This window comes from Providencia rettgeri (genome assembly GCF_001874625.1).
Taxonomy (GTDB): Bacteria; Pseudomonadota; Gammaproteobacteria; order Enterobacterales; family Enterobacteriaceae; genus Providencia; species Providencia huashanensis.
In genome coordinates this window covers 4,093,295-4,150,965 of sequence record NZ_CP017671.1, presented here as the reverse complement: position 1 = coordinate 4,150,965, position 57,671 = coordinate 4,093,295, and the positions used below count along the sequence as shown (strand labels likewise).

Here is a 57,671-nt window from a genome sequence, read left to right as displayed (position 1 = left end):
AAAGATAGAATTCACTGACAAACCAATAAGTTGATGATATAGAAAGCAAAAACCCCCGCCGAAGCGAGGGTTATAAATGCGTGGTGCCCGGACTCGGAATCGAACCAAGGACACGGGGATTTTCAATCCCCTGCTCTACCGACTGAGCTATCCGGGCAACGGGGCGCATTAAACCGTATTAAGCCGTTTACGTCAATGAGTTTTTATAAAAAAAACATATTTTTCGACTGAGTGTTTTCTTTTTCAGCAAAAGATGTGTGTTTAATAAACGGTTGTTGGTTTTTTAACTTAAGGCGCCTTTTTTACGACATAAAGCAATGGCTAAAATGTCTTCGGATAAGTGCTGAGCAATTTCAACATCTTGAATATCTCGCTGAACTAACAAGCGGTTCAAGCAACCCTCTAGTACTAATTCCATTTGGTTGGCAACCAGCTCAGAGTCCTCTATATCAAGCTCATCTAACAAATCTTTGGTAAATTTAAAGGAATTCTCTTTTTGCAGACGGCTAAGTTGGTGAATAGGGTGCTCTGATTCAGGGTAATAATTACAAGCAGAGATGAACAAGCAGCCAGGGAAACGCCCTTCACGGACTTTCTCGGATAACTGCTGGTAACGGGCCATAAGCTTCTGCTGAGGATTTAATGATTCATCTAGGAGTGTTTGGCGCTGCCACACTTCAATTTGCTGACCATGATAGCGTAGGCAATCATAAACAAGCGCTTCATCGTCGGGCCAAAATTGGCGTATAGTAGAGAAATCAGATTCAATTTCATGCAGTAAATTTTCTGTGGATGCAGATAAACCCTGGATTTCAAGTTGGTTTAAAGCATGACTTAGAATAGTGTCACGTTGGATAGGCATTGTTAACTCCATCACAGTAAAGTCTGATTTTCTCCCATCATAACAATGTTCAATTCTGAATTATAGCTGTTTGTTTTACCCCCAACCAATTGAGAAAAATAGATAATACAGCCTTAAGAATGTGAGTCGCCCACATGTTATGGCTAGGGCTTATGAGGGGGAATGATTTAGTCGATTAGAAGAGAGCAAATAAACTGAAAAAGTGGGCAACAGGAGGGGGAGAACCCCCCTGATATTGACTGATTGTTTTTAATTTATATTAAAACATTAGTTAATCAACTTAGCTTCTAGTGCAGCATCGATATAATAGAACTGAAAAATATTTTTCATAAAATCATCTATATCGTGTTTTCTTAGTTCAAGAGCTTGTAAAATATCCAAAAGACCTTGAATAGTAATGGAATTTTTGCCTCTTTCATAACGAGAAACTTGCTGTTGACTAATATTTAAGCGGGAAGCTAACTGCGCCCCCGTTAAGCCAACCGCTTTTCTGCGGTGCTTTAAATATGTTCCAATATAAATAGTCACATTAGTATTTTCATTTCGTTGAGCGTTTAACATTCCTCCTCCAAATAAATAGATACAAATAGTACACTATTTAATTATCAAAAATATTCTTTGTTATCGTCTATTACGATGATGGTTAATAAAAGGTAATCGTAATAAATTCCGCGGTCTATTTAACTAGGATTAATTAGTTATTACCAATATTTATGGCGAATTGGTTTTAATGATTCAATAGGTTATTTCTATATTCAATACGCGATATATGAGTGCGGGATATGGATTTGTTGGTGTTTAGTTTTGTGATTTTTAATTTGTTTGGGGTTAATTTTCAATTTGTTGTTATTTTCTCTTTATTTTTAGCATTTAATTTTATGGCTAAATTAGCGTAAAAATGTCTTTTTTATTTATCATTTTATGTAATCAGTCATTGTTTGTTACACTTATATTGAGAGTATTAATATAAATGTAACGCCAGTAAAATTATTATAATTAGTTTTTATTTTAACGACTAAAATAAGAGGGTAATGCACTTTAAATATGTATATTGGTATTATTTTTATACATATTAAATAAAAATAATAGATAACCTATAAGAGACCTATTATTTTTATAGTCACGTATGTAACTTTATTTTGATAAGAGAGAATAACATACTGTTGTGTATAGATATAAAAAACCCGCGCAAATCGCAACGGGTTTTAAGTGTATTTAATTATGATTAGTAAAACTACAGGATCATACCACCAAACAGGAAGCCGAATGAAACGGCTAATGCAACACCAATAGTGCCTGGGATGAAGAATGGGTGGTTAAAGACGAAACGGCCAATGCGTGTTGTCCCTGTGTCATCCATTTGTACCGCAGCAACCAGAGTTGGGTAAGTTGGTAGAATGAATAAACCAGATACCGCAGAGAATGACGCAATAGCGGTTAATGGGCTTACATTCAAGGCTAATGCCATTGGCATCAGTGCTTTTGCTGTTGCAGCTTGTGAATAAAGTAGTGCAGAGCAGAAGAAGAAAATTACCGCTAACATCCATGAATGTTCGTGGATTAAGTCACCTGCAGTTGCTTTGATCCAGTCAATGTTGTGCTGTACGAAAGTATCACCTAACCACGCCACACCTAAGATACAAATACATGCACTCATACCCGCTTTAAAGGTACTTGAATTCAAGATTGCATCGGTGTTTACACGGCATAGTACAGTAATTAATGTTGCCACTGTTAGCATGATAATTAAAATTGCGTTAGTGGTGTTCATTAATGGTGTTTCAACAATACCAAGGCTAGGGCTATTGATGATGGCATAACAAACAACGCCGATAACACCAAACAAAAATAACAAGACGGAAGATTTAGCACCCGCTTTGATTTCTTTTACTTGGCTTCCACGTAATTCGACTAATCCTTCTGCTAAACGTTTTTGATAAATAGGGTCATCAGACAACTTGGAATTAAATGTCCAAGAAATGATGAATGACATTAAAATGATAGCGAGGAAGGTGGCCGGTAATAAAATACTCAGCAGCGTGATGTAACTTACAGTATTTCCTGCGCCAACCATTGCTGGGTTTTCCATGACTGATGCCATGTAAACCACTGCGGCTGAAATTGGTGATGCAGTGATACCAATCTGTGCCGCAACAACCGCGGTTGAAAGTGGACGACAGGGTTTAACACCTTGCTCTTTTGCGACTTCTGCAATAACAGGTAATGTCGCTAAAGAAATATTACCAGTTCCTGCAAAAAGGGTCAGAAAATAGGTGACGATTGGGGCAAGTATGGTGATGTATTTTGGGTTGCGGCGCAGTAATTTTTCTGTTTGGGCAACTAAGTAATCTAAACCCCCTGCAATTTGCATTGCTGAGATAGCGGCGATAACAGCCATGATGATTGAGATAACGTCAAATGGAATCGTACCCGGTTTCACGCCAATTGCAGCGAGTACCAGTACCCCAAGGCCACCGGCAAAGCCGATACCTATCCCACCTAAACGGGCCCCCAAAAAGATGGCCAGCAGAACAATAATAAATTCTACGGCTAACATAGTGTTTACTCCTCGACAAAATGAAAATTAAAATTATGAAACTGTTATGTTAATTTTTTGTGTGTGTATGAATCAAAAAAGGCACGCTTTCTGGTGAGAGGCGTGCCTTTATTTTTAAGTATTATTTATGATAAACATAAATTTTTAGTCATCAAAACGTTTTGCTTTATAAGCAGGGTGTTTTAAGTTCTCAACAGAGAAAATATCATCCAGCTCAGCTTCTGTTAGTAAACCACGTTCAAGAACAACTTCACGTACGCTCTTACCTGTTTCTGCGCAAATCTTACCGACGATATCACCATTATGGTGACCAATGAATGGGTTCAGGTAAGTGACGATACCGATGGAGTTAAATACAAACGCTTCACAGATCTCTTTGTTCACTGTAATGCCGCTAATGCATTTTTCTTGCAGATTACGACAGGCGTTGTTCATCAGGGAAATCGATTCGAACATAGCTTGACCGATTGCAGGTTCCATTACGTTTAATTGTAATTGACCTGCTTCTGCAGCCATAGTCACGCAAATATCATTACCGATGACTTTGAAACAAGCTTGGTTAACAACTTCAGGGATAACAGGGTTAACTTTTGCTGGCATGATAGAAGAACCAGCTTGTAACTCAGGTAAGTTGATTTCTTTAAGACCTGCACGAGGCCCAGAAGACAGTAGACGTAAGTCGTTACAAATCTTAGACAGTTTCATCGCCAGACGTTTTAGGCCTGCATGTACAGTGATATAAGCACCACAGTCTGAAGTTGCTTCGATTAAGTCTTCTGCTGGTACACAAGCTAAGCCTGTGACCTCTGCTAATTTTTTAACGGCTATTTCTGAATAGCCCGGTGCGGTATTCAGACCAGTACCGATAGCAGTTGCACCTAAGTTAACTTCGAGCAGTAATTCGATGCTACGTTTTAGATTTTTCTCTTCTTCTTTTAAAAGAGTCGCGAAAGCATGGAACTCTTGACCGACGGTCATTGGAACAGCATCCTGCAATTGGGTACGGCCCATTTTCAGAATGTCTTTATATTCTTCAGCTTTAGCTTCAAAGCCTTTTTTCAGGTATTCAACAGAATCAATTAATTTCAGTACAGAGTTATATACTGCGATACGGAACCCTGTAGGGTAAGCATCGTTAGTTGACTGGCTTTTATTAAGGTGATCATTCGGGTTTAAATAATCATATTCCCCTTTTTTATGGCCCATCAGCTCTAAACCGATATTTGCCAGAACTTCGTTGGTATTCATATTGAGTGATGTGCCCGCACCACCTTGGAATACGTCAACAGGGAACTGATCCATACATTTGCCTTCATTTAATACAACATCACAGGCTTTAATGATAGTATCCGCGATATTACGTGGGATAGTTTTCAGTTCTTTATTGGCTAAAGCTGCCGCTTTTTTGACCATAACCATGCCTCGAATAAATTCTGGGACATCGTTAATAGTGCGGTCGCTGATATAAAAGTTTTCAATCGCACGCAGAGTATGAACACCATAATAGGCATCAGCTGGAACTTCTTTTTTACCTAACAGGTCTTCTTCGATACGAGTATTGTTTGACATGAGAACCTTCTTAATTAGATTACAGTTTACTGTCCGTTTATGCGCTTGCAAAAAAAGTAATATATCGTAAAGCAAAATTCACAGGTGATTAATATTGTGAAATAAAACTTCACAAGCGATTAACACCAACTACTACGTTGTCAGCATTATGATCTACTGATTTATGGGTAGATGATAAGCTTTTAATCATGTACTGCCTTGAACCTAGATCACTATATAGTTTGATTTATGCAACAGATTTTACGTTGTGTGACATTCATCACAGATAAGTATCATTAATGAGAAAAATCTGTGAGTTGAAAAGCGTTATATCTGCCCCAATTATTATGGCTATACTAAAGAAAAAAGCGAATATTGATAGTTGTCTCTTAGATACAGTTCACAAAGGTTTTCCAAGGGGCGTAAAATAGTTGATAGCTTATTGAAATAAAGGAGAACTTGTGCGCTGGTTACCACTCATTCTGATAGGTATTCTCGTTTACATTGAATCTGTCATTTTTGTGCGAGTTGCGTCCGAAGTTGGCGTATTAATGACTTTAATTTTAGTTGTTCTAACTTCTTGTCTAGGTGTTTCACTCGTCAAGAACCAAGGCATGAAAAATGTACTGCAAATCCAACAAAAATTAGTGTCAGGTGAAAGTCCCGCAGCAGAAATGATCAAAAGTGTTGCGTTGGTTTTAGCTGGCTTTTTACTTATCGTTCCAGGCTTTTTTACTGACTTCATTGGTTTATTGTTGTTACTTCCGCCAATTCAAAAACTCATTGTAATGCGTTTAATTCCTCACATCCGTTTTTATCAACCGGGGAATGGTTTTGGCCAAACGGGGGGCGGGAAATACCAAAATGGAGACACTTTTGAGGGGGAATTCCAACGTAAACAAGATGACCCTTCTTTTACAATTGATAACTCAGATAAAACGGACTCATCTGATAAAGACGACCGCCCCAAGTCGTAAATCCATTCTTTTTGTAGGGAGATAAAAATGAAAAATTTTTTATCTCCCCCCTTGAAGTCCCTCTGTTTCGCCCCAATCTGCTCAAACATGGTACTAGTTTATTTGAGACATACTGGTATCGTCCTTTTACCTAGTGTGGACTTTATTTATAGGAGAACTATTAATGAAAATTCGTCCATTGCATGACCGTGTTATCGTTAAACGTAAAGAAGTTGAATCAAAATCTGCTGGCGGGATCGTTCTGACTGGTACTGCTGCAGCTAAATCAACTCGTGGTGAAGTACTTGCTGTAGGCAACGGTCGCATCCTAGAAAATGGTGAAATCAAAGCACTGGATGTGAAAGTTGGTGATATCGTGATTTTTAACGACGGTTATGGTGTGAAAGCTGAAAAAATCGACAATGAAGAAGTCCTGATCATGTCTGAAAGTGACATTCTGGCAATTGTTGAAGCGTAATTTTCACTTAAAACTTCTCAACTAACGAAAAGAATTTGAAGGAAAGAGATAATGGCAGCTAAAGACGTTAAATTTGGTAGTGATGCACGTACGAAAATGCTTCGTGGTGTGAATGTTCTGGCAGATGCAGTAAAAGTAACTTTAGGTCCTAAAGGCCGTAATGTAGTTTTAGATAAATCTTTCGGCTCACCAGTTATCACCAAAGATGGTGTTTCTGTAGCACGTGAAATCGAATTAGAAGATAAATTCGAAAACATGGGTGCACAGATGGTGAAAGAAGTTGCCTCTAAAGCTAACGATGCTGCGGGTGACGGTACAACTACAGCAACAGTTTTGGCTCAAGCTATCATCACTGAAGGTTTAAAAGCCGTTGCAGCGGGTATGAACCCAATGGATCTTAAACGTGGTATCGATAAAGCCGTTATTGCTGCAGTTGAAGAGCTGAAAACACTTTCTGTTCCATGTTCAGACTCTAAATCAATCGCACAGGTTGGTACTATTTCTGCAAACTCCGACGAAACCGTGGGTAAACTGATCGCAGAAGCAATGGATAAAGTCGGTAAAGAAGGCGTTATCACTGTTGAAGAAGGTACAGGCCTAGAAGATGAATTGGATGTGGTTGAAGGTATGCAGTTTGACCGCGGTTACCTGTCCCCTTATTTCATCAACAAACCAGAAACAGGTGCTGTTGAGTTAGAAAACCCATTTATTTTATTAGTTGATAAAAAAGTTTCTAACATCCGTGAATTACTGCCTGTATTAGAAGGCGTAGCTAAAGCTAGCAAACCACTGTTAATTATTGCAGAAGATGTTGAAGGCGAAGCGCTGGCAACACTAGTTGTCAACACGATGCGTGGTATTGTTAAAGTTGCGGCTGTTAAAGCTCCTGGCTTTGGTGATCGTCGTAAAGCAATGCTACAGGATATCGCTGTTCTGACTAACGGTACTGTTATCTCTGAAGAGATCGGTATGGAGCTAGAAAAAGCAACGTTAGAAGACTTAGGTCAAGCAAAACGCATTGTTATCAACAAAGATACTACAACCATTATTGATGGTGTTGGTGATGAAGCGACGATTTCAGGCCGTGTTGCTCAAATTCGTCAGCAAATCGAAGAGTCTTCTTCTGATTATGACCGTGAAAAATTACAAGAGCGTGTTGCTAAATTAGCAGGCGGTGTTGCTGTTATTAAAGTTGGTGCAGCAACTGAAGTTGAAATGAAAGAAAAACGTGCTCGCGTTGACGATGCTCTGCATGCAACTCGCGCAGCTGTTGAAGAAGGTGTTGTAGCTGGTGGTGGTACTGCACTGGTTCGTGTTGCTGCTAAACTGGAAGGTTTAAAAGGCGACAACGAAGATCAAACCGTGGGTATCCGTGTTGCTCTGCGCGCAATGGAATCACCTATGCGCCAAATCGTGACTAACGCAGGCGAAGAAGCCTCTGTTGTTGTGAATAAAGTTAAATCAGGCCAAGGCAACGAAGGTTATAACGCAGCGACTGATGCATACGGCGATATGATCGATATGGGTATCTTAGACCCAACTAAAGTAACGCGTTCTGCTCTGCAATTTGCAGCATCTATCGCAGGTTTAATGATCACGACAGAAGCGATGATCACTGAACTGCCAAAATCAGATGCACCTGACTTAGGTGCTGCTGGTATGGGCGGCATGGGTGGAATGGGCGGCATGATGTAAAAGACATCAAGCTTAGGTAACAGCTAACTTAGTTGGTTGTTACTAGCCGATATAAGACCGGCACCGTTAGTTTAACTAGCGGTGCCGGTTTTTTATTGCTTCTTAAATGACGCTACAGTTATTAACTCAAAATGGGAGCAGCCATTAGGTGGATATAAATTAATGTTAAATGCCATTTATTTTTGCGTAAAGGTCCATCAAAAGGTTATATTTAGCGTAAGGCAAAATGGTTTGAAGAAATAAACAACAGGGCGGTTGTCTTGATTGTTTTGTGATAGACTCTATTTGGCTGGTGAACTGTGGTATTTACACGGTAATTTTGACGCAGTATGTTAATCACCTCCTAGATATTTCATGATATATTGCTATCAATATGGTATTGGGACTAAAACGATTTTCAAACCAGTTGCAAAAAAAACACAATGAAAAATGAGGGAAAACATGCGAATTAAAGTCTTGATTGGTGCTGCTGCATTACTGCTTTTAGCGGGTTGTTCTACAACAACTAATTTGACTGCGGCAGGCTCACAAGTTCGTTTTGTTGAGAATCAACCAGGAAGTGATTGCCAGCTTCTGGGGCAGGTTGCAGGGACACAAAGCAACTGGTTGAGCGGTGTGAATAATGAATCCAGCTCAATGCGCAGTGCAGCGAATGACTTGCGAAATAAAGCTGCTGCAATGGGTGGTAATGTTATTTTTGGCGCAACAAGCCCAAGCGAAACAGTATTATCTAGCTTTATTCCGCTAGATAGCAAAATGGTTGGCCAAGTATATAAATGTCCCTAATATGATTTCATAGCGCCCAAATTACAGTAATTTGGGCGTTTTGCTTTTTAAATCTGCCTTAAATTTAGGTCAAGCAATGTTTTGCTTGGCTCTCCGCCAATTTCCCGTGCCAATTTTGGTACGAGGTATCCGGATACCTGACTTAATAACTGCTGTATTAATTGTCGAGCTTCTAAATCACTGACTAAAAAGTGTGCTGCTCCTTGGACTTTATCCAATACATGTAAGTAATAAGGTAAAATCCCTGCGTCAAATAAGGCATTACTTAAATTAGCTAATGCGCTTACATTGTCATTAACTTGGCGTAATAATACGCTTTGATTCAGTAAGGTAACACCTGATGACTTCAGTTTAAACATGGCGGCAGTTAATGGTTTATCAATTTCATTTGCATGGTTAATATGTGTAACCATAATCACTTGAAGCCGCGAAAGCGCAAGTCTGTTGCATAGTGTGTCGGTAACACGTTCTGGAATAACAACGGGTAAACGAGTATGAATTCTAAGGCGTTTTATATGTGGGATTGCCTCTAGTTGGCTAATTAACCAGTCGAGTTCATGGTCTTTTGCCATTAGTGGGTCACCACCTGAGAAGATGATTTCATTGAGTTCGGTGTGGTTTTTTATATAATCCACAGCCATCAACCAGTTATTTTTATTTCCTTTGTTATCTTCATAAGGAAAATGCCGGCGAAAACAGTAGCGACAGTTGACTGCGCAACCACCTTTTACCAGCAGTAATGCGCGGTTGTGGTATTTATGCAGCAAACTGGGAATTGCGTTATCTTGCTCTTCTAGCGGGTCTGTAGAAAAACCTGGATGTATATCAAACTCTGCTTTTGCCGTTAATACTTGCAATAACAGAGGGTCTAGTGGATCGCCTTTTTTCATCCGCGAGATAAACGGCATTGGCACACGCAAAGGAAATAATTTACGCGCTTCATTGCCTTCTTTCGAAAAAAGGTGGTTTTCTAAGTTAAGCATTTGCAGCAATTCATCTGGATTAGTGATTGCTTCAGCAAGTTGTTGTATCCAGACTTCTCTGGATGAGGTATTTTGAGTTACAATATCGACCATTTTTTGGCTATGCCATTTTTAGTTTATAAATTAGAGGATCACCATGGCTACTTATAGTACCAATGAATTCCGCTCAGGTCTTAAAATCATGTTAGATGGCGAGCCTTGTGTCGTTTTAGAAAGTGAATTCGTAAAACCAGGTAAAGGTCAAGCATTTGCACGTGTGCGTATCCGTAAACTGATTTCTAACAAGCTGTTGGAAAAAACATTTAAGTCTACTGACTCCGTTGAAGGTGCTGATGTCATGGATATGAACTTAACTTACCTATATACCGATGGTGAGTTCTGGCATTTCATGAACAACGAAACTTTCGAACAATTAGCAGCAGACGAAAAAACCGTTGGCGATAACGCCAAATGGTTAGTTGACCAAGCAGAGTGTATTTTAACTTTGTGGGACGGTCGTCCTATCGCGGTAACTCCACCTAACTTTGTTGAGTTAGAAATTACCGATACTGACCCAGGCTTGAAAGGTGATACTGCTGGTACAGGTGGTAAACCAGCGACACTGAGCACTGGCGCAGTTGTTAAGGTTCCGCTGTTTGTTCAGATCGGTGAAGTTATCCGTGTCGATACTCGCTCAGGCGAATACGTTTCACGCGTAAAATAATAGCGTATCCTATACGGAATCGCTAAAAATAAAAAGCCGTGGTCGATGTGAACTGACCCCGGCTTTTTTGTCTATTTTAAGTCGCTAACAGCACTTAAACCCACCTTTACCACCATAGCGTGCGTCTTGACGTTCTTTGAAAAACTCTTCATAGGTCATTGGCGTTTGATCAGGATGCGTTTTTTGCATGTGAGCAACATAGTTGTCATAGTCAGGGACGCCAACCATCATTTTTGCCGCTTGGCCGAGGTAGCGGGCTGCTTTTCCCAGTTCTCCAAACATAAATCCTCGTCATATTTTGTGTTGTAGCTTCAATTATTTTGGAGAAAGAGAGTGAATCTTGATAAATACTTAAAAACTAAATATTTAAAACAAAACTGCTCAACTTTCAATCTCCGGTGTATTAATGATGTCGTGTATTTGCCACGATTTCTTCATAGTTGGCTGGCATTGGCTCGTAGGGTACTTCATTCGCAGTTGGTTGGTCAGATTTTAAGGCCTTCAACGCAGTGCGGATGGAGAAAAGAGCTAGTAATACCACAACAATCATAAAGAAAATAGTTAAGCCAGCGTCTAAACGGTTATTGAAAATCAACTGCGTGAGTTGAGATTCGGTGTACTGAACTGGAATATTTCCACTATCAATCATTGCTTGGAATTTATTTGCAACAGCTAAGAAGCCAACACGGGCATCTTCACTAAAGGTTTTTTCCCAACCAGCTGTCATAGTACAAATCAATAACCAAGCTGTTGGTATCAATGCAACCCATGCGTATCGTTGACGCTTCATTTTGAACAGTACCACAGCACAGAGCATTAATGCCATACCTGCTAGCATTTGGTTTGCGATACCGAATAGTGGCCATAGTGTGTTAATCCCGCCCAGAGGGTCGACAACACCTTGATGCAGGAAATATCCCCATGCCAGTACGCATAGTGCGGTTGCTATTAAGTTTGCAGGCAGTGAGTCTGTTCGTTTTAGTGACGGTGACACCACCCCAAGCAAGTCTTGCAGCATAAAACGTGCGGCACGTGTTCCTGCATCAACTGCAGTTAAAATAAATAACGCCTCAAATAAAATAGCAAAGTGGTACCAGAAGGCGACATTCATCAACCCACCAAGTGCACCGTGTAAAATATAGGCCATTCCGACAGCAAGCGTCGGTGCTCCTCCTGCCCGTGAGATAATACTGCTCTCACCGACTTCATGAGCTATTGTATTTAACTGCTCAGGCGTAATTTGGAAACCCCAACTACTTACAACTTGAGCCGCAGAGGCAACAACATCTTGTGTACCGGCGGGGGCTAACATTGCCATTGGACTATTCATGGCAAAATACACACCAGGGTCAATCACACAAGCTGCGACTAGCGCCATGATGGCAACAAATGATTCCATTAACATACCGCCGTAACCGATAAAGCAGGCTTGGTTTTCATTTGCTAACATTTTCGGCGTTGTGCCTGAAGAAATCAGTGCATGGAAGCCAGAAACAGCACCACAGGCAATAGTGATAAATAAGAATGGGAACAAATCCCCTGCCCAAACGGGGCCTGTACCATCAATATATTTCGTTAGTGATGGCATTTGTAGATTAGGATTTAAAATCAAAATACCAATAGCAAGGCCAATAATAGTACCGATTTTTAAGAAGGTAGAAAGGTAGTCTCGTGGAGCAAGGAGTAACCAAACAGGAAGTACCGCAGCAACAAAGCCATACCCCACTAACATCCACGTTAATTGGACACCAGTATAATCAAAATAAGGTGCCCACGTTTCACTTTCAGCAACCCATCCTCCAGAAATGATGGCAAAGACAAGGAAAATTAACCCAATAATCGATACTTCGCCAATACGACCAGGACGGATATAACGAGTATAAATCCCCATGAAAATGGCTAATGGGATAGTGAAAGCAACAGTGTAAGTTCCCCATGGGCTATGGGTTAGCGCTTTAACGACAATCATGGCCAGTACCGCTAAGATAATCACCATGATCATAAAGCATGCAATTAATGCCAGCACACCTGCTGTATTACCCATTTCTTCCTTAACTAACTCTCCAAGAGAGCGCCCATCTCGTCGCGTCGAAACAAATAACACCATAAAGTCTTGTACAGCCCCTGCCAGTACTACTCCTGCTAACAACCAGAGCATACCCGGTAAGTACCCCATTTGGGCAGCAAGAACCGGACCAACAAGAGGGCCTGCTCCAGCAATAGCGGCAAAATGGTGACCAAATAATACTTTTTTATCTGTTGGTACGTAATCGAGCCCATCATTATGACGAATTGCAGGCGTCATACGTGTTGAATCGACTTGTAATACTTTTTTCGCAATAAATAGCCCGTAGTAGCGGTATGCAATGAGATAAATACATACTGCAGCAACAACAATCCACAGAGCATTGATCTGTTCACCGCGATTTAAGGCAATATAACCTAGTGAAAATGCACCAAGTAAAGCGAGTACAATCCAAATTAATTGTTTACCCATAGCCATCCCCATTTATTCAGTTAACAGCGCTTTGTTATCTATTTAAATGTTACTTAATCACTATTTATTTAAGTAGAACAAGGAAGATATAGCTAATTTAAGTTAAAGGAAAAGTAGCTAAAACGAGACACCTATTGGAAATTGTGAGAACAATTCTATAATTGCAGTGAGCTTCACTAATTTATCATTAGCGACTGGATTTTATCGGATTTTAAGCTAAAGACTTGCTATTTTTTTTAATTAAACCATAAGTTTTATTTAGTGTGGATTTTTGAACTAAATAATAGTCAGAAATAAAATGCTTTATGAGGGGGGATTTAATTACCGAAAGATAAAACTCTCGGTAATTAAATCGGCTACTTTAAGCATGCCTTAGGCTGAGAATAATTTTTTTACCAAAAAGCGTTATAATTAAGCCAAACATAATTAAAATAAGCCCGGCGATTTGTATGCCATTAATATGTTCATCAAGGAATAAAGCACTACTGCTTAAACCAAATACAGGAACGAGCAAAGAGAATGGCGCAACTCGCCACGCTTCATAGCGGCCAAGTAAGATCCCCCATAGCCCATAGCCAACAAAAGTAGATAAATAAGCAAGATATAAAATAACGCCAAATATGGACCAATTAAAACCAGTAAGTCCGTCTACGATGGCATCTTCCCCTTCTAAAACCCAAGAACTTATTAAGAATGGAATAATAGGGATTAGCGCGCTCCAACTTACTAAGGACAAGGCACTGCATTTTTCAGCCCCTTTATGTTGCATAATGATCCTATTAGTAATGTTACCGCAAGCCCAAGAAAGCCCCGCGATCAGTGTAAAGGCTAGCCCAAGTAGCGGTATATCATCTAATCCACCAGCGGTTGCCCCATTGGCTAATATGGTTAACCCTATTATGGCAATAAACATGCCGATGAAGTGAGTCGGTTGCAATGATTCTTTTAAAATTATTGCGCCAAGTAATAGGGTAAAGAAAGCTTGGGATTGCAATATGACAGAGGTTATACCCGCAGGCATACCCACTCTAATCGCGCAAAATAAGAAGGCAAATTGACCGAAGCTGATGGTAAGTCCATAGAGAAGTAATAATTTGAGCGGAATTTTGGGGCGCTTAAAAATAAAAATAGCAGGGAAGGCCACAAACATGAAGCGTAATGCACCTAATAATAACGGCGGAAGTGCGGTAACGCCGAGTTTAATGATAACGAAGTTAACACCCCAAATAACCACCACACAAAGGGCGAGTAAGATGTCTCTGAGACTCATGCTATTTTCTCGATTAACTTGCCAGATTAAACATCTACTTTACATGTGTATAATTTTGAGTGCGATGGTTATGATGCTTAATAATAAAAAACGGTATAAAAATGTTGAATTTTATGGTTGATTTGCGCTTATTTGTTATTTTTCGTGGCTTGAGTCAGCGCTAACGAAGGTTTATAATGTATTCACACATCACACGTATTCAGGACGACCTGAATAAACGTCATTCAAATATGGGGACGGCCCCGAGTAATTAACGGGAGCAAGCAATCATGGCTTGGATCGTTCTTTTATTTGCAGGCTTATTAGAAGTAGTATGGGCTGTAGGGTTAAAATACACTCATGGTTTCACGCGTTTAACACCCAGTATTATTACCATTATTGCGATTATCGCCAGTATGGGGTTATTAGCTTACGCCATGCGTGACCTACCAGTAGGAACTGCCTATGCAATTTGGACGGGTATAGGTGCTGTTGGTACTGCAATTGTTGGGATTATTTTCCTGGGTGAATCAGCGAATATGTTCCGTTTATTAAGCCTAGCTTTGATTATTACGGGTTTAATTGGCTTAAAAGTGTCGAGTTAACTATTTAAAACAAGCGGGTGGTTTTCATATTACCTGCTTTATTATTGTTATATATTGCTAGTTCCCCTATGGGGGCTAGCAATATTAATTTACAGACTAGAGTATCCAAGCTGTTCTAGCTCCTACCGTCGTACTTTTATGGTGTTCAGTGTGGCTAAGGCACAGGGAATCAATACCTGCACTAGTTCGTGAATACCATGCACCTCCACGCATTAGGGCACGCTTACCGTAGTTGCGTAGATAAATTTGGTCATCTGTTAGTTTCGCTTTATAAGGAGCAAGGCCTAGTACTTTCAGTAAAGTAGGGATTTGCTCTTGGCTTGCTCTATCAAGTAAACGAAAAGGGCTATCGAGTAGACCCGCGGGATAACTGGAATCACTTGGCTCGCCGTTAAAATTCAAAATATTCTGTGAAATGATCGGGGTTCCTGCATTACCATCAGTTTTAGAGTTAGGTGAATCATATTTGGCACTTGTTGAATGGTTTATCGGGATATACTCACCTGTAGTCATGTTGATAGCACGCCAATTTGTTGATGAGCACTCTAAGTTGATGGCGGCATCATTATTTGGGATCACTTGGATTTCCCCTGCATGTAACCGAACGCCAGTTTGCCATTCCCAAAGGTTACCGACTAAATCGCTGATCCCTGTTAGTTGGTTATTGTGGTGCCAGTTTTCCCACTGTGCATTGGTTCGGGTTGTTGGCGTTCCATGTAAATCACCCGTGGCAAGGCCATCTATTCGCGGAGTGAATTCATTATGGGAATAATAATTACGACCATAATCGGTATTGCCTTGAACAATGCCATTATGTTGATTGGTTAATGCTGAAATGGCGCACCATTCTGCATTGCTACTGACATGACAGCCTTTGCCACTTTGTTTAGCTAATAATTGAAATTGTAGTAAATCAAAATTACATGCAGGTATTTGATTCGGCTGACTCACTAATTCGCCATCATGTAAGCTGGCGGCGTAGCAAGAATAGAAAAAGGCATCAATAAGATGGTTATTGATAATAAATGCAGGGTGGGGGCCATTGCCCAGACGTTTATCGATATCTTCTAAGTTAAAACGAGGAACGATAAAAACATAATTAGGTTGCCCCTTGGGGCTATAAATAATGGTGCGTTGGCCATTACTTTGTTTTTCAACTTGTTGACGTAATGGATCAGGAGAATAAATCATGGTCATATTAGCCTTTTTCATTAAAGTGAAACCCAATAGCCTTCTTCCCATTTGATGGGTAAGAATTGTTCAGTGAAGGATTTAAAAACCTTATCGGCATCAAGGTCAGCGAATAACGTTGGGTGGAGCCAACTGGCGAACTTTAACACTGCGATAAAGCCAAAAGGACTGTCATAAAAGGTATGCCAAATGGCATGAACCTGTTGCCGTTTCACGGCACTTAGTGTCTTAAATGCATTACGTACCATTAGTTGTTTTAGCTTTTGCTTCGCAATGGCTAAATCAGCCCCCGGGCCTAATCCAACCCAGCCACCTTTTGGGTTATAGCCACTCCAATCCGTTCCTGTCACAATCACCATTTGCGCTTCGGTATGGATAATGGTTTCTTGATTAAGAATGCCATAAGTCCCATGAATATATTGTTCAGAAATATTTACGCCGCCTGCGAACGTGAGAAATTGGGCAAAATTCCCATTTCCATAAGCGAAACAACACTCGTCAGTAAAACCCGCTGCTCGCTCCAGAAGGACGCTAGGCATGTTAGGTTTTGCGTCTCGTAAACGGTTTTCGACCATTTCCAACTGCGTTTTAATAAATTGATTAATACGTTTGGCGCTATCTTGCTGTTGAAAAACCTCTGCCATAATGGCAACACTTTTGGGTGTATTACCGATAGGATCAATACTCATATCGAGGGCAATCACGGGTATATTTGCACGTTGTAATATCGCCAGTAATCCATTCGCTTGTAACCCTGCAAATGTCCCTGTCGTTGTGAAAATCATCTCTGGTTTTAGCGTTAAAATTATTTCTAAATTGGCTTGAGCTCCGCCAATTGGGGGAAGGTGAGGGAGAGTTTGCAGAGCTGGGAAAGCCTTACAATACTGCTGATAACTACGCAAATCAGCGGAACGGAAGTTGCTTGGGATGGCGACTAATTTTTCGACAAAATTTTTCTTATTTAGCACAGCGTAAAGAAAAATTAGTGAAGGATCAGCCAAATAGATGCGTTCAGGTTTTTTGGAAAAATCGACGGAGCGCCCAAGGATATCTGTGATGCTGCGTTTTTTTTCTGCCAAGGAAGGGGATGACACTAAGGTAAGTGCCATGGTCGCCAACCCTGCTTTGATGAAGTCCCTTTTGGAAACGGTCATAACTGTTTAACTAACCTATTAAAAATAGTAATTGAGCGTGGCAAATAACGTTCTATTGGTACCTATGCTGCAATAGGTAGAACTGGTGCAGCTAGCAACATAGGGGTTATTGGTAATGTTACTTACGGTGACCCCGAGTTCCATTCCTGTTAATTCAGGGATAAGCGCATCCATTTGGTACCTAGCGCTAACATCTCCTAGCCAGACTGCAGGGACTTTAAAGGTGTTGGTATTGTCACCCCATGTTGCACCTAAATAACGTACTCCTACTCCGACTAACGCACCTTCTAAATAAGGGGAATGAAAGCGGTAATCTACCCATGCAGAACCGCTGTGTTTAGGGACTTGAACAGGGTGCTTATTTAGCACCGAAAGGTCTTGGCTTTGTGTAATTTTGTTATCCGTATAGGCATAATTGAGCATCATATTTAGCGAAGTAGTAATAGCAAACCGGCTTTCAAAATCGATGCCTCGAGAACGAATTTTACCCGTTTGATTATAGTAATCAGGGTTTAGTGGGTTATGAGTGGTGACATTTTTTTGCTCAAGCTCATAGGCGGCAAGGCTTACCATCAAATCACCAGATTGGTTTTGGTATTTTATCCCTAATTCTGTTTGTTTTGATTCAGTTGGAATAAAGGGTTTCCCCTCTGCGTCGGTACCTAAAACAGGGTCAAAGCTGTCAGATACACTAACCCACGGTGAAAACCCACTTTCAAAGGAATATGTTAGCCCAACGCGTTGGCTCCATGCGGAGGTATCATTTTTTTGCGTGGTGTTTGTCAGGTTATTATCGGTATTGAGATACGACCAATCATAGCGACCGCTAAGTAGCAGATCCCATTGTTGCCAACTGAGTTGATCTTGTAGATAAACACCATAGCGATCAAAGCGTTGAGTTGTTGATGTGCGAGATACCGGATAAGGCCTAAACTCAGGGTGATGAGGTTTTACCCATGGGTCAAAGCTCACAGTTTGTGATCCCCACCAGTCTTTATCGAGCTTTCCAGTTTGGTAATCAAAACCAAAGAGCAGTTGATGACGAATAGGGCCAGTATCAAGTTGATAAATGAGTTGGTTATCAGCAACCCAAGTTTTTGAATGGCTTGGCGAGTCTTGATAAACCGCTGTGAGTCGCTGATCGCCGGCTAAAAAACCACGAGTGAAGTCACGTTTAATATGCGTATCAACATCGGAATAGCGTATATTTTGTTTAAAAGTAATAAATGGCGTGATTTGATAGTCGATCAAAGAAGTGATAGACCATTGAGTTCGCTCAGATTGCTCATGTCTAGGGTCGCTGTAGTTTTGTGTAAAATCCAGTTTTCCGTTTCGATTCGGTAATAAACCAATCGCTTGAGCGGGTAGTGTATTATAGTGGCCAATATGGGGGTCGCGTTGGTATTGGCTTAAGACAGTCAAACTGAGTTTTTCATTGGGTTGCCACGTGAGGGATGGCGCGAGCAAATAGCGAGATTGCTTGGAAGAATTGATTTGCGAATCAGTGGATAGCGCTAACCCATCCATTCTATAAAGCAAAGTTTCGCTATCATTTAATGCGCCTGTTGTATCAAATTTTATTGAATCGTTATCAAAATTACCTTTTTGGAACTGAATTTGATGTGATTCGTTGGCACTTGGTCGGCGAGATTGCATATTGATGACTCCACCTGCTCCCCCTTGACCATACAGTGCAGATGAAGGCCCATGAACGGCTTCAATACTATTTAAGGTCCATGAATCGATTTGTGGCCCCCAAATTCCGCTGTTACCTATGACACGTAGCCCATCTAAATAATAGTCAGCATCGAACCCTCGAATTTTTGAAAAATCGATACCGTTACCAAACGCACCAAACTTCTCACTAGTCACTCCGGCGCTATAGCGTAGGGCTTGGCTGATCGATTCTGAAGGTAATGTATCCATTTGTTCACGTTTGATAACTGAAACAAATTGTGGAGTTTCCAATAAGGATGCAGAACCTTTAGTTGCCGTGAATTGTGTTTTGTTGGCATATCCTCTGGGAGAATCATTATTATTTTCACTGGAAGTGACGACCAATACATCGGTTTTAGCGGCCATACACGCAGTGTTTGAGTAAAGTAGCGTACAAACGAGCATGCTAACCGTTGATAGGGTACTGTTTTTGGAGACAAAGTTGTTCATACAATCCAAGCCAATGGGTTAATGTGAAAGTTTAATTTCGTTAGCATAGATCGTAAACCGACCGTCGGTCAATATAATTAATAATCATTTGCATTTAAATGATGAGGTGTAATGAGCCTATAAAAAGGGAGTTAAGTAATAGTTTGATATCTAAATAAAAATAGATAATGTAAGAGAAAGGGAAATATGAGAAATGCAGCGAGGTATCGCTGCATGGATGGCTAAATTATTTTAGAAGTTGGCTAAAGCGCTGGTAGAGGATTTGGCCTAAATTATGTTGATTGTATTCGGTGCTAGTCGATAAATTATCAACCGCAGCATGCATCGAATGGTAAATCATTGTCGACATCAATTCATTAGGCAACTCTGGCCACGCTTTGTTTTGTTCACCGAAAGCTAAAATAGTTTTAATCTGCTCAACGGCACGGGTTTCATGATCATTGCTGCGGCCGTGGTATTCGTCATGAAATAACATGTCGTGAATATTTTGTTTTTCGACATAGTATTTGACGCTATTTTCGCACCATGCTTTTAATTTTTCACAGGCGCTTGTTTGGCTATCTAAAGCCGTTTGAATATGGCCTAAATACCAGTCCATATAGCGTGTGCGCAGGGCTTCCATGATATCATTTTTAGATTGAAAATAATGATAAAAGGTCCCTTTTGCTACATCAGCTGATAAAACAATTTCGCTGACGGTGGTACTCACAAACCCTTTAGAAAGAAACAGTTTTTCCGCTGCATTCATTAGGTCATCTAGCCTTTCTTCCGCAGGTTTTGTTCTTGGTTTTTTAGGGGGTAATGTCATAGGGTTTGTCTCTTAATATCTTGTGCTAAAAGCAAATCTGATAGGGGTATCATAGCACTTAATATTGATATGCTAAAACTTAGCTCGCTGGTAGCTTCGCTATTTTAACTATCTTTTTGGTGCTTCTATAAAAAGATAAAATAAATACAATCAATAAAACATACATTATCGCACCAATCATCCATATCCAGCCATCCCAACTTGCCAGTGTTTGACCAAAAATAAAGCTAAATAATAATGGGCCGATCACCCCCGTCGTATTGGTTAAGCTGACTAGAACGCCTTGTAGCTTACCTTGGTTAGTTTGATTGACTTGAGCTGACATTAACCCCTGTAAGGCTGGTAGCGCAATACTGCCGCCGGCGAGTAAGATTAATGTAGGGTAAATCATCCAACCCTTTGTCAATAATGACAAAATAATGAATGCTGCTCCATCAACAACAAAGCCCACAATAATCGTCACTTTTTCATTGAATTTCTTGGCGATTGCGCCCGCTACAAATGCTTGGAACAAGGCATGCATGATGCCTAACCCCGCTAAAGATAGGCCGATCTCCATACTGCCCCATTGAAAACGATGTTCCGTAAATAACACCCATGTCGTTGCTGGAATTTGCCCTATCATTTGAGTCATAAAAAAGATAAATAACAATAGTATGACTGGCTTGATCACTTGCAGGAAAGGTCGCGAATTTTCTGCTGTTTCTGTGGTGTTTTTTTCAGTATTTTTGATTTTATTATCTTTAAATATCAACATAATAACTAAAAAAGAGAGCGCATTTAAAATGGCAGCAATAATAAAAGGAAGATGAGCTGAGAATTGCCCTGTAAAGCCGCCAATTGCAGGGCCAGAGATTAACCCGACACCAAAAGCCGCCCCTAAGCGTCCAAACCACTTAGTACGCTCTTGTGAAGCAGTATTGTCAGCAATAACAGAAGCGGCGACCGCACCTGTTGCGCCAGTAACTCCAGAAATTAATCGCCCAACGTATAGCATCCAAAGTGAGCTAGATAATGCAAGCAAAGTGTAATCCACAGCAGCGCCTGCAAGAGATAGTAGTAATATTGGTCGGCGCCCGAATTTATCAGACCATTTGCCAAGTAGAGGAGCAAAAAAAACCTGCATGATGGCATACAGTGCCAGCAGGATACCGTAATGATTTGCTAAATTTTCAGCCGACACGTATTCACGTAACAATGTAGGCAATACAGGCATGATCAAGCCGATCCCCATAGCATCTAGGGCGGTGATCGTTAAAGCGGTGATCGCAAATTTATTCATCGTTTTTTCTCTATCATTGATAGAGTTGGAATATATCCCTATCAGTGATAGAGTGTCAATAGAAAAAAAGAGAGGGCAGTATGGCGCGATTAGATAAAGAAACCATCATCACAGTGGCATTAGAGTTGCTAAATGAAGTGGGAATGGAAGGGCTGACAACGCGAAAACTAGCTCAAAAACTGGGCGTAGAGCAGCCTACACTATATTGGCATGTGAAGAACAAGCGCACATTGTTGGATGCATTATCTGTTGAAATGCTAAAGCGTAATCATCGTCATTCATTACCCGCAGTTGGGGAAACGTGGCAACAATTTTTACGTAATAATGCATTGAGCTTTCGTGATGCATTATTAAGTTACCGTGATGGCGCAAAAGTGCATTTAGGGACTCGCCCGAGTTCAGACCAATATGACACCGTAGAAATGCAGTTGCAGTTTATGGTGGACAATGGTTTTTCATTAAAATGTGGGTTATATGCAATAAGCGCGGTTGGTCATTTTACGTTAGGTTCTGTGTTAGAGCAGCAAGAACATATCGCAGCACTTAATGATAGGCAACAAATAGCAGATGATACGATGCCTCGACTATTAAAAGATGCTTTGCAAATTATGGATCAAGATGATGGCACAGAGGCTTTTTTATTTGGTTTAGAAGCATTGATTAATGGTTTCGAAAAGCAGTGATAAGGTGTCTGTGTTTTTAGGCTCGCACAATAGGGGGGATTTGTGCGAGTGGTGGATTTATTTAGAACATTGTTTTTCAATTTGGCGTTTTTGTTCTACCAATTTTTTAGCTGTTGCCATCGCGAGTTGTTCATCGGCTTGCATTTTTGCCGTAAAAGAATTGAGGTCATTTCCTACTATATCTTTTAACAGCTTATATTCGCGTGGAGCCACACATTTACATTTTTTCTCTACGGCTGCTTTTCTTTTCGCACGTTTTTTATTTACGGAAGACTGGGGTTCACCAGGCGTTGGTAAGTAACTGTAAGTATTAGACTTTATGCAATCATTATACAACTCTGTTTCGGTTGGCATTTGGTTGGAAGATTCTTTTTTAACAGAAAAGGAATCAGCCTGTGCGGGTAATACGAATGCACTCGAAATTAATAGTGCAACAAATAGAGTTTTAAATTCCATTTAAATTTCTCCTAACATAAGAATATTGATAAAAATAAAGAATGTGTGAATGCTACCCTTTATTCTTAGAGGGGTATGATTAATACATTGATATTTGATAATTAATGACTTTTCTAAAAGGTATTATTGATCATAGCAAGTAAGGTTTTGATTTAACTTCAGGTTATTCTGAATGTTTTTTAGCTTGGGAATTATGCAGTTTAGGGTGGCTAAAAGAGTGTATTGGCGTAAAAATAGAAGGTTTTCTTGTTTATAAGCGATGGATAAATATATTCATCTATGATTTAAAAATGCCACTATTTAAATAAAAAATACCCCATTACTCAATAGCTAATGGGGTATGTATATTTTGTTAGGTTCGCAATTACAGAGTGAAAACACCGATAACTGCGATCACACTAATGATCGCTGAGCCGCCATAGAAAACCCATTTAGTTGCAGGGACATGGATTTTAAAATCGTGCAGTGTATGGTGAATACGGTGCATACCACACCATACTGGCAGAATAATCATCAGTAATAAGAAAACGCGGCCGATAAAGCTTTGGCAAAATGCCATAATGCGTTCATAGCTAAGCATTTCTGGTGCGACACCCAGTGGAATTAAAATCCCTAACAGGATGATAATTGCGGGGCCAATTACAGCACTCCACATACCACCAGCACCAAATAACCCCCAGAAAATCGGCTCATCGGAACGTTTAGGCGTTAGATTCATCAGATTCTCCTTCGATTAAAATAACAATGCGATAGCTAAAATTGCCGCAGTGACGACAATCGTGACAGCCCAAAAGCCTTTAACGATAGGCTCATCAGACATTTTCTTATCTTTAACAATAATACTGACAGCTTTAGGTGCAAGGTTGAACCACGTTGTGGTATGTAGCAGCGTTGCAGCTAACGTAATGATGTTAATAATAAGAATAATTGGGTTACTTAAAAAACCAACAAAGCCAGCCCAAGACTCAGGACCGCTTTTAAGCGCAAACACCCCATACAGGACTAAAATACTGAACCAGACCTGAAGAACGGAGGTGCTTTCACGCATGATGTAAAAGCGGTAAAAACCGAGCTTTTGCCACCAGTCGCCCTTCATTTCTCTGACATAGGGTTTACGTTTCGTAGTCATGACTTCAATTCTCCTTATCGTGGCTTCAGCATGGCGATAACAAAGTCTTGCGCACTGGCAACTTTACCTTGCTGGATAGCGCCTGCAGGGTCGACATGCTTAGGACAGACTTCAGAGCAGTAGCCTACAAACGTACAGCTCCAGACACCGTTGTCACCATTTAACAAGGTCATGCGCTCTTTCGCACCATGGTCTCGGTTATCTAAATTGTAGCGCTCTGCCAATGTGATCGCGGCTGGTCCGATGAACTCTGGGTTCAGTCCAAATTGTGGGCAAGCTGCATAGCACAGACCACAGTTGATACAACCTGAGAACTGATGGTATTTAGCCATCTGTGCAGGCGTTTGTTTATTTGGGCCTTCAGATGGTTTGCGATCATTCCCAATAATATAGGGTTTGATTGCTTCTAAACGCTCAATAAAGTGAGTCATATCAACAACAAGGTCACGCTCGATTGGGAAGTTACCTAACGGCTCAACTTTCATACCTTGTGGGTATTCACGCAGGAAGGTTTTACAAGCCAGTTTAGGGACTTTATCTACCATCATGCCACAAGAACCACAGATAGCCATACGACAAGACCAACGATAAGACAGGTCTGGAGCAAGGTTATCTTTGATATAGCCTAACGCATCTAACAAAGAAGTTTGCTCATCGTAAGGGACATCATACGTCACCAAATGGGGTTCACTATCCGTTTCCGGATTGTAACGCATGATCTCCATTTTTAGGTGTTTCATATCATCCATTAGCTTGCTCCTTCTTCGCCTTATCTTGAGCTTCAGCTTCGGCACCGTAAACACGTTTAGCTGGCTGAGATTTCGTGATTTTCACATCACTGTATTCTAAACGAGGGGAGCCCTCAGGGTTATAGAATGCCAAAGTATGTTTAAGGAAATTCACATCATCACGCTCAGTACAGCCTTCATCTAAACGTTGGTGTGCACCACGTGATTCTTTACGGTTGATTGCAGAGTGAGCCATACATTCCGCCACATCAAGGCCAAAGCCTAATTCAATGGTGTACAGTAGGTCAGTATTAAAGACGCTGCTATGGTCGGTAATTTCGACATTTTTGAAGCGTTCTTTCAGTTCAGCAATCTTATCAACCGTTTTTTGCATTAATTCAGGAGTACGGTAGATACCGCAGCCTTCTTCCATTGAAATACCCATTTCATCACGGATTTTCGACCAGCTCTCTTTCCCTTTTTGGTTCATGAGTTTGCTGAGGTCAGCTTCGATATCACGAGTACGGGCTTCGATAGCATTTGCATTGGCTGGCGTTGCCTCAGCAGCATGGCGGGCAGCTTGTTCACCGGCTAAGCGACCAAATACTACTAGCTCAGCGAGTGAGTTAGAGCCTAAACGGTTTGCGCCGTGTAAGCCGACAGACGAACATTCACCCACTGCAAACAGGCCTTTAATACGGGTTTCAGTATTGTGATCTGTTTCGATACCACCCATGGTGTAGTGAGCCGTTGGGCGAACAGGAATAGGGTCTGTGACTGGGTCAACACCCACGTAGGCTTTCGCCAATTCACAAATAAATGGTAAACGCTCATGCAGTTTTTCTGCACCAAGGTGGCGAAGATCCAGATACACAACATCACCACGGTGTGTGCTAATGGTGCGACCTGCACGCCATTCGTGCCAGAAGGCTTGAGAAACTTTGTCACGAGGACCCAGTTCCATATATTTATTTTCAGGCTTGCCGAGCGGTGTTTCTGGCCCCATTCCATAATCTTGCAAGTAACGGTAGCCATCTTTATTAACAAGGATACCACCTTCACCACGGCAACCTTCGGTCATTAAGATACCTGAACCTGGCAGACCCGTTGGGTGATATTGCACGAATTCCATGTCTCGTAGTGGAACCCCATGGCGAAATGCCATCCCCATACCATCGCCTGTTACGATACCACCGTTGGTATTGTAACGATAAACACGACCAGCCCCACCTGTTGCCATAACGATAGAGTTCGCACGGATTTGAACTTTGGTGCCTTCCATCATGTTAAGTGCAACAAGGCCACGAGCTTGACCTTCATCGACAATGATATCTAGAACAAAATGCTCGTCAAAACGTTGAATTTGCGGATATTTTAATGATGTCTGGAATAACGTATGGAGCATGTGGAAGCCGGTTTTATCGGCAGCAAACCATGTACGTTCAATTTTCATCCCACCAAAGCGGCGGACGTTAACTGAACCATCTGGTTTACGGCTCCACGGGCAACCCCATAGTTCTAGTTGGGTCATTTCTGTAGGGCAATGTTCGACGAAATAATCGACGACATCTTGCTCACACAGCCAGTCCCCACCAGCAACAGTATCATTAAAATGATAGTCATAGGAGTCATGAGCCTGAGTAACTGCAGCTGATCCCCCCTCTGCGGCCACTGTGTGGCTACGCATTGGGTATACTTTTGAGACCAGAGCAATCTTGATATTGGGATTTGCTTCAGCGGCAGCAATTGCTGCACGTAAGCCTGCGCCCCCGGCCCCGATAATCGCTAAATCGGCATTGAAGGTTTGCACTGCGCTTCTCCATTGTTCAAGTGTAAATTGATAAATTCTTTTAAATACTTTTGATAATTAGCTATGTCATTTGTCATTTAACTTTGGGCTAAACGACAAAATATCTGTTTTTTAATAGTAAATAATATAATAGCTAATAATGACTTATCATGCTGTGAATTATAACGAATAGTCCCCAAGATAAATTTGATATAGAGGGGGGTTTTAGCCAAAATTAGCAATAAAGTGTGATCTTGATCTTCTTTTTATAAATTGTTTTTACATTTTATGTTTTTTTAGTTTGTTAACAGTGAATAAAAAGGAATTTCAAATAATTATCATTAAATTTACATACTATTATAGTATATAAAACCAAGTGGAATACTCGGGTTTTATCAACTTTAAGTGAATAATATTGTTATTATCGCTGAATATTTTAATTCATATTGAATATTTATTTGCGAGCGGCTTCACTATTTATTTTGCAGATAAATTTTATTTTATTGTTTAATTTCTAAAATAAGTTGAGAAAGCGAATCGTTTCGTTTTTTTATTAACAGTTGTGTCACATAACATAAGAAATAATCATGTTTTGTGTTCTTTTTATTCTTTTGTTCATTCTAGTACAAGCGGTACCATTTCTACTAAAAAGTAAAGACTTTGCCTAATCGTGTAAAGCAGGTGATAATCAGCATCTCTTTACTCACCTTTAGTGTCTAACACGGCCCGTAAGCAATCATGTTTTTTTACCCAGATAATTATGCTTTATCAGTGTAAATTCATTGTGTGTTGCAGGTGAGGTGGGTACACTGCACGACTAAGTTTATTTTGGAGTCATCTTCATGAGTGATATAGCGAACTGGCAGCCAACCGCCCCCATCGCTAACCTGCTACAGCGCGCAAAAATTATTGCGGAAATCAGGCGTTTTTTTACTGATCGCTGTGTACTTGAGGTCGAAACACCAGCAATGAGTCAGGCAACTGTAACTGACATTCATCTTGTTCCATTTGAAACGCGTTTTGTTGGCCCTGGAGCCGCACAGGGGCTGAATTTATATTTGATGACAAGCCCTGAATATCATATGAAACGCTTACTCGCTGCGGGTAGTGGGCCTATCTACCAATTAGGTCGAAGCTTTAGAAATGAAGAGGCGGGGAGGCACCATAACCCTGAATTTACCATGCTTGAATGGTATCGCCCACATTTCGATATGTACCGTTTAATCAATGAAGTTGATGACTTATTACAACAGGTTTTAGAATGCGAAAGTGCCGAGCTGCTTTCTTATCAGCAAGCATTTTTACGTTATCTGGATATTGACCCACTTTCAGCAGAGAAAAGTGAGTTACGAGAAGTCGCTGCACGCTTAGATTTAAGCAATATCGCTGATAACGAAGAAGATAAAGATACCTTATTGCAGTTGTTATTTACTATGGGGGTTGAACCTCATATTGGTAAAGAAAGGCCGGCAGTGGTTTATCATTTTCCGGCGACTCAAGCTTCGTTAGCTGTGATTAGCACAGAAGATCACCGGGTAGCAGAGCGTTTTGAGGTGTATTACAAAGGGATGGAATTAGCGAATGGCTTCCATGAATTAACCGATGCCAGTGAACAGCGCCAACGCTTTGAGCAAGATAACCGTAAGCGTGCGGCAATGGGGTTAGCTATTCAGCCTATTGATGAGCATTTATTGTCAGCGCTTGAGCACGGCTTACCTGATTGCTCAGGCGTTGCTGTTGGGGTTGATAGGTTAATCATGATGGCATTAAATGCAGAAAAGATTAGCGATGTCATCGCGTTTCCCGTTACTATTGCGTAACAGCGAAATAAACCGTTTCTAATAATGCAGCCAGATGGCTGCATTATTGTTTTACAACCAATAAAAGCTATTTTTGTTGTTCTAGAAATTTAACGCCTAAATCAGGGAAGTCGGTAAAGGCACCATCAACATTTGCTTGGTTATAGATGATGTCATAAAGCTGCTGCCCATCTTTTGCATATTTAGGTAGCTTGTCGACACGAATGGTGAATGGGTGAACTGCCATTTTGTTTTCATGGGCTTCTTTTACCATATCATTCACTTTGATATTAGTTGGGGTAGACTCTTCATCGATTAGCATATGGTAATCAGGGCCAATACCATCAGCGTATGTGGCAATTTCTTTCATTGCACCAGGTTTCATCATCCAGTCGTAATTATAGTTAACCCAAGTACCATCTGGTTTTTGTTCTTGAGTTTCATTCCAGTCCGTGTAAGCGATCAACTGAATTAACTTAAGATCCATCCCCATTTCAGGCATCAATGTGTTTTTAATCCGTTTTAGATCATTTGGGTCAAACGATTGTAGGTAAACATTAGAGTCTTTGTTGGTATAGCCATATGCTTTTAGCACCTCTAGTGTTTTTTTAGTGATATCTTTCCCTTCTTGTTGATGGAACCAAGGTGCTTTAATTTCTGGGTAAATACCAATATTTTTACCTGTGGATTTGTTTAAGCCCTGAACAAACTCAATTTCTTCTTGAAATGTATGAACACGAAAGTCTGATTTACCCATTGGGAAACGATTCGGGTAACTCTGGACTTTCTTGCCATCAACAATATCAAATCCTTCAGTGAATTTAAGAGATTTAATTTCATCCAGCGTAAAGTCTATCGCATAGTAACGGCCATCTTTGCGAGCACGATCTGGAAAACGTTCGGCAACATCTGTAACCCGATCAAGATAGTGGTCGTGTAACACCACAAGCTCGTTATCCTTTGTCATGACTAAATCTTGTTCAAGAAAGTCTGCACCTTGTGCGTAAGCCATTGCTTTAGCGGGTAGAGTATGCTCGGGTAAATAACCACTTGCACCACGATGTGCAATGACGACTTTACCTGAAGCTTGAGCTACGGCAGACACTGACATCACTAAAACCATACTTGCCACCAATGTTTTTAATGGAAAGTTCATGATTATATCTCCTTGGCACTTTAATTGGATAAAAAAAATGGGCTACATCATTTTTTGATATAGCCCACGAGTCTAGCGATTAACAATGAACATTTGATGAATGCTTATTGTGAGTTTGCTAATTCACGTTTATGTTTGCTTTCGCTTAACATCACGATAAACAGTAGAACAACCGCTAATGCTGAACCACCAATCATGACAGCGAAGCCACCGTCCCAACCGAAGAAGTCAACGGTGTAACCGACGATAGCACTTGCCGCAACTGAACCCCCGAGGTAACCGAACAAGCCAGTAAAGCCTGCTGCTGTACCTGCCGCCTTTTTCGGAGCCAGTTCAAGTGCGTGTAAACCAATTAACATCACCGGGCCATAAATTAAGAAACCGATGACCAACATACAGGCCATATCAATATTTGGGTTACCCGCTGGGTTCATCCAGAATACGATAGTTGCGATGGTTACTAAGGTCATAAAGAACACACCTGTTGCACCACGGTTACCGCGGAAAACTTTATCCGACATCCAACCACACAGAAGTGTTCCTGGGATACCTGCGTATTCATATAAGAAGTAGGCCCATGAAGATTTATCCATAGCGAAGTGTTTTACTTCACGCAGATAAGTCGGAGACCAGTCCAAAACACCGTAACGTAATAAGTAAACAAATACGTTGGCAATCGCAATCATCCATAACAGTTTGTTAGGGAAGACATACTTCATGAAGATTTCTTTTGCGGTTAGCTCTTGTTCATCAGACTCTTTATAGTCTGTTGGATAGTCGTTTTTGTATTCTTCGATAGGTGGAAGACCACAAGATTGTGGTGTATCGCGCATTAATGCAAATGCGATAATCGCAACAAGGATAGCAGCCAATGCAGGCATATACAGAGCAGCTTTCCAGTCGTTAAACCATGCCATACCTAACATGAATAGCAATGGCGGGATACCACCACCAACGTTGTGGGCACAGTTCCAAACAGAAACGATACCACCGCGTTCTTTTTGTGACCACCAGTGAACCATTGTACGCCCACATGGAGGCCAACCCATACCTTGGAACCAACCACAAAGGAACAATAGAACGAACATGACCATGATGCTAGAAGTCGCCCATGGTACAAAGCCCATAACTAACATGACTAAAGAGGCTAGGATCAGACCTGCGGGTAAGAAGTAGCGCGGGTTCGCACGGTCAGAGAATGACCCCATGATAAATTTAGAAAAGCCGTAGGCAATTGAAATACCGGATAATGCGAAACCAAGGTCACCTTTTGAAAAACCCTGTTCAACAAGATATGGCATCGCTAACGCAAAGTTCTTTCGGACTAGATAATACGCTGCGTAACCAAAGAAAATACCCATGAAGATCTGCCAGCGAAGCTTACGATAGACAGGGTCTATCTTGTCAGCTGGCAGCCTCTGTATGTGAGGTGCTGGTTTAAAAATGCTTAACATATACGCCTCCGATGGCATGCTAAATTATTTATTCACTCATTCCTTCTCTTTTTAAGAAAATCATTGAGTGTTTATTATTGGTGAAGTAACAAAAACGAAAATAATCGAGTAATTTAAGAGTTTTTATTTTCTTAATTGCTCTAAATTGTAGTCGTTAGAAAACAATTTATCTGTAATCCAACGCACAATTATTGATTTTGTTTATGAAGTTGCATAGTAAATGACATTTGTGAATAGAATGGAACCATAATTGTTAATTATTTTGTGATTTACATCACGTATTTGTTGTTTTCAACGCTAAAAATGTACCAATCACTTTCGTTTTTGTTCCTTATCAAACATTGGTCGCATTTCTGGTCTATATTTAGTAATAGATTATAAAAATAGAATCTATACTTGTACTGATTATAGAAATGTTTATTAATGTGAGGAATGCGACATGAATGGCTCATCTGTGACTGAAACGGATGTCATCATAATTGGTGGTGGCGCAACAGGTGCAGGAGTCGCTCGTGACTGCGCTCGCCGAGGTCTAAGAACGGTTTTACTTGAGCGGCATGATATTGCAACGGGGGCGACAGGACGTAACCACGGTTTACTACATAGCGGTGCACGTTATGCAGTAACGGACAGTGAATCAGCTAAAGAATGTATTGAAGAAAACAAAATATTGAAACGCATTGCGCATCATTGTATTGAGCGCACAGATGGTTTGTTCATTACGTTACCTGAGGATAGTTTAGACTATCAGCAAAAGTTTATTACAGCCTGCCAAGCAGCCGGAATCGATGCAACAGCAATTGACCCTGCTCAAGCCATCCGTCTTGAACCTTCAGTTAACCCTCAGCTTATTGGGGCAGTTCGTGTACCAGATGGAACTGTTGACCCATTTCGTTTAACCGCAGCGAATATGCTTGATGCTAGAGAGCATGGCGCTAAGGTATTAACTTATCATGAGGTTATTGGCCTCATTCGTAACGGGGATACTGTGCGCGGTGTTACCGTTTATGACCATCAAGCAAAAAAACAATACGATATTTATGCGGAAATTGTTGTTAATGCGGGGGGAATTTGGGGGCAAAAAATTGCAGAATATGGCGATCTAAAAATTAAAATGTTCCCCGCAAAAGGGGCTTTATTGATTTTAGGTCATCGATTAAACAATATGGTAATAAACCGTTGCCGCAAGCCTGCGGACGCCGATATTCTTGTGCCTGGTGATACTATTTCCTTGATCGGCACCACCTCAACTCATATTGAATATGACCAAATTGATAACATGTATGTCACGCCTGAAGAAGTGGATATTTTGATCCGCGAAGGCTCTATGTTATCCCCCGCACTGGCGAAAACGCGCATTTTGCGTGCTTATGCAGGCGTTCGCCCATTAGTTGCTAGTGATGATGACCCTTCAGGGCGTAATGTAAGCCGAGGGATCGTATTGTTAGACCATGCAAAACGTGATGGCTTGGAAGGGTTTATCACTATTACTGGCGGTAAATTAATGACTTATCGGTTGATGGCTGAATGGGCTACCGATAAGGTTTGTGAAAAGTTAGGTCATAATGAGAAGTGTACGACTGCTGAAGCGGCGCTTCCAGGCTCACAACATAGCGCGGAAGAAGCATTACGCAATGTTGTTTCAATTCCAGCTCCTATTCGCGGCTCTGCAGTTTATCGTCATGGAGATCGTGCTTCTGCGATTTTAAGCACTGATAGGTTAGATAAAAGTTTAGTTTGTGAATGTGAGGCGGTGACTGCTGGCGAAGTTCGTTATGCTGTTAATTCACTAACAGTAAATAATCTACTTGATTTACGACGCCGTACTCGTGTGGGAATGGGAACTTGCCAAGGAGAATTATGCGCCTGTCGTGCCGCAGGGCTGTTAAATCGCTTTAATGTCACAACGCCCCATGAAACTGAGCAACAGTTAGGTCATTTCTTAAATGAACGTTGGAAAGGCATTCGTCCAATTGCGTGGGGTGATGCATTACGTGAAAGCGAGTTTACCAGTTGGGTTTATCACGGTTTGTGCGGTATGAATGAGGCAACGCTGGCTAAAGCACCTCAGAAGGAGGAGGCGGATAATGAAATATGATGCTGTTGTTATGGGGGGAGGCCTTGCTGGGTTACTTTGTGGTATTCGCCTCACTCAATCAGGTTTGTCATGCGCCATTGTGAGCGCAGGGCAAAATGCCTTACATTTTTCCTCCGGTTCACTCGATTTATTAACCCATTTACCTGATGGACAAGTCGCTGAAAAACCCTTATCGATGTTAAGCGCACTGAAAGCACAAGCGCCAACACACCCTTATAGTCTGATAGGGGAGGCGCAAGTTGCTGTATTAGCGCAAATGGCAGAGTCTATCCTGCAACAAACTGGTATTCGTTTAAAAGGCTCTTGTGAAGAAAATCATTATCGCATCACACCATTGGGTCATAAGCGTATGACGTGGTTAAGCCCTGAGGTTGTTCCTACAGCTTCTTTACATCAAAAAATGGATATAGGCAAAATTGCGGTTGTGGGGATTGAAGGTTTTTTGGATTTTCAACCACAGATGGTGGCTGATGAATTGCAGCGTGAAGGGCTATCAGCAAACGCTCATTATGTGCACTTGCCACTATTGGATCGTTTAAGAGAAAACCCAAGCGAATTTCGAGCTGTCAATGTTGCTCGTTGGTTAGATAGAACCGAAAATATGACGCAAATTATTGAGGAGATTTCGCCTTTAGTTGTTGATGCGGAAGCCGTATTTTTGCCCGCTTGCATAGGTCTTGATAGTGAGGAACCAGTATTAGAGCTACAAAGAAGGTTAGGTAAGCCCCTGTATTTATTGCCAACATTGCCACCATCCTTGTTGGGGATTCGCTTGCATGAATGCTTATTACGTCAATTTCGTCGTCAAGGCGGTATCGTTATGCCTGGGGACAAGGTAACGTCAGTGAATTGTATTAATGGAAGAGTTGAATCTATTCAAACACGCAATCACGGCGATATATCTTTAAAGGCAAAACACTTTGTTTTAGCCACCGGCAGCTTTTTTAATAATGGCTTGGTAGCTGAGTTTGACCGCGTTTATGAGCCACTTATGGAATTAGATTTGTGTGATATTTCTGAACGTGCCAAATGGACAAATAAACAGTTTTTTGCCTCTCAGCCATATATGGCCTTTGGTGTAAAAACAGATGGTAAATTGCGCGCTCAAAAAGGGGGCATAACCATTAACAACCTTTATGTTGCTGGTGCTGTATTAGGTGGTTTTGATCCACTAACCCAAGGATGTGGCGCTGGGGTTTCAATGATTAGCGCATTATTTGCTGCAAATGAAATTATTGGAGAAATAAGTAAAAATGAAGCCATGCAGGCGGAGGTGGCACAATGAGTATTCTCGATACGAGCTTTGAAAGCTGTATTAAATGCACGGTGTGTACTACTTATTGCCCTGTTGCAAAAGTTAATCCATTGTACCCAGGGCCAAAACAAGCAGGTCCAGATGGCGAGCGTTTACGCTTAAAAGACCCAATGCTTTATGATGAAGCGCTGAAATATTGTACTAACTGTAAGCGTTGTGAGGTTGCTTGCCCTTCAGATGTTAAAATTGGTGACATTATTGCACGTGCGCGCAACACTTATAGCCAGCAAAAACCGAAAATCCGGGATGCTATCCTCAGCCATACTGATTTAATGGGGTCGTTATCAACGCCATTTGCACCTGTTGTGAATACGATCACTGGCCTGAAACCTGTACGCCAAATATTAGATAAGGCATTGAAAATCGACCATCGTCGCGAGTTACCAAAATACTCTTTTGGGACTTTCCGTCGTTGGTATTCCAAACAGGCTGCGGAGCAAGCAAAATTTGAAGAACAGGTGGCATTTTTTCATGGTTGCTATGTAAATTACAACCATCCTCAATTAGGTAAAGACCTGATTAAAGTGTTTAATGGTATGAACATAGGGGTACAGCTTCTTAAACGTGAAAAATGCTGCGGTGTCGCATTGATTGCTAATGGCTTTATGAAACAAGCGAAACGCCAAGCTAATGTGAATTTGGAATCATTGCAAGAAACTATCCTTGAAAAGCATATTCCAGTCGTTGCAACATCCTCCACCTGTACGTTTACTATTCGCGATGAATATACCCATGTTCTTGATGTTGATACTTCTAAGATGCGTGACAATATTGAGCTGGCAACACGCTATATTTATCGCCTACTGGAAGAGGGGCGTGAACTTAAGTTGAAACATACCCCATTAAAAGTAGCCTATCATACACCTTGTCATATGGAAAAAATGGGCTGGACTTCCTACACATTAGAGCTGATTAAACGAGTACCCGGTGTTGAGTTGATTGTACTGGATTCACAGTGTTGCGGTATTGCTGGGACTTATGGTTTTAAAAAAGAAAACTATGAAGTTTCTCAAGGTATTGGGGCAGGCCTGTTCCGCCAAATTGAAGACAGTGGTGTCGATATGGTGATCACTGACTGTGAAACATGTAAATGGCAGATTGAAATGTCGACAAGCAAAAAGTGTGAGCATCCTATTTCGCTCTTAGCACGCGCATTATAAAATTCTCGTCATACTTCGCGCTGTGGCGTTGTTAGCTTCATTCGCGACCCCTAGTCATATACTTGTGTATGCCCCTAGGGTTTCGCTCATTTGCCGCCTAGCCACAACACGAATTATTTAGAGAATTAAGAGGAATGAGGCTTGTGTGGTGTTGGCTTCGTTGGTGATTTAACTGTGAATTGAAATATTGAGAATATTCAATAATTAAAAATTATACGGAATATTCACGGAATTTATTGAATTGTAGGGGTGTTATTCTTTGTTTTAGCTCAGTTTAACCCTTTTGGAGATAGCATTTAGCTATCTCCTTTTTTATTTTCAATGTTGACGAATTAATTGCTTTTTATCTGCATTATTAAAGAAGTACTTTAAGATTAGGTTTAACAGAACCCCATAAGCAGGTAAGAAAAACAGCATACAAATAAGTAGTTTAAAGACATAATCAACCAAAGCAATTTCAACCCAATTTGCGGCCATAAATGGGTCGCTACTGCGGAAAAATGCAATAAAGAAGAATGCAATAGTATCAATCAGGTTACCAAAAAACATGGCACAAGCAGGCGCTACATACCAGCGTGCATTTTGCCGTAACCGGTTGAATACACCAACATCTAATATTTGCCCAAGGACATAAGCCATAAAGCTTGCTGCAGCAATACGCGCAACGAATAAGTTAAATTCAAATAAAGATGCAAAACCTTGCCATTCACCTTGGAAAAATAACGCTGAAATAACGTATGAAATCAGTAATGCAGGTAACATTACAGCAGTAATAATTCTACGGGCAAGTGGTGCGCCATAAATACGAACGGTTAGGTCTGTAGCAAGAAAAATAAATGGAAAAGTAAATGCACCCCAAGTGGTATGGAAGCCCAAAATATTAATTGGCAACTGCACTAGGTAATTACTTGAAGTGATAATTAGTACATGAAATAAAGATAGCCAGATTAAGGCGGTGGCTTTTTGCCGCACAGTAAAATCAAACATATTGTACCTTTTTAGTCGCAATGGGGTGAGGGAACCCATGAAATACATCCCTAAATCGGGAATTGCGCATCATACGCTTGTTGCGCAACAAAAGCAAAACTGTTCACTCATCGCGAGCAATTTTATTATATAATTGGCTCATTGATTACTTTGAGTAGAAGCGTTTTTATGTCTGACTTATTTGCAAATGCGAGCAAAACCCTTGACACACTTGGCTTACGTTGCCCTGAGCCTGTTATGTTAGTGCGTAAAACAGTCCGTAATATGGCTGAGGGTGAAACATTGTTAATTATTGCTGACGACCCTGCAACAACCCGCGATATCCCAGGTTTTTGCCGCTTTATGGAACATGAATTATTGGCTGTTGAAGCTGAAACGACACCTTACCGTTATTTATTGCGTAAAAAGGCGGGCGGGTTGTAATATTAAGTATGCCAATTCCTGCCATAAGGCAGGGATTGAGAATATCACTGAAATTTAACTTATGAAGTATGCTGTAAGTCCAATATTTCTTGGTAGCTTAACCCAGTAAGTTGGCTAATTAGTTCAATACTGGCCCCGAGTTCTAAGCCTTTAAGGGCAACTTCATGTTGTTTTCTATTTGTACCGATGTCAATTCCTCGGTTTACACCAATATCAATTCCTCGGTTTACACCAATATCAATTCCTTCTTGCATTCCTTGATTTTTTAAGCGTTGTGCAATGTTCATAATTGCCTCTTGGTTATTTTCAATTTGATTGATAAGTTGACTGACAACAATTTTAAAATGAGGTGAATCCATTGTAAGAAATAAGTAATTGAAAATTGTGATAATGTCATCATTGTTATGATAATTATTGTTCATCGCTTGAGCTAATAGTGTAGTCACTTTCTCAACATTTTCTCGTAAATCTTTATGCTTCATTGCTAATTCCATCACGGCAACCTTGCGGTGATTCACTAGTTCATTGTCATCAATAACGGTAATATCAACGACAGGAAATGGTTGGCTATATAAATCATTGGCTATGTCAGGCCAAGGAAAGCAATGGGTCCATGGCTGTGAATACGGGTAGGGAGTGACTTTCCCATGGTAGAACAAGATAGGGACGACTAAGGGTAAATGACGATGCCCTTGTTGTAAGTGCTGATTCATTGCTGAAAATGCATAATACATCATCCTCCATCCCATAAATTTATCAGGTGTTGATTGATGCTCAACTAGCATATAAAGATAGCCTTCGCCCTGTAGTGTTTCCACAGTGTATAAAACATCTGATAACCGAGAGCGAAGTTGCTTATCAATAAATGAAGAATTGGTGATGGCCAAGGTATCAAAATTACATAACTGTTTAATATGCATTGGTAGGTGAATATCAAAAAAATCACGAGCGTTCTCAATTTTAGACATAAAGCCTTTAAATGCAGAGTCATGAGGTGTTGAGCTGTGACTTTTTACCATATTAACCTTCCCATAATTAGCCTTCCCAAAATGTGATGACCATGACTTATTTTCAGGGGATATTCTAGCGGGGTTTGGGATGGAATGGGGGTGAAGTTAGTCCTAAATATTTAGTCAAGATGGCAATTAACATATTGTAATGGTTAGAGTTATTTTTTCTTCTACAAAAGAAAAACGCCCCTAAGGGCGCTTTGATTAGTTGATGAAACACTATTTTTTCACTTGAGGTAATTTTACTCGAAGTAACCGTACAGCATTTGCAGTGACCAGTGCAGTTGCACCTGAGTCGGCCAGTACTGCAACCCAAAGCCCAGTGATCCCTAATAAACTGGTTACTAAGAAAACACCTTTTAACCCAAGTGCGATAGCGATGTTTTCACGAATGATTTTTCGTGTCGCACGGGATAACGCAATGATTTCAGCTAATCCGGTTAAGCGGTTGTGGGTTAACGCCGCATCCGCGGTTTCAAGAGCCACATCAGTTCCGCTTCCCATAGCCACCCCAATGCTTGACGCTTTCATTGCTGGCGCATCATTGATGCCATCGCCGACCATCATGGTACTATGGTTACGGTTAAGCTCCATGACTGCAGTGACTTTATCTTCTGGCAATAGCCCTGCTCGGTATTCCATACCTAACTGATTTGCAATTGCACTAGCAGCGCGTGGGTTATCACCGGTTAGCATCACGGCGTTCACATTAAGCGCTTTAAGCATATGCATTGCATCAGTTGCATCATTACGCAGCGTATCTTGCAAAGCGGTTAAACCGATGACACGGCTATCTTCAAGCGTGACAACGACAGTTTTCCCTTCGGCCTCTAGGGCTTCAACTTTACCTTGCCACTCACTATTTAACGGGATATCAAGGCGATTCGGTGCGCTAACAAGAATATGCTTGTTGTTAAGGAAACCTTCAACCCCTTTCCCTGCTAATGCTTTGCGCTCTTGAGCTTCTAGAACTGTTAAAGATAATTCTTCTGCTTTATTAACTACAGCTTTGGCAAGAGGATGGTGAGAGCCAACTTCTACAGAAGCGGTAATTTGCACTAATTCACCTTCAGTCATGCCTTCTGCTGGCACTAAGTTAGTGACATGAGGCTTACCTTCTGTCAGTGTACCTGTTTTGTCCAAAGCAATTGTTGTTATAGTACCTAGTTGCTCAAGTGCTGCACCACCTTTAATTAATGCTCCACGACGAGTTGCAGTGGCGAGTGCCGAGGTTATAGCTGCTGGGGTTGAGATGACTAAAGCACATGGACAACCGATCAACAGCAATGTTAAGCCTCGATATATCCACGTTTCCCACAATGCACCAAAGAAAATAGGTGGAATGACAATCACTAACGCTGAAATCAACATAATGATTGGCGTGTATATACGACTAAAGCGGTCAATAAAACGTTCTATAGGTGCTCGGCGTTCTTCTGCTTCCTCGATCAGTTGTAAAATGCGGTCGATAGCATTTTGCCCCTGTTCTGACACCACTTCCATTTGAACAGCTCTATCAACAGACAAACAACCCGCCGCAACTTTCTCACCAACATTGCGTTCAACCGGAACGGACTCCCCTGTTAGTGCACTTTCATCGAAGCTAGCAAAACCCGAAACCAAAACAGCATCTGTTGGTAGACGACCACCTGGGGCTATTTCAATAATGTCGCCTGGTCGTAATTGCGCAACAGGGATAGTGGATTTTTCCCCATCTTTGATTAAGACCGCATCTTCTGGCACTAAAGCCATTAATGCGCTAACACCGCGTCGTGCTCTACCTGCAGAATATGATTCCAGCATTTCACCTAACATGAAGAGCAAGATAACCATCGCGGCTTCTTCAGTTGCTTGAATGAATATTGCACCGACAGCCGCAACGGTCATTAATGTTTCAATAGCAAAGGGGGAGCCTGTACGAATTAAACGTAACGATTTACGGGCAATAGGGTATAGCCCAAAAAGGGTAGTTAAAATAAAAGCAATGTTACCAATTTGCGGATTGAAAGACTCAATCCCCCAACTAATGGCCATTAAAATGGCTAAGATAATGACGGGTTTAGCTTCACTCAATAAACTCTGTTGAGGAGCAAGGGACGCAGCACTGTTATTACCAACTTCAAGTAATTCATAACCCGCAGCTTCAACAGTAGAACGTACTGCCGTGCTGATGTCAGTATTTGCATCAACAACTAATTTTTCTGTGGCAAACAACACCTTAGCTTGTTTAACTTCACTAATTTGTCTTACTGCGGTTTCAATTTTATTTGCACAACTTGGGCAATCCATACCACGGATGATCCAACTAAAGCGTTGTTTCGCTTCTAGAGTTGGTTCAACGTCGTTAATTGTTTGTGTGTTAAGCCCACAGCTGGTGCCGTGTTGGTGGTCATGACTTGTGTGTTGATGTGAAGAATGCTGATGAGATTCTTCGTCATCGTCAGGATATTCCTTCACATTATTATGTTCATGAGTATGTGAGTCATTACTAACTTTTTTGCTGTTATTCGCAATAGAGGATGAACAGCTGCTATTGCTTGAGCAGCAACTGCTCGTATGCGCATGGGTATCTTTATGTGTATGTGTGTGCATAAGTGCCCCTTATCAAACAAGATATTCTATCATTGCAGATAAGCTTACACTTTGGAGTCTACTCCAGAGTCAAACTAAAAGAGAGGTGCCAATTGATAAAATTCTCAAATAGCATTTTTTATCAATTGGCGTGAGACTTGAATGAGTTGTTGTTACAGATAAATGGCACGAACAATGAAGAATTGTCCAATAAAATAGAGCGCGGCAACAACGGCTTTTGAGGCTTTAAATGGAATACGGAAATGTGCTATTAGCCAAACACAGTTAGATAAGAACAGTAGTGATGCCCCTATCATAATGGAAAAATTATATTCACGAGCTAGCCCAAAGTACTGGTCACCTGCGACCCATGCCATAATCATACACATGATTAACGACGCAAAAACAATAGCCTGTAGATTTTCGAGCTTTCCCCAAATGAAAACAAGAGTAACGGCTGCAATAATCAGAGGGACAGCTAGCCAAGGTAAGAATAGGCCAAAATTTAATTGCATCCCAAAGCTAATGGTATAAATCAGGTAACTCAAGAACATCAATGCGACTGAAGTTAGTAAGCGTTCACTAGATAACATGCGAGAAAGATCCGCTACTAGAGAAACTAATAGGCCTGCTAAAATCAGGTAGTTTTGAATATTTAAATCCTCAGAACTCCACCCCCAGAGTAGTAAGAGTAGCAGTGTAATAGGGCGAAATAACCAACGTTGCCACCCTGGTCCTCGATAGGCTGCATCGACATACAACCAACCGGAAAAGAGTACAGCGAGGAATGGCCAACTAATCATACACATATCCTTATAAGTTCAATGAGTGAAACTACAGTGATTAGGTTACTTAGATAACGTGTCCTATTTATATAAATAAGATAAACTACAGTTACTGACTTTTTAAACAAAATTCACATTATGAATAAGCCAATATTACTGATTATCGTTCTTGCGATCATTGCTGTTTTAGCAACAAAGCGCTTTTTTGACCAACGCAAGCAAAATGAAATTAATGATAACTCTTTGCCTGTGACTTATTTAGTTAAAGTCGATAATAAAAAAGATTACCCTTACCCTAACATGCGTTCTAGAGAGCGAGATGTTGTCTCTCCAGAAACTTTTCGTTATGAAATTTATTTCAAAACGCTATCAAGTGGTGAAATAATCAAAACTATTGTAACGGAAGAACAATACCAAGACGTTGAGTTAGGCCGCGAAGGTAAACTTATTATGCAAGGTACGCGGTTTGTTCGTTTTGAGCCAGCCTAGGGCCTTATTGGCCGGACTGTTTTTTCTTTGCTTCTTCCAACGCGGCTTTGGTTTTTTTCTGCATAGCTAGCATTTCAAAAACCCCAAAAAAGAAAATTCGTAGTTGAACTAAACCTGAGATTTTCTCCCCTTTAGGGAGGGTCGCTTTAAGAAAGATAGTTTGCAGTGCATGCATGAAAACCATAAACACCATTGCAATATCCATAAAGTATTTCAGTGGCTTAGGAAACGGGTGAATAAGGTTAAATACCATAAAGCCCCAAACACAAATCATCAGCAGGCGTCCAATGTTAATAAACATGTTTTTTTCCCTAAAGTAAAGTTCGGATGAAAAGACGATAAGCAACTTGCCCAGCTATTTTTTCGCGGTGAAGTTGCCAATTCGCTGGAATGTCAGTAAGTGGTGACTCCGCTTCTGACTCAATGTATACCCAGCTTTCCTCTGCTAACCATTGGTTTTTTTCTAATAATTGAATGGTTTCATTAAGTAACCCTTTTCGAAATGGTGGGTCAATAAAAACCACATCAAAAGGGGCCCCTGATTGGTTTAGTATATTAAGGGTATTATTATTGACAACAGAGGCATTATCGGCTTGCAAGCGGGTTTTATTTTCGGCTAATAGCTGTGCGTTTTGTTTATCAAGCTCAATAAAGGTTACAGTCTGGGCAAAGCGAGAAAGAGCCTCAAAGCCTAAAGCCCCGCTTCCTGCAAAGCAATCTAAGCAGCGAGCATCACGAATAACAGGCATTAACCAGTTAAATAAGGTTTCTTTTATTCTATCTGTTGTTGGGCGTAAGCCTTCACTATCGCGAACAGGTAGTTTTCTGCCTCGCCATTTTCCACCAATAATTCGAATTTGCCCTAAAGGGGCTGATTGTGGTTTTTTTGCCATAATATTTATTGCTACTTAGCTGGTTTATGTACTTAAAATTGATTGTTACTATTGTATACCTGTCAGACGATAAGTTGCAGTGTTGTTATTCCTTATTGGTTGGATTTCAATTATAGCGTTTTATTCTCACAGTTTTAACACCCAAATTTAGATTAAATTTTCAGGATTTTTCTTTCAGATATGTGTTGCTGAGCGATGAAATGGTAGACTGGATGTAATTTTATCGCGATTTAATTATCGAGTGCCATATTTTTACCGCGAGGAGTGTAGTGGCAAATGGCTAAAGACAAGAAAAAAGGGTTCTTTTCATGGTTGGGGTTTGGTCGTAAAAATGAAGAAGATACTCAGAAAACAGACCATCAACAAACAAATACGGCTGACGAAGCTGAAAAACAGCCGCAAGAGCAAGAAGTTGCAATAGATATCGCAACCGCAGAAGCAGAACGACAACATCAAGCCGAGCAGGCTGCCATTAAAGCGGCTGAAGATGAAGCTCAGCGTCAGTATGAGGAACAGCAAGCTGCAATTGAAACAGCAACTGAGCAAGCAGAAAAAGAGCGTGAAGCACAAATAGCGGCGATTCAGGCAGCCCAAGAACAAGCAGAACTTGAACGCCAAGAGGCAGAAGAAGCACGGCTCATAGCAGAGCAGGCGGAGCGTGAGCGTTTGGAAGCTGAGGCAATGCGTGTGGCTGAAGTCGAAATGGAGCGCCAGCGCCAAGCAGAATTAGCCGCTATTCAGGCTGCAGAAGAGGCTTTAGAACAACAGCGTCAAGCTGATTTAGCGACGATTAAAGCAGCGGAAGAACAAGCAGAACGTGAACGCCAAGAAGCCGAAGCGGCACGGTTAGCGGAAGAACAAGCAGAGCGTGAACGCCAAGAAGCCGAAGCAGCACGGTTAGCGGAAGAGCAAGCAGAGCGTGAACGCAAAGAAGCCGAAGCGGCACGGTTAGCGGAAGAGCAAGCAGAGCGTGAACGCCAAGAAGCCGAAGCAGCACGGTTAGCAGAAGAGCAAGCAGAGCGTGAACGCCAAGAAGCCGAAGCAGCACGGTTAGCGGAAGAGCAAGCAGAGCGTGAACGTCAAGAAGCCGAAGCAGCACGGTTAGCAGAAGAACAAGCAGAGCGTGAACGTCAAGAAGCCGAAGCGGCACGGTTAGCGGAAGAACAAGCAGAGCGTGAACGCCAAGAAGCCGAAGCGGCACGGTTAGCGGAAGAGCAAGCAGAACGTGAACGCCAAGAAGCCGAAGCCGAGCGCTTACGTTTAGAAGAAGAAAAAAATAATTCGCCAACAGAACAAGAAAAACCCAAAAAAGAGGGTTTCTTTGCTAGGCTAAAGAAAGGGTTATTGAAGACCCGTCAAAATTTAGGTTCAGGCTTTTTGGGGTTATTTTCTGGTAAGAAAATTGATGATGACCTATTTGATGAACTTGAAGAACAATTATTAATTGCAGATGTTGGTGTAGATACCACTCGTAAAATTATTAATAACCTCACCGCGCATGCTAGCCGTAAAGACCTGAAAGATGCTGAGGCTTTATATGGCAAATTGCGTGAGGAAATGTCTGATATTTTAGCGAAAGTGGATAAACCACTCGTGATCGAAGATAAAAAACCCTATGTTATTCTAATGGTTGGGGTTAATGGAGTGGGTAAAACAACCACGATTGGTAAATTAGCACGTCAATACCAGTCGGAAGGGAAAAGCGTCATGTTAGCTGCGGGGGATACTTTCCGTGCCGCAGCGGTTGAACAACTCCAAGTGTGGGGTGAACGTAATAAAATCCCTGTGGTTGCTCAACACACCGGTGCAGACCCCGCCTCAGTTATTTTTGATGCAATTCAATCAGCGCAAGCTAAAGGTGCTGATGTCTTAATTGCTGATACTGCAGGGCGTTTACAAAATAAATCACACTTAATGGAAGAACTGAAGAAAATTGTTCGCGTGATGAAAAAATTGGATGAAAACGCACCGCATGAAATTATGTTAACGCTAGATGCGAGTACTGGACAAAACGCGGTAAGTCAGGCCAAACTTTTTGATGAAGCTGTTGGTTTGACTGGTATCACATTGACTAAGCTCGATGGCACAGCAAAAGGTGGGGTAATTTTCTCTATTGCAGACCAATTTGGTATTCCAATTCGTTACATTGGTATTGGTGAAGGTATTGAAGATTTACGTCCATTTAAAGCAGATGACTTTATCGAGGCTCTATTTGCCCGAGAGGAATAATTTTCGATGATCCGCTTTGAACACGTTAGTAAAGCTTATCGCGGTGGCCGCCAAGCTCTCCAAGGGGTTGATTTTCATATTCAACCAGGGGAAATGGCATTTTTAACAGGCCACTCAGGCGCAGGTAAAAGTACGTTACTTAAACTAATATGTGGCATTGAGCGCCCAAGTGCGGGCCACATTTTGTTTAATGGTCACGATATTAGCCGCTTGAAGAATCGGGAGATCCCATTTCTGCGCAGGCAGATCGGCATGATTTTTCAGGATCACCACCTGCTATTTGATCGAACTGTTTATGATAACGTAGCGATGCCATTGATTATCTCTGGGGCGAGTACAGAAGATATTCGTAGGCGCGTTTCTGCTGCATTGGATAAAGTTGGGTTATTGGATAAAGCGAAAAATTTCCCTATCCAATTATCTGGTGGGGAACAGCAGCGAGTGGGTATTGCACGAGCCGTGGTGAATAAGCCAACGATGTTACTCGCGGATGAACCAACCGGTAACCTTGATGGCGAGCTATCGGAAGGTATTATGCGTTTATTTGAAGAGTTTAACCGCGTTGGCGTGACGGTATTAATGGCAACACACGATATTGCATTGATTGAACGTCGTAACTATCGTGTTCTTACACTTAGTGAAGGCCGCATGCTTGGAGGTCAACATGGCTAAGAATGTCCGTAAAGGCAGGCCAGAACGCACCATGCAATCGAAAAGTAAAGCACTAAAGGGCGGGTGGCGTGAGCAATGGCGTTATTCGTGGCTTAATGCACTTGCCGATATGCTTAGGCAACCTTTAGCCACCTTTTTAACGGTGATGGTGATAGCGATTTCACTCGCTTTACCAAGCCTTTGTTATATTGTGTGGAAAAACGTCTCACAAGCAGCAGCACAGTGGTATCCAACACCACAACTCACAGTTTATCTGGATAAATCTCTTGATGAACAAGGTGGTCAAAATGTGGTGACTCAATTACAGGCTCTTGAAGGTGTGGAAAACGTTAATTACCTTTCAAGGGACCAAGCAATGAGCGAATTTCGTAGCTGGTCTGGTTTTAGTACCGCACTTGATATGCTTGAAGAAAACCCATTGCCTGCGGTGGCGATCATAACGCCAAAAATTGACTTTGAAGGGTCAACGGTACTGACCACACTTCGAGACCGGGTCAGTCAAGTGAATGGTATTGAAGAAGTTCGCATGGATGATAGCTGGTTTGCGCGTTTAGCATCATTAACCAATTTGGTGGGGAGCATTGCTTCCGTGATTGGTATTTTAATGATTGTGTCATTGTTCCTTGTAATTGGTAACAGTGTGCGGCTAAATATTTTTGCTCGACGAGATACGATCAATGTGATGAAGTTGATCGGCGCAACTGATGGTTTTATCATGAGGCCATTTTTAAATGGGGGGCTTTTTTTAGGGGCTTTAGGCGCCATAATCTCCTTAATTATGACCTTCTTACTGGTTTGGCAGTTATCGGCTGGTGTTGCGCAAGTCGCAAGTGTGTTTGGGACTCAATTTAATATTGAAGGGCTATTGTGGGAAGAGTCATTATTGATCCTCTTATTATCTGCAATGGTAGGTTGGGTTGCAGCATGGTTGGCGACACTTCAACATTTACGTCATTTTACACCAGAGTAATAGATTGTTTTTAGTGGCTTTTATCGAGGGCTATGGGTAATGAATGCTTATTAGCCCTTGATTTTATTAGGTCTTTATTTTAAAAGTGAACTTAGTCTGGATTGTTTTGTCTTATATTGACCTACTGTTAACAATTCCTGTATATAATTTATTTAATGCCGTTAAACTGCTAAACTCTATGTTTACTTCATGATTAACCAATACGGTTATCGACATCAAACCAATCTGTTTTCCATTTTGTTTATAGAGGATCTGAATGACCAAAGATATGCAATCCTTAGCTCTTGTTCCACAAGGAAGTATTGAAGCCTATGTTAGGGCGGCTAATGCTTACCCGATGCTTACCGCTGAGGAAGAAAAGGAACTTGCTGAACGGCTGCATTACCACGGTGATCTGGATGCTGCCAAGCAACTTATTTTGTCGCATTTGCGCTTTGTTATTCATGTTGCTCGTAGTTATGCGGGGTATGGTTTGCCGCAAGCGGATTTAATTCAGGAAGGAAATATCGGCTTGATGAAAGCGGTGCGTCGTTTTAATCCTGAGGTTGGTGTTCGCTTAGTTTCCTTTGCGGTTCACTGGATCAAAGCAGAAATTCATGAATATGTGTTACGCAATTGGCGTATCGTAAAAGTTGCAACAACTAAATCTCAGCGTAAGCTATTCTTTAATCTAAGAAAAAATAAAAAGCGTCTTGGTTGGTTTAATCAAGAAGAAGTGGATATGGTTGCTGAAGAACTTGGAGTAAGCACGAAAGATGTCCGCGAAATGGAATCTCGCATGGCCGCACAGGATATGGCATTTGATATGTCAGATGACGACGATAGCGGTGATTTCGGCGGTCCAATTGCGCCAGTCTTATTTTTGCAGGATAAATCATCGGATTTTGCAGGTTCCATTGAAGATGATAACTGGGAAAGTCACGCGACTGATCGGCTATCTGATGCATTAGATTCCTTAGATGAGCGCAGCCAAGACATTATTCGGGCACGCTGGCTTGATGATGACAACAAAACGACGTTGCAAGAACTGGCTGATAAGTACGGTGTATCAGCTGAGCGTGTTCGTCAGTTAGAAAAAAATGCCATGAAAAAACTGCGTTTAGCCATGGAAGAAGATGACGACGAGATGTAATTTGTTGTTAAATAAACTGCGGTAAATAATTATCTGCATTTGTCTTCAATAAAATGGAGTATAAATGCAGATAATCACATCTTATATTCTGTTTTTATTTCTGGCCTTATAAATAGGCAAACAACCTACTCTTAGTCGCTATACAACTCTAATGGAAGGCCATCAGGGTCAGCAAAAAACGTGAATCTTTTTTGAGTGTAAGGGTCAATCCGTATTTCTTCACAAGTCACCCCTTGTTTTGCTAAATAAGCGACCCATTTATCTAAGTTATCAACACTAAAAGCAAGGTGGCGAAGCCCTGCTGCTTCGGGGTAGCTCAACCTTGCTGGTGGATCAATAAAACTGAATAATTCAATTTGATAATGTTCCCCAAAAGCTAAGTCTGCTTTCCATGAATGGCTTTCAGCACGGTAGTATTGTGCTAGTAAGTTTAAACCTAAAATACGGCAGTAAAAATCTTTACTGACTTCAAAATTTGAGGCGATGATCGCAACATGATGGATTTTATTTAACTTCATGTAGGTAGCCTATCTGTTTTTCCCATACGTCTGGTTGTATTGTCGCATTAAACCCGCAGGCGGTTAAAAATAATTGCATGTGTTGTTTTTCTTGTGGCAAAACATGACTGAAATTGAACTGCCAGTGTTCTACATCAGGATGAGCTCGGAAAATTTCTTGCATTAAATATAAGCCAACACCTCTGCGACGAGTCGCCTCACGAACACAAAAATCACGAATAATGGCATGATGATGGTCAACGCTCACTTTAGCGGCTGCAAGTAACCTTTCATTAAAGCGAGCAGCATAAAACTGTTCCCCAGTTTTAAGTATTTCAGTAAGTTCATGTTGGCTCTGGTCAGGCCAGATTTTATGTAAGTCTAGGTATTGCTGTTCAGTAGGAATGACCAAAGGGATAATAGTGAGTCTCATGATGTTTTGTCCGTTTCCCTGTAAGGGTTGCAGTCACTGATCCTGCCAGAGTGATCTACAACTGGTTTTTGGGTTTTAGAGAGAAAAATTTGGTACGACTTAATTTTCCGAGTTTAGCTCGGATTAATTTAAATTTAACTAGAATATAACACTGGTATTTACATAAAAACCACTTAAACACATTAGTTTTTTATTCTGCATCTAATGTAATTACCTACCATATCCATTTGCTATTTAGCATAATTATCTTGTTTAATGTTATGAAATATATAGCCTTATTCGCTGTATTTTGAAATATCAGGCATTGTACCTGTCAACCATAATAATCTACTACAAATCAAATACAAACACTCAGAACCATGAAGACGGGGACGATAAAATGAAGAATATGAATAAAGCATTATTAGCGGGCTGTATCGCGATGGCATTCAGCTCTGCGGGATGGGCAAAGGAAATTAAAATTGCGGTTGTTGGCGCAATGTCAGGGCCAGTGGCTCAATATGGTGATATGGAATTTACAGGAGCGCGTCAAGCTATTGCAGATATTAATGCAAAAGGTGGCATTAATGGTAATACACTAGTTGCAGTTGAATACGATGATGCTTGTGACCCGAAGCAAGCAGTTGCAGTTGCCAATAAAGTAATCAATGATGGTATTCGCCATGTTATTGGTCATCTGTGCTCTTCTTCTACTCAGCCTGCATCGGATATCTATGAAGATGAAGGCGTGATTATGATCACCCCTGCGGCAACGAACGCCGACCTCACTACCCGTGGTTACCAAATGGTATTGCGTACGACGGGTTTAGACTCTGACCAAGGGCCTACCGCAGTTAAATATATTTTAGATGAGGTTAAGCCAACTCGTATCGCTGTGGTACACGATAAACAGCAGTATGGTGAAGGTTTAGCGCGCTCTGTTCGTGAAAACCTCAATAAAGCTGGTGTAAAAGAAGTGATGTTTGAAGGGGTTACCGCTGGTGACAAAGATTTTTCAGCATTAGTGGCGAAGCTGAAAAAAGAAAACGTAGATTTTGTTTACTTCGGTGGTTATTACCCAGAAATGGGGCAAATTTTACGCCAAGCGAAGCAATCTGGTCTAAACATCCGTTTTATGGGGCCTGAAGGTGTTGGTAACTCGTCATTATCGAATATCGCTGGTGATGCTTCGGAAGGGATGCTAGTCACATTACCAAAGCGCTATGACCAAGTTGCCACTAACCAACCTATTGTTGATGCAATTAAAGCGAAAAAAGAAGATCCAACAGGGCCATTTGTGTGGACAACTTATGCTGCTATCCAAGGTTTAACTACGGCAATGGAGCGTACAGGTAGTGTTGAGCCTGAAGATTTAGTCAAAGATTTGAAAGCAAATCCAGTTGAAACTGTAATGGGAACGCTAAGCTGGCAGCCAAACGGGGACTTGAAAGGTTTCGAGTTTGGTGTATTTGAATGGCACAAAGATGGGACTTCCACCTCTGTAAAATAGTCGCGAGTCGTGTTCCAAAGTAGTGAATAAGAACCGGAAGAGAGTCACTTTCTTCCGGCTTCTGTTCTCTATATAGGACAAGCAGTTCGAAAGGATAGTCTTATGTCAGATCAAATTCTTTATTTTATTCAGCAATTCCTTAATGGATTGACTCTTGGCAGCACCTACGCACTCATCGCTATAGGTTATACCATGGTGTACGGCATCATTGGTATGATTAACTTTGCCCATGGCGAAGTGTATATGATAGGCAGCTATGTTTCTTTTATTGTGATCGCAGGCTTAATGATGCTTGGGATTGACGTTGGCTGGATCTTAGTCGCTGCGGCATTTGTTGCCGCGATCGTTGTTTCCAGTGCTTATGGTTGGAGTATTGAGCGTGTTGCTTATCGGCCTGTACGTCATTCTAAACGTTTAATTGCATTGATCTCGGCGATCGGGATGTCTATTTTTCTACAAAACTATGTCAGTTTGTCACAAGGTTCACGGGACTTAGCGTTACCAAGCCTAATTACAGGGCAATGGGTGCTCGGTGAAAGTGATGGTTTTGCAGCAACAGTTACGAAAATGCAGTTAACAATATGGGTGGTAACACTGCTAGCGATGCTGGCGTTAACCGTATTTATTCGTTATTCAAAGATGGGAAGAGCCTGTCGCGCTTGTGCTGAAGACTTAAAAATGGCGAGTTTACTTGGCATTAATACCGACCGAGTCATTTCGTTAACTTTTGTTATTGGCGCTGCAATGGCCGCAGTAGCCGGTGTTTTGTTAGGGCAATTTTATGGTGTTATTAACCCATATATTGGCTTTATGGCTGGGATGAAAGCCTTTACGGCAGCAGTATTAGGTGGAATAGGCAGTATTCCTGGCGCCATGCTAGGTGGTTTAATTCTTGGTGTGGCTGAAGCGATGACTTCTGCATATTTGAGCACTGAATACAAAGATGTCGTGTCATTTGGTTTATTAATCGGTGTGTTATTAATCATGCCTACCGGCATTCTGGGACGCCCGGAGGTCGAAAAAGTATGAGAAAAGAAAATTGGATTAACGCCATTGTAGCCTCAGCCACTTTTTTTGTGCTGGCGTTATTTATGATGGGGATGCAACTTACACTTGATGGAACAAAACTGGTTGTCACAATGGGGGATTCTGTTCGTTGGAATTGGATTCTTGCAGGGATTGTCGTCATTTTTGTGTACCAGCTTGTCCGCCCAACGTTAAGTAAAGTATGGAAAGGCGTTCCTAAGAAAGCTTGGTCTATTCCTGATTTTGATGGTTCCACAACAAAACAGAAAATCTTAGCGGTCATAATCATTATTGCTGCAATTATTTGGCCATTTCTAGTTTCACGTGGAAGTGTTGATATTGCGACTTTAACACTAATTTATGTGATGTTAGGGTTGGGGTTAAACGTTGTTGTTGGCCTTTCTGGTTTACTGGTTTTAGGTTATGCAGGCTTCTATGCGATCGGCGCTTATACTTTCGGGTTATTAAATCATTACTATGGTTTTGGTTTCTGGGAAAGTTTACCGATTGCAGGGTTAACCGCGGCATTAGCCGGTTTTTTACTAGGCTTCCCTGTTCTGAGATTAAGAGGTGACTATCTTGCGATTGTGACGCTCGGTTTTGGGGAAATTGTGCGTATTTTATTACTCAATAATACTGAGATCACAGGTGGGCCGAATGGGATTAGCCAGTTACCTAAACCTACATTGTTTGGTCTTGAGTTTAGCCGTACAGCAAAAGAGGGATGGGACACATTCCATAACTTTTTTGGGTTAGATTATAGCCCTGGTGATCGGATTATTTTTCTCTATTTTGTCGCGCTACTGCTAGTTGTATTGACGCTGTTTATCATTAATCGGCTGCTTCGAATGCCGTTAGGCCGTGCGTGGGAAGCGTTGCGTGAAGATGAAATTGCATGTCGCTCACTAGGCTTGAGTCCAACGCGAATTAAATTAACCGCTTTTACTATTAGTGCCGCTTTTGCGGGGTTTGCGGGGACATTATTTGCCGCAAGACAAGGGTTTATTAGCCCAGAGTCATTTACCTTTGTTGAGTCTGCATTTGTACTGGCTATTGTTGTACTTGGGGGAATGGGCTCGCAAACATCGGTGATTTTAGCCGCTATTATCTTAGTTGTATCAAGGGAAATGATGCGTGACCTTAACCAATACAGCATGTTGTTATTGGGGGCATTGATGGTATTGATGATGATTTGGCGGCCACAAGGCTTATTACCAATGAAACGTCGACAAATGCAGGTTAAAAAAGTACCTGAAGGGGAGGGCGCATGAGTCAATTAACTTCCCCTTTATTACAGGTCAGTGGCTTAACCATGCGTTTTGGTGGCTTACTTGCGGTTAATGATGTCGAACTAGGGATTAATCAGGGTGAAATAGTGTCCTTAATTGGGCCTAACGGCGCAGGGAAAACAACCATTTTTAACTGCTTAACTGGCTTTTATAAGCCGACTAGTGGCACTATCTTATACCATGATAAACACCTTGAAGGCCTATCAGGGCAAGCTATCGCGCGTTTAGGGGTTATCCGAACTTTTCAACACGTGCGGTTGTTCAAAGAAATGACTGTCATTGAGAACCTACTTGTTGCGCAACATCAACATTTGAAAAGTGGTATTTTTTCTGGTCTTTTAAAGACTCCAGGTTTTCGCCGTGCAGAGTCAGAAGCTCTTGATAATGCGGTAAAATGGTTGGAGCGAGTTGACCTATTACCGTTTGCTAATCGGCAAGCAGGTAATTTAGCGTATGGGCAACAACGACGTTTAGAGATCGCACGCTGTATGGTGACTCGCCCTGAAATTTTAATGTTAGACGAACCCGCAGCAGGACTTAACCCTAAAGAAACTAACGACTTAGATGAATTAATTGCTGAATTACGCAGCCATCATAATGTTTCTATCTTATTAATTGAACATGATATGAAATTAGTGATGGGGATTTCAGACCGTATTTATGTTGTGAATCAAGGTACGCCATTAGCCAATGGTACACCAAATGAAATTCGCCAACATCCAGATGTGATTAAGGCCTATTTGGGGGAAGCTTACTGATGTTAGAGTTTAAAAAAGTTTCTACTCACTATGGGAAGATACAAGCACTGCATGGGATCAGCTTAAATATTCAAAAGGGTGAAATTGTGACCCTAATTGGTGCTAATGGTGCAGGGAAAACAACCTTATTAAGCACCTTGTGTGGCGACCCTCGAGCATCTGAAGGCCAAGTTATCTACCGAGGTGTGGATATTACTCAATTACCTACATCGAAAATTATGCGTGAAGATATTGCATTAGTGCCAGAAGGGCGGCGTGTATTTTCTCGTATGACGGTAGAAGAAAACCTCGCTATGGGGGGATTTTTCGCTAATCGCCAAGAGTATCAAGAACGTATTGAACGAGTATATACGCTATTTCCAAGGCTCTATGAACGTCGAAACCAACGCTCGGGGACGATGTCAGGTGGGGAACAACAGATGCTTGCCATAGGGCGTGCTTTAATGAGTCAGCCTGAATTGTTGTTACTCGATGAGCCGTCACTAGGGTTGGCTCCGATTATTATTATGCAAATTTTTGATACGATTCAACAGCTACGGGAAGAAGGCATGACCATTTTCCTTGTTGAGCAAAATGCTAATCAAGCTTTGAAACTCGCTGATCGCGGGTATGTACTGGAAAATGGGCGTATTGTCTTGGAAGACAGTGGAAAAGCCTTGTTAGCCAATGAGGCTGTCAGAAATGCTTATTTAGGCGGTTAGTGAGAATATATTAAATACTTCGGGCTGTGGGAGTGCAATAGCTCGAAGTATTTAATACCAATGCTTTCTGTATTATTTTTTTATAATAGTAATTTTAAGCTTATCTTTATTATCATTAATATGTTTTAAAACACCATTATTATTATTCATTAATTCAAGTGTGCCGTCGTCACGTTTAGTTAAATAGGTTTTTCTTTCGACTGAGATTAATAAGTTTGGCAATTCACGACCAAAACTAGTAGCTATATTTATATATCTAAAATTTTTATTAGCCGTAATGATACAATCGCCATTTTCTGTTTCTTTAATCGTAAAACTAGTTCTCATATCATCAATTGATTCATCATTTTGGATTGTATCTATAGCGTTATTCCCTATAATATAATTATCATCTTTGTTTATTTTATGTAAACGAATGAGTGGGTCGGCGAGAAAGCCTTGATGAGTGATTTGTGATATTATTTGTGCGTTTTTTGAACCGAATTTTGCAGTAAGAACTCTTGCATCTTTAATATTTACTGTGTTTTCTTGGCGATATGGGGTGTGTAAATAAACATTCATTCTATTGAAATCTTTGTTGAATTTATCAGATAGTTCCCTATCAAAAGTAAATCCATCAGATTCAAGAATGTGACCCAGAGCGGTAGATGTCGTTTTATCATCACTATTTGGAGTAAATCTTTCTATTTTAGTTTTTAATATAATTGAAGTTGAATTTTTATCATGAATAATTTCTTTTTTATATTTACTAAGATTCTGAAAGTATTGCTTAAGGGAAATTATTTTACTTTTATTATTTAATGTCTGTTTTCTTTTATTTATTATTGATAACCTGAATGATTCTAAAATTGATCCTAACGCTATTTTAATTCTGTGAATAGAACTTGGGAGTGATTTTTTATTCGAGCTGTTATTTTTTATACAGTGAGTATTTTCGAGGGAATAGACAATATTCTTAGTAATTTTAGTCATAAAGGGTCACTTAGTAATATATTTAAATTTAGGGTAGATTATCTCACCCTAAATTTAATGTATTGCAAAAATAGATAACTATTAATTTGGTATTTATCTTTTATAAGTGACCTGTTTTGTGAAGAGCTTATTTCATTAGAGTGAGTTCTAGCCGTGTTATCTGTTCATTTTTCTATTTTTACGGAATGTGAAGTATCTCCCATTTCAGCTATTTGCTTGTTTCTATGTATAAAATTAAATGTATATACAACTTTTTCCATAGAAACAGAGAGCTACTTGTTGTTGTATAACTTTTCTGACTCCCCTTTTTCCACTGTTCGTATAAAAATTCAAATTTAAATGTATATACTTTGTGAATTAAATGTATATATATTTGAATGCAAGATAAATGATTTCAATGAATAGATAGTCTCGAGCACGTTGATATTGATTTAATGTATTGATTTTAAATCAGTTAACTGACCTGAAAATAAAGGTGAATTGTCGCTAACAAGGTATCTCGTAGATTATCACCGTAGAAAATTGTTAATTTAAAGTTAATTGAAAATGGATGATAGGGGATACAACCATGCAAAACCGTACAGACTTAACTCGAGTGATCCGCGCTCCACGAGGCAGTGAAAAAGCCTGTAAAAGCTGGCTGACTGAAGCCGCGTACCGGATGATCCAAAATAATTTAGACCCCGATGTTGCTGAGCACCCTCAAAGCTTAGTGGTTTATGGTGGTATCGGTCGTGCAGCCCGTGATTGGGAATGTTATGACAAAATTTTAGAAGTATTAAAAACATTGGAAGACGACCAAACCTTGTTAGTTCAGTCAGGTAAACCTGTCGGAGTATTTCCTACTCATCCAGATGCTCCACGTGTACTAATTGCCAACTCAAATATTGTTCCACATTGGGCGAATTGGGAGCACTTTAATGAGTTAGATCGCAAAGGTTTGATGATGTATGGGCAGATGACCGCGGGTTCATGGATCTATATTGGTTCTCAGGGGATAGTTCAAGGTACCTATGAGACTTTTGTTTCACTTGCAAAACAACATTTTGATGGCAATGCTGCGGGTCGTTGGATTTTAACGGGAGGTCTCGGTGGAATGGGAGGAGCGCAACCTTTAGCCGCGACGATGGCCGGTTTTAGCATGATTGCGGTTGAATGTGATGAAAGCCGTATCGACTTCCGTTTAAGAACCCGTTATGTGGATAAAAAAGCCACTTCACTCGATGAAGCATTGCAATACATTGAAGAAGCAAAAGCGACAGGTAAGCCGGTATCTGTGGGGCTATTAGGTAACGCCGCAGATATTTACAGTGAGTTAGTCAAGCGCAATATAACCCCTGATTCTGTGACTGACCAAACGAGTGCTCATGACCCTGTTCATGGCTATTTACCTCAAGGCTGGTCATTAAATCAATGGCGAGAAAAACAAGAAACCGCTCCAACTGAGGTCACGAAAGCTGCTAAGAAAAGTATGGCGGTTCAAGTGGATGCCATGTTGACAATGCAAAAACGTGGCTCTGCTGCTTTTGACTATGGTAACAATATTCGACAAATGGCTAAGGATGAAGGTATCAGTAATGCCTTTGATTTTCCTGGGTTTGTTCCTGCTTATATTCGACCATTATTTTGTGAAGGGATCGGTCCATTCCGTTGGGTCGCTTTATCGGGAGACCCCGAAGATATTTATAAAACCGATCAAAAAGTCAAAGAGTTATTGCCTGACGACAAGCACTTACATAATTGGCTAGACATGGCCCGTGAGCGCATTGCTTTTCAAGGCCTACCAGCACGCATCTGTTGGGTAGGGTTAAAAGATAGAGAAAGGTTAGGCCGAGCTTTTAATGAAATGGTGAAAAGTGGCGAATTAAAAGGACCTATTGTGATTGGGCGTGATCATTTAGATTCAGGTTCAGTGGCAAGCCCGCACCGTGAAACAGAATCAATGAAAGATGGTTCTGATGCCGTTTCTGACTGGCCGCTATTGAACGCATTATTAAATACTGCGGGAGGCGCTACATGGGTTAGCTTACACCATGGTGGTGGTGTGGGTATGGGCTTTTCTCAGCATTCAGGCGTAGTCATTGTCTGTGATGGAACAGATGCTGCCGATAAGCGTTTAGCTCGTGTCTTACATAATGACCCAGCAACGGGGGTTATGCGCCATGCGGATGCAGGTTATGACATTGCAATTAACTGCGCCAAACAGCAAGGGCTTAATTTGCCAATGGTTAAGTAATGTTGTTTGCCGGCGACTGTTGAGCCGGCAACATTCTGGAATAATAAGGAATTCAGTATGAATGCTGCATCAATTCAGAAAAAACAAGGGCCACTGGCAGGGATCAAAGTGATCGATTTAAGCCGTGTATTAGCGGGTCCTTATTGCACCGGTATGATGGCTGATCTTGGTGCTGAAGTCATTAAAATTGAAGTGCCTAATCATGGTGATGATAGCCGCCATTTAGGGCCTTTTATTGATGGTGAAAGCGTTTATTACGGCTTAATTAATCGTGGGAAACGTAGCATTGAGCTGGATCTTAAAGCGGATGAAGACCGCGCTATTCTTTTTCGATTAGTTAAAGAAAGCGATGTTGTTGTTGAAAACTTCCGCCCCGGTGTCACTAAAAGGCTCGGTATTGATTTTGATAGCTTAAAAAATCATAACCCTAAATTAATCTATGCCAGTATTTCAGGGTTTGGTCAAAACAGCCCATTAGCAAGTTACCCCGCGTATGACATTGTGGCACAAGCGATGTCAGGTTTAATGAGTGTCACAGGGTTCCCTGAAACGGGGCCAACGCGTAGTGGCGAATCTATCGGAGATGTCTGTGCTGGTATGTTTGCTTCATGGGCGATCAGCAGCGCGTTATTTGCCCGAGAACGACACAATGAGGCGGCACAATACATTGATGTTGCTATGGTTGATGTGTTACTGAGTATGCAATTAACCGGGCTTTCAAACTTATTTGCTCATAATAAAGCACCAAATTTAGTTGGGAATCGCCATCCTGTTTCTACGCCATTTGATACTTACCATGCAAAAGATGGTTTAGTGGTAATA

53 protein-coding genes and 1 tRNA gene (1 of these 54 cut by a window edge) are annotated in these 57,671 nt (G+C 41.0%); 24 read left to right on the top strand and 30 right to left on the bottom strand.

Annotated elements, in window-relative coordinates; all coding sequences use genetic code 11:
• Positions 1–81: 81 nt before the first annotated feature.
• The 5 genes from RB151_RS19230 to aspA all read right to left on the bottom strand — a co-directional run bounded on the left by RB151_RS19230 (position 82) and on the right by aspA (position 4,988).
• A tRNA-Phe gene (locus RB151_RS19230) sits at positions 82–157 on the bottom strand.
• Between the two features lie 126 nt (positions 158–283).
• Complete coding sequence (dicD, locus tag RB151_RS19225) at positions 284–856, bottom strand: division control transcriptional repressor DicD (protein WP_409076827.1); 573 nt, start codon at positions 854–856, stop codon at positions 284–286.
• Positions 857–1,129: 273 nt separating this feature from the next.
• Complete coding sequence (locus RB151_RS19220; RefSeq protein ID WP_042846388.1) at positions 1,130–1,423, bottom strand: helix-turn-helix domain-containing protein; 294 nt, start codon at positions 1,421–1,423, stop codon at positions 1,130–1,132.
• A gap of 673 nt (positions 1,424–2,096) precedes the next feature.
• The gene (locus RB151_RS19215) at positions 2,097–3,419 is read right to left on the bottom strand and encodes an anaerobic C4-dicarboxylate transporter (protein ID WP_048606083.1); all 1,323 of its coding nucleotides are present in this window, start codon (positions 3,417–3,419) and stop codon (positions 2,097–2,099) included.
• A gap of 144 nt (positions 3,420–3,563) precedes the next feature.
• On the bottom strand, positions 3,564–4,988 hold the full coding sequence (gene aspA, locus RB151_RS19210) for an aspartate ammonia-lyase (protein WP_042846386.1): 1,425 nt from the start codon (positions 4,986–4,988) through the stop codon (positions 3,564–3,566).
• A 440-nt stretch (positions 4,989–5,428) separates the two neighbouring features.
• Between aspA and RB151_RS19205 the strand changes: the two genes are divergently transcribed.
• The 4 genes from RB151_RS19205 to RB151_RS19190 all read left to right on the top strand — a co-directional run bounded on the left by RB151_RS19205 (position 5,429) and on the right by RB151_RS19190 (position 8,882).
• Entirely contained in the window at positions 5,429–5,944 is a 516-nt protein-coding gene (locus RB151_RS19205) for an FxsA family protein (RefSeq protein WP_048606085.1), read from the top strand.
• A 163-nt stretch (positions 5,945–6,107) separates the two neighbouring features.
• Positions 6,108–6,401 (top strand): co-chaperone GroES, encoded by a 294-nt coding sequence (locus tag RB151_RS19200; protein WP_042846384.1) that lies wholly within the window; start codon positions 6,108–6,110, stop codon positions 6,399–6,401.
• A 51-nt stretch (positions 6,402–6,452) separates the two neighbouring features.
• Entirely contained in the window at positions 6,453–8,096 is a 1,644-nt protein-coding gene (groL, locus tag RB151_RS19195) for a chaperonin GroEL (protein ID WP_042846383.1), read from the top strand.
• 441 nt (positions 8,097–8,537) lie between these two features.
• Positions 8,538–8,882: a DUF4156 domain-containing protein gene (locus tag RB151_RS19190; RefSeq protein WP_042846381.1), complete on the top strand. Its 345-nt coding sequence runs from the start codon at positions 8,538–8,540 to the stop codon at positions 8,880–8,882.
• A gap of 47 nt (positions 8,883–8,929) precedes the next feature.
• Here the strand turns inward: RB151_RS19190 and epmB are convergent, their stop codons facing one another.
• Complete coding sequence (gene epmB / locus RB151_RS19185) at positions 8,930–9,958, bottom strand: EF-P beta-lysylation protein EpmB (RefSeq protein WP_071548628.1); 1,029 nt, start codon at positions 9,956–9,958, stop codon at positions 8,930–8,932.
• A gap of 43 nt (positions 9,959–10,001) precedes the next feature.
• On the opposite strand from epmB, the gene efp reads away from it, so the two are divergent.
• Complete coding sequence (gene efp / locus RB151_RS19180) at positions 10,002–10,568, top strand: elongation factor P (RefSeq protein ID WP_042846375.1); 567 nt, start codon at positions 10,002–10,004, stop codon at positions 10,566–10,568.
• Between the two features lie 84 nt (positions 10,569–10,652).
• On the opposite strand, the gene RB151_RS19175 is transcribed toward efp, so the two are convergent.
• From RB151_RS19175 to RB151_RS19165, 3 genes are all read right to left on the bottom strand, one after another.
• A complete protein-coding gene (locus RB151_RS19175) occupies positions 10,653–10,850 on the bottom strand; it encodes a YbdD/YjiX family protein (RefSeq protein ID WP_004258665.1) in 198 nt (65 codons plus the stop codon).
• Between the two features lie 121 nt (positions 10,851–10,971).
• Positions 10,972–13,065, bottom strand: a complete 2,094-nt coding sequence (cstA, locus tag RB151_RS19170; RefSeq protein ID WP_094301223.1) for a pyruvate/proton symporter CstA — start codon at positions 13,063–13,065, stop codon at positions 10,972–10,974.
• Positions 13,066–13,426: 361 nt separating this feature from the next.
• Positions 13,427–14,335: an EamA family transporter gene (locus RB151_RS19165; RefSeq protein WP_042846373.1), complete on the bottom strand. Its 909-nt coding sequence runs from the start codon at positions 14,333–14,335 to the stop codon at positions 13,427–13,429.
• 269 nt (positions 14,336–14,604) lie between these two features.
• Between RB151_RS19165 and sugE the strand changes: the two genes are divergently transcribed.
• Positions 14,605–14,919: a quaternary ammonium compound efflux SMR transporter SugE gene (sugE, locus tag RB151_RS19160; RefSeq protein ID WP_004258648.1), complete on the top strand. Its 315-nt coding sequence runs from the start codon at positions 14,605–14,607 to the stop codon at positions 14,917–14,919.
• 96 nt (positions 14,920–15,015) lie between these two features.
• On the opposite strand, the gene RB151_RS19155 is transcribed toward sugE, so the two are convergent.
• The 5 genes from RB151_RS19155 to tet(59) all read right to left on the bottom strand — a co-directional run bounded on the left by RB151_RS19155 (position 15,016) and on the right by tet(59) (position 21,520).
• The gene (locus RB151_RS19155; protein ID WP_080972690.1) at positions 15,016–16,131 is read right to left on the bottom strand and encodes a hypothetical protein; all 1,116 of its coding nucleotides are present in this window, start codon (positions 16,129–16,131) and stop codon (positions 15,016–15,018) included.
• Positions 16,131–17,264, bottom strand: a complete 1,134-nt coding sequence (locus tag RB151_RS19150) for an ABC transporter substrate-binding protein (RefSeq protein ID WP_080750897.1) — start codon at positions 17,262–17,264, stop codon at positions 16,131–16,133. The genes RB151_RS19155 and RB151_RS19150 overlap by 1 nt, the downstream gene beginning before the upstream one ends.
• Positions 17,265–17,282: 18 nt before the next feature.
• Positions 17,283–19,430 carry a TonB-dependent siderophore receptor gene (locus tag RB151_RS19145; RefSeq protein WP_052219341.1) on the bottom strand — a complete coding sequence of 716 codons (2,148 nt, stop codon included), beginning with the start codon at positions 19,428–19,430 and terminating at the stop codon, positions 17,283–17,285.
• 226 nt (positions 19,431–19,656) lie between these two features.
• The gene (locus RB151_RS19140; protein WP_048606093.1) at positions 19,657–20,238 is read right to left on the bottom strand and encodes a TetR/AcrR family transcriptional regulator; all 582 of its coding nucleotides are present in this window, start codon (positions 20,236–20,238) and stop codon (positions 19,657–19,659) included.
• A gap of 79 nt (positions 20,239–20,317) precedes the next feature.
• Positions 20,318–21,520: a tetracycline efflux MFS transporter Tet(59) gene (tet(59), locus tag RB151_RS19135; protein WP_001031679.1), complete on the bottom strand. Its 1,203-nt coding sequence runs from the start codon at positions 21,518–21,520 to the stop codon at positions 20,318–20,320.
• 80 nt (positions 21,521–21,600) lie between these two features.
• Here tet(59) and tetR point away from each other — a divergent pair, with 80 nt between their 5' ends.
• Positions 21,601–22,203 (top strand): tetracycline resistance transcriptional repressor TetR, encoded by a 603-nt coding sequence (gene tetR, locus RB151_RS19130; protein WP_000113092.1) that lies wholly within the window; start codon positions 21,601–21,603, stop codon positions 22,201–22,203.
• A 57-nt stretch (positions 22,204–22,260) separates the two neighbouring features.
• On the opposite strand, the gene RB151_RS19125 is transcribed toward tetR, so the two are convergent.
• The 5 genes from RB151_RS19125 to frdA all read right to left on the bottom strand — a co-directional run bounded on the left by RB151_RS19125 (position 22,261) and on the right by frdA (position 26,326).
• On the bottom strand, positions 22,261–22,659 hold the full coding sequence (locus RB151_RS19125) for a hypothetical protein (RefSeq protein WP_042846363.1): 399 nt from the start codon (positions 22,657–22,659) through the stop codon (positions 22,261–22,263).
• Between the two features lie 364 nt (positions 22,660–23,023).
• On the bottom strand, positions 23,024–23,377 hold the full coding sequence (frdD, locus tag RB151_RS19120) for a fumarate reductase subunit FrdD (RefSeq protein ID WP_042846361.1): 354 nt from the start codon (positions 23,375–23,377) through the stop codon (positions 23,024–23,026).
• A gap of 15 nt (positions 23,378–23,392) precedes the next feature.
• Positions 23,393–23,788 carry a fumarate reductase subunit FrdC gene (gene frdC / locus RB151_RS19115; protein ID WP_042846360.1) on the bottom strand — a complete coding sequence of 132 codons (396 nt, stop codon included), beginning with the start codon at positions 23,786–23,788 and terminating at the stop codon, positions 23,393–23,395.
• A 14-nt stretch (positions 23,789–23,802) separates the two neighbouring features.
• Positions 23,803–24,537: a succinate dehydrogenase/fumarate reductase iron-sulfur subunit gene (locus RB151_RS19110; protein ID WP_004258616.1), complete on the bottom strand. Its 735-nt coding sequence runs from the start codon at positions 24,535–24,537 to the stop codon at positions 23,803–23,805.
• Positions 24,530–26,326 (bottom strand): fumarate reductase (quinol) flavoprotein subunit, encoded by a 1,797-nt coding sequence (frdA, locus tag RB151_RS19105; protein ID WP_042846359.1) that lies wholly within the window; start codon positions 26,324–26,326, stop codon positions 24,530–24,532. Before frdA ends, RB151_RS19110 begins: the two co-directional genes overlap by 8 nt.
• 821 nt (positions 26,327–27,147) lie before the next feature.
• Between frdA and epmA the strand changes: the two genes are divergently transcribed.
• Complete coding sequence (gene epmA / locus RB151_RS19100; protein ID WP_042846358.1) at positions 27,148–28,125, top strand: elongation factor P--(R)-beta-lysine ligase; 978 nt, start codon at positions 27,148–27,150, stop codon at positions 28,123–28,125.
• A gap of 67 nt (positions 28,126–28,192) precedes the next feature.
• On the opposite strand, the gene glpQ is transcribed toward epmA, so the two are convergent.
• Positions 28,193–29,260: a glycerophosphodiester phosphodiesterase gene (glpQ, locus tag RB151_RS19095; protein ID WP_042846355.1), complete on the bottom strand. Its 1,068-nt coding sequence runs from the start codon at positions 29,258–29,260 to the stop codon at positions 28,193–28,195.
• A gap of 104 nt (positions 29,261–29,364) precedes the next feature.
• Positions 29,365–30,714, bottom strand: coding sequence for a glycerol-3-phosphate transporter (glpT, locus tag RB151_RS19090; RefSeq protein WP_042846353.1), 1,350 nt, complete (start codon positions 30,712–30,714; stop codon positions 29,365–29,367).
• A 439-nt stretch (positions 30,715–31,153) separates the two neighbouring features.
• Here glpT and glpA point away from each other — a divergent pair, with 439 nt between their 5' ends.
• From glpA to glpC, 3 genes are read left to right on the top strand one after another with little or no spacing between them, the layout of a single operon-like run.
• Positions 31,154–32,812, top strand: coding sequence for an anaerobic glycerol-3-phosphate dehydrogenase subunit A (glpA, locus tag RB151_RS19085; protein ID WP_042846352.1), 1,659 nt, complete (start codon positions 31,154–31,156; stop codon positions 32,810–32,812).
• Positions 32,802–34,097, top strand: a complete 1,296-nt coding sequence (glpB, locus tag RB151_RS19080) for a glycerol-3-phosphate dehydrogenase subunit GlpB (protein ID WP_071548627.1) — start codon at positions 32,802–32,804, stop codon at positions 34,095–34,097. Before glpA ends, glpB begins: the two co-directional genes overlap by 11 nt.
• Positions 34,094–35,287: an anaerobic glycerol-3-phosphate dehydrogenase subunit GlpC gene (gene glpC / locus RB151_RS19075; protein ID WP_048606099.1), complete on the top strand. Its 1,194-nt coding sequence runs from the start codon at positions 34,094–34,096 to the stop codon at positions 35,285–35,287. The genes glpB and glpC overlap by 4 nt, the downstream gene beginning before the upstream one ends.
• A 318-nt stretch (positions 35,288–35,605) precedes the next feature.
• On the opposite strand, the gene RB151_RS19070 is transcribed toward glpC, so the two are convergent.
• Entirely contained in the window at positions 35,606–36,274 is a 669-nt protein-coding gene (locus RB151_RS19070; RefSeq protein WP_048606101.1) for a 7-cyano-7-deazaguanine/7-aminomethyl-7-deazaguanine transporter, read from the bottom strand.
• Between the two features lie 168 nt (positions 36,275–36,442).
• On the opposite strand from RB151_RS19070, the gene tusA reads away from it, so the two are divergent.
• Complete coding sequence (tusA, locus tag RB151_RS19065) at positions 36,443–36,697, top strand: sulfurtransferase TusA (RefSeq protein WP_042846344.1); 255 nt, start codon at positions 36,443–36,445, stop codon at positions 36,695–36,697.
• Positions 36,698–36,756: 59 nt separating this feature from the next.
• Here the strand turns inward: tusA and RB151_RS19060 are convergent, their stop codons facing one another.
• The 3 genes from RB151_RS19060 to RB151_RS19050 form a co-directional block, all read right to left on the bottom strand.
• Positions 36,757–37,716, bottom strand: a complete 960-nt coding sequence (locus RB151_RS19060; protein WP_048606102.1) for an Rpn family recombination-promoting nuclease/putative transposase — start codon at positions 37,714–37,716, stop codon at positions 36,757–36,759.
• Between the two features lie 210 nt (positions 37,717–37,926).
• Positions 37,927–40,299: a zinc/cadmium/mercury/lead-transporting ATPase gene (locus RB151_RS19055; RefSeq protein WP_071548626.1), complete on the bottom strand. Its 2,373-nt coding sequence runs from the start codon at positions 40,297–40,299 to the stop codon at positions 37,927–37,929.
• A 152-nt stretch (positions 40,300–40,451) separates the two neighbouring features.
• Entirely contained in the window at positions 40,452–41,081 is a 630-nt protein-coding gene (locus tag RB151_RS19050; protein ID WP_042846339.1) for a lysoplasmalogenase, read from the bottom strand.
• Positions 41,082–41,201: 120 nt separating this feature from the next.
• Here RB151_RS19050 and RB151_RS19045 point away from each other — a divergent pair, with 120 nt between their 5' ends.
• On the top strand, positions 41,202–41,552 hold the full coding sequence (locus tag RB151_RS19045; RefSeq protein ID WP_042846338.1) for a DUF2500 family protein: 351 nt from the start codon (positions 41,202–41,204) through the stop codon (positions 41,550–41,552).
• A gap of 4 nt (positions 41,553–41,556) precedes the next feature.
• Here RB151_RS19045 and RB151_RS19040 read toward each other — a convergent pair whose 3' ends face one another.
• Together RB151_RS19040 and rsmD are read right to left on the bottom strand one after the other, a co-directional pair.
• The gene (locus RB151_RS19040) at positions 41,557–41,853 is read right to left on the bottom strand and encodes a DUF1145 family protein (RefSeq protein ID WP_042846336.1); all 297 of its coding nucleotides are present in this window, start codon (positions 41,851–41,853) and stop codon (positions 41,557–41,559) included.
• 10 nt (positions 41,854–41,863) lie between these two features.
• On the bottom strand, positions 41,864–42,445 hold the full coding sequence (rsmD, locus tag RB151_RS19035; RefSeq protein WP_048606105.1) for a 16S rRNA (guanine(966)-N(2))-methyltransferase: 582 nt from the start codon (positions 42,443–42,445) through the stop codon (positions 41,864–41,866).
• Positions 42,446–42,721: 276 nt separating this feature from the next.
• On the opposite strand from rsmD, the gene ftsY reads away from it, so the two are divergent.
• The 4 genes from ftsY (at position 42,722) to rpoH (ending at position 47,448) form a co-directional block, all read left to right on the top strand.
• Positions 42,722–44,674 carry a signal recognition particle-docking protein FtsY gene (gene ftsY / locus RB151_RS19030; RefSeq protein ID WP_071548625.1) on the top strand — a complete coding sequence of 651 codons (1,953 nt, stop codon included), beginning with the start codon at positions 42,722–42,724 and terminating at the stop codon, positions 44,672–44,674.
• Positions 44,675–44,680: 6 nt separating this feature from the next.
• Positions 44,681–45,346, top strand: coding sequence for a cell division ATP-binding protein FtsE (ftsE, locus tag RB151_RS19025; RefSeq protein WP_042846331.1), 666 nt, complete (start codon positions 44,681–44,683; stop codon positions 45,344–45,346).
• Positions 45,339–46,316, top strand: a complete 978-nt coding sequence (gene ftsX, locus RB151_RS19020) for a permease-like cell division protein FtsX (RefSeq protein WP_042846328.1) — start codon at positions 45,339–45,341, stop codon at positions 46,314–46,316. The genes ftsE and ftsX overlap by 8 nt, the downstream gene beginning before the upstream one ends.
• A 256-nt stretch (positions 46,317–46,572) precedes the next feature.
• On the top strand, positions 46,573–47,448 hold the full coding sequence (gene rpoH, locus RB151_RS19015; protein WP_042846326.1) for an RNA polymerase sigma factor RpoH: 876 nt from the start codon (positions 46,573–46,575) through the stop codon (positions 47,446–47,448).
• 131 nt (positions 47,449–47,579) lie between these two features.
• Here the strand turns inward: rpoH and RB151_RS19010 are convergent, their stop codons facing one another.
• Together RB151_RS19010 and panM are read right to left on the bottom strand one after the other, a co-directional pair.
• On the bottom strand, positions 47,580–47,966 hold the full coding sequence (locus RB151_RS19010; protein ID WP_048606112.1) for a VOC family protein: 387 nt from the start codon (positions 47,964–47,966) through the stop codon (positions 47,580–47,582).
• Positions 47,953–48,378 carry an aspartate 1-decarboxylase autocleavage activator PanM gene (gene panM / locus RB151_RS19005; protein ID WP_042846322.1) on the bottom strand — a complete coding sequence of 142 codons (426 nt, stop codon included), beginning with the start codon at positions 48,376–48,378 and terminating at the stop codon, positions 47,953–47,955. The genes RB151_RS19010 and panM overlap by 14 nt, the downstream gene beginning before the upstream one ends.
• Before the next feature lie 379 nt (positions 48,379–48,757).
• On the opposite strand from panM, the gene RB151_RS19000 reads away from it, so the two are divergent.
• The 5 genes from RB151_RS19000 to livF all read left to right on the top strand — a co-directional run bounded on the left by RB151_RS19000 (position 48,758) and on the right by livF (position 53,641).
• Entirely contained in the window at positions 48,758–49,867 is a 1,110-nt protein-coding gene (locus tag RB151_RS19000; RefSeq protein WP_042846321.1) for a branched-chain amino acid ABC transporter substrate-binding protein, read from the top strand.
• A gap of 102 nt (positions 49,868–49,969) precedes the next feature.
• Positions 49,970–50,896 carry a high-affinity branched-chain amino acid ABC transporter permease LivH gene (gene livH / locus RB151_RS18995; protein WP_042846319.1) on the top strand — a complete coding sequence of 309 codons (927 nt, stop codon included), beginning with the start codon at positions 49,970–49,972 and terminating at the stop codon, positions 50,894–50,896.
• Positions 50,893–52,164: a high-affinity branched-chain amino acid ABC transporter permease LivM gene (locus RB151_RS18990; RefSeq protein WP_042846314.1), complete on the top strand. Its 1,272-nt coding sequence runs from the start codon at positions 50,893–50,895 to the stop codon at positions 52,162–52,164. Before livH ends, RB151_RS18990 begins: the two co-directional genes overlap by 4 nt.
• Positions 52,161–52,940: a high-affinity branched-chain amino acid ABC transporter ATP-binding protein LivG gene (gene livG, locus RB151_RS18985; RefSeq protein ID WP_048606117.1), complete on the top strand. Its 780-nt coding sequence runs from the start codon at positions 52,161–52,163 to the stop codon at positions 52,938–52,940. The genes RB151_RS18990 and livG overlap by 4 nt, the downstream gene beginning before the upstream one ends.
• A complete protein-coding gene (gene livF / locus RB151_RS18980; protein ID WP_042846311.1) occupies positions 52,940–53,641 on the top strand; it encodes a high-affinity branched-chain amino acid ABC transporter ATP-binding protein LivF in 702 nt (233 codons plus the stop codon). Before livG ends, livF begins: the two co-directional genes overlap by 1 nt.
• Positions 53,642–53,713: 72 nt before the next feature.
• On the opposite strand, the gene RB151_RS18975 is transcribed toward livF, so the two are convergent.
• Positions 53,714–54,613 carry a hypothetical protein gene (locus tag RB151_RS18975; RefSeq protein WP_071548624.1) on the bottom strand — a complete coding sequence of 300 codons (900 nt, stop codon included), beginning with the start codon at positions 54,611–54,613 and terminating at the stop codon, positions 53,714–53,716.
• A 568-nt stretch (positions 54,614–55,181) separates the two neighbouring features.
• Here RB151_RS18975 and hutU point away from each other — a divergent pair.
• Positions 55,182–56,849, top strand: a complete 1,668-nt coding sequence (gene hutU, locus RB151_RS18970) for a urocanate hydratase (RefSeq protein ID WP_042846308.1) — start codon at positions 55,182–55,184, stop codon at positions 56,847–56,849.
• 57 nt (positions 56,850–56,906) lie between these two features.
• On the top strand, positions 56,907–57,671 hold the 5' portion of the coding sequence (locus tag RB151_RS18965; protein WP_071548623.1) for a CaiB/BaiF CoA transferase family protein. 420 nt of this gene lie beyond the right edge of the window; the window shows 765 of its 1,185 coding nt (coding positions 1–765); it begins with the start codon at positions 56,907–56,909; its stop codon lies off the right edge, out of view.

What these genes read in the sequence shown, in the direction of transcription:
- RB151_RS19220 (WP_042846388.1), bottom strand. Translation starts at nt 1,423, where the DNA reads ATGTTAAACGCTCAACGAAATGAAAATACTAATGTGACTATTTATATT.
- RB151_RS19215 (WP_048606083.1), bottom strand. Translation starts at nt 3,419, where the DNA reads ATGTTAGCCGTAGAATTTATTATTGTTCTGCTGGCCATCTTTTTGGGG.
- aspA (WP_042846386.1), bottom strand. Translation starts at nt 4,988, where the DNA reads ATGTCAAACAATACTCGTATCGAAGAAGACCTGTTAGGTAAAAAAGAA.
- RB151_RS19200 (WP_042846384.1), top strand. Translation starts at nt 6,108, where the DNA reads ATGAAAATTCGTCCATTGCATGACCGTGTTATCGTTAAACGTAAAGAA.
- groL (WP_042846383.1), top strand. Translation starts at nt 6,453, where the DNA reads ATGGCAGCTAAAGACGTTAAATTTGGTAGTGATGCACGTACGAAAATG.
- RB151_RS19190 (WP_042846381.1), top strand. Translation starts at nt 8,538, where the DNA reads ATGCGAATTAAAGTCTTGATTGGTGCTGCTGCATTACTGCTTTTAGCG.
- epmB (WP_071548628.1), bottom strand. Translation starts at nt 9,958, where the DNA reads ATGGTCGATATTGTAACTCAAAATACCTCATCCAGAGAAGTCTGGATA.
- efp (WP_042846375.1), top strand. Translation starts at nt 10,002, where the DNA reads ATGGCTACTTATAGTACCAATGAATTCCGCTCAGGTCTTAAAATCATG.
- RB151_RS19175 (WP_004258665.1), bottom strand. Translation starts at nt 10,850, where the DNA reads ATGTTTGGAGAACTGGGAAAAGCAGCCCGCTACCTCGGCCAAGCGGCA.
- cstA (WP_094301223.1), bottom strand. Translation starts at nt 13,065, where the DNA reads ATGGGTAAACAATTAATTTGGATTGTACTCGCTTTACTTGGTGCATTT.
- RB151_RS19165 (WP_042846373.1), bottom strand. Translation starts at nt 14,335, where the DNA reads ATGAGTCTCAGAGACATCTTACTCGCCCTTTGTGTGGTGGTTATTTGG.
- sugE (WP_004258648.1), top strand. Translation starts at nt 14,605, where the DNA reads ATGGCTTGGATCGTTCTTTTATTTGCAGGCTTATTAGAAGTAGTATGG.
- RB151_RS19155 (WP_080972690.1), bottom strand. Translation starts at nt 16,131, where the DNA reads ATGAAAAAGGCTAATATGACCATGATTTATTCTCCTGATCCATTACGT.
- RB151_RS19150 (WP_080750897.1), bottom strand. Translation starts at nt 17,264, where the DNA reads ATGACCGTTTCCAAAAGGGACTTCATCAAAGCAGGGTTGGCGACCATG.
- RB151_RS19145 (WP_052219341.1), bottom strand. Translation starts at nt 19,430, where the DNA reads ATGAACAACTTTGTCTCCAAAAACAGTACCCTATCAACGGTTAGCATG.
- RB151_RS19140 (WP_048606093.1), bottom strand. Translation starts at nt 20,238, where the DNA reads ATGACATTACCCCCTAAAAAACCAAGAACAAAACCTGCGGAAGAAAGG.
- tetR (WP_000113092.1), top strand. Translation starts at nt 21,601, where the DNA reads ATGGCGCGATTAGATAAAGAAACCATCATCACAGTGGCATTAGAGTTG.
- RB151_RS19125 (WP_042846363.1), bottom strand. Translation starts at nt 22,659, where the DNA reads ATGGAATTTAAAACTCTATTTGTTGCACTATTAATTTCGAGTGCATTC.
- frdD (WP_042846361.1), bottom strand. Translation starts at nt 23,377, where the DNA reads ATGAATCTAACGCCTAAACGTTCCGATGAGCCGATTTTCTGGGGGTTA.
- frdC (WP_042846360.1), bottom strand. Translation starts at nt 23,788, where the DNA reads ATGACTACGAAACGTAAACCCTATGTCAGAGAAATGAAGGGCGACTGG.
- RB151_RS19110 (WP_004258616.1), bottom strand. Translation starts at nt 24,537, where the DNA reads ATGGATGATATGAAACACCTAAAAATGGAGATCATGCGTTACAATCCG.
- epmA (WP_042846358.1), top strand. Translation starts at nt 27,148, where the DNA reads ATGAGTGATATAGCGAACTGGCAGCCAACCGCCCCCATCGCTAACCTG.
- glpQ (WP_042846355.1), bottom strand. Translation starts at nt 29,260, where the DNA reads ATGAACTTTCCATTAAAAACATTGGTGGCAAGTATGGTTTTAGTGATG.
- glpT (WP_042846353.1), bottom strand. Translation starts at nt 30,714, where the DNA reads ATGTTAAGCATTTTTAAACCAGCACCTCACATACAGAGGCTGCCAGCT.
- glpA (WP_042846352.1), top strand. Translation starts at nt 31,154, where the DNA reads ATGAATGGCTCATCTGTGACTGAAACGGATGTCATCATAATTGGTGGT.
- glpB (WP_071548627.1), top strand. Translation starts at nt 32,802, where the DNA reads ATGAAATATGATGCTGTTGTTATGGGGGGAGGCCTTGCTGGGTTACTT.
- glpC (WP_048606099.1), top strand. Translation starts at nt 34,094, where the DNA reads ATGAGTATTCTCGATACGAGCTTTGAAAGCTGTATTAAATGCACGGTG.
- RB151_RS19070 (WP_048606101.1), bottom strand. Translation starts at nt 36,274, where the DNA reads ATGTTTGATTTTACTGTGCGGCAAAAAGCCACCGCCTTAATCTGGCTA.
- tusA (WP_042846344.1), top strand. Translation starts at nt 36,443, where the DNA reads ATGTCTGACTTATTTGCAAATGCGAGCAAAACCCTTGACACACTTGGC.
- RB151_RS19060 (WP_048606102.1), bottom strand. Translation starts at nt 37,716, where the DNA reads ATGGTAAAAAGTCACAGCTCAACACCTCATGACTCTGCATTTAAAGGC.
- RB151_RS19055 (WP_071548626.1), bottom strand. Translation starts at nt 40,299, where the DNA reads ATGCACACACATACACATAAAGATACCCATGCGCATACGAGCAGTTGC.
- RB151_RS19050 (WP_042846339.1), bottom strand. Translation starts at nt 41,081, where the DNA reads ATGATTAGTTGGCCATTCCTCGCTGTACTCTTTTCCGGTTGGTTGTAT.
- RB151_RS19045 (WP_042846338.1), top strand. Translation starts at nt 41,202, where the DNA reads ATGAATAAGCCAATATTACTGATTATCGTTCTTGCGATCATTGCTGTT.
- RB151_RS19040 (WP_042846336.1), bottom strand. Translation starts at nt 41,853, where the DNA reads ATGTTTATTAACATTGGACGCCTGCTGATGATTTGTGTTTGGGGCTTT.
- rsmD (WP_048606105.1), bottom strand. Translation starts at nt 42,445, where the DNA reads ATGGCAAAAAAACCACAATCAGCCCCTTTAGGGCAAATTCGAATTATT.
- ftsY (WP_071548625.1), top strand. Translation starts at nt 42,722, where the DNA reads ATGGCTAAAGACAAGAAAAAAGGGTTCTTTTCATGGTTGGGGTTTGGT.
- ftsE (WP_042846331.1), top strand. Translation starts at nt 44,681, where the DNA reads ATGATCCGCTTTGAACACGTTAGTAAAGCTTATCGCGGTGGCCGCCAA.
- ftsX (WP_042846328.1), top strand. Translation starts at nt 45,339, where the DNA reads ATGGCTAAGAATGTCCGTAAAGGCAGGCCAGAACGCACCATGCAATCG.
- rpoH (WP_042846326.1), top strand. Translation starts at nt 46,573, where the DNA reads ATGACCAAAGATATGCAATCCTTAGCTCTTGTTCCACAAGGAAGTATT.
- RB151_RS19010 (WP_048606112.1), bottom strand. Translation starts at nt 47,966, where the DNA reads ATGAAGTTAAATAAAATCCATCATGTTGCGATCATCGCCTCAAATTTT.
- panM (WP_042846322.1), bottom strand. Translation starts at nt 48,378, where the DNA reads ATGAGACTCACTATTATCCCTTTGGTCATTCCTACTGAACAGCAATAC.
- RB151_RS19000 (WP_042846321.1), top strand. Translation starts at nt 48,758, where the DNA reads ATGAAGAATATGAATAAAGCATTATTAGCGGGCTGTATCGCGATGGCA.
- livH (WP_042846319.1), top strand. Translation starts at nt 49,970, where the DNA reads ATGTCAGATCAAATTCTTTATTTTATTCAGCAATTCCTTAATGGATTG.
- RB151_RS18990 (WP_042846314.1), top strand. Translation starts at nt 50,893, where the DNA reads ATGAGAAAAGAAAATTGGATTAACGCCATTGTAGCCTCAGCCACTTTT.
- livG (WP_048606117.1), top strand. Translation starts at nt 52,161, where the DNA reads ATGAGTCAATTAACTTCCCCTTTATTACAGGTCAGTGGCTTAACCATG.
- livF (WP_042846311.1), top strand. Translation starts at nt 52,940, where the DNA reads ATGTTAGAGTTTAAAAAAGTTTCTACTCACTATGGGAAGATACAAGCA.
- RB151_RS18975 (WP_071548624.1), bottom strand. Translation starts at nt 54,613, where the DNA reads ATGACTAAAATTACTAAGAATATTGTCTATTCCCTCGAAAATACTCAC.
- hutU (WP_042846308.1), top strand. Translation starts at nt 55,182, where the DNA reads ATGCAAAACCGTACAGACTTAACTCGAGTGATCCGCGCTCCACGAGGC.